This is a genomic window from Gordonia sp. KTR9, from assembly GCF_000143885.2.
Taxonomy (GTDB): domain Bacteria; phylum Actinomycetota; class Actinomycetes; order Mycobacteriales; family Mycobacteriaceae; genus Gordonia.
The window spans coordinates 4,646,784-4,704,454 of sequence record NC_018581.1 but is presented as its reverse complement, the minus strand read 5'-3'; the positions used below and the strand labels follow the sequence as shown (position 1 = coordinate 4,704,454).

Below are 57,671 nucleotides of genomic sequence, written 5' to 3'. Positions count from 1 at the left end.
GGCGAAGCCGACGAGGACGAGTGCCCACAGCATCACCAGCAGTATGTCGGCGATGATCGACCACGGTCGGGGAAGCGCGGTGGCCCGGACGATGCGCCGGTGCAGCCAGAAGGTGATGAGTCCGAAGACGACGGCGGAGAACAGCGCCACGAACGGGACCCCCTGTTGTTGACGATGCTGTCGATGTCGACAGCGTTGACGTGAGTGCCCGGACTCGGGCGGTTCGTCCCATTCTTCCATCGCGGCCCGTTGGTACCCTCGCCGCCATGAGCGACGTCGTCATCGATCCACTCGACCTGGCCGAGATGCTGCTGGCGACGCCGCCGGTGCTGCTGGACGTGCGCTGGCAGTTGGGCGACTTCGACGGCCGGCGTGCGTATCGCGAGGGTCACATCCCCGGCGCGGTCTACGTCGACCTCGACTCCGAACTGGCGGCCCCGCCGTCGGGCCCGGTCGGCGGACGACACCCGTTGCCCGCCGTCGCCGACCTCCAGGACGCGGCCCGGCGATGGGGGATCGACGACGGCGTGCCGGTGGTGGTGTACGACGACTCCGGAAATCTCGCGGCCGCCCGCGCCTGGTGGCTGCTGCGCTGGGCCGGGATCGCCGACGTGCGACTCCTCGACGGCGGTCTCGCGGCATGGCGTGCCGAGGGCCTGCGGACGACGACAGGCGACGGCGGGCGGCCGCGACCCGGCAGGGTGACGCTCGCCGCCGGGCACCTGCCGGTCGCGACGATCGACGACGTGGCGGCCGGGCCGGAACACCTGCTCGACGCCCGCGCCGCCGAACGTTATCGGGGCGAGTCCGAACCGGTCGACCCGCGCGCGGGTCACATCCCCGGGGCCATCAGTGTCCCGACGGCGGACAACGTCGACGCGTCCGGGCGCTTCCGTCCGGCCGATGAGCTGCGGCGGCGATTCGCGGGTGTCGGCCTCGACCCGGAGACCGCGTCCGGCGCGGTGGTCTACTGCGGTTCCGGGATCAACGCGGCGCACCAGATCGCGGCGCTCGCCATCACCGGTATCGACGCAGCGCTGTTCCCGGGCTCGTTCTCGCAGTGGGCGTCGGACCCGCAGCGACACGTTGTCGAGGGTGACCGGCCAGGGCACTCCGGAGACCGGTCCGTCGGCCGACTCCCGGACTGACGCTGTCCACCGTCGGGACCACGGAGCGGAATCGCTGTTCCGAACCGGTCTCCGGGGCGTCGTGTGACGAACGACGGAGGAATCGGTCGGGGAGAGCCAGTTTGTGAACGGTGCGGAGCGCGAGCAGGTACTGATGTGCCAGGGAGCCCGTGGTGTAGGGAAGGTCGTAGCGCTCGCACAGCGCCTGCACGCGGCGGGAGATCTGACGATAGCGATTGCTTGGCAGGTCGGGAAACAGGTGGTGCTCGATCTGATAGCACAGGTTGCCGCTCATGAACGCCAGGACCGGTCCGGCACGAAAGTTCGCGCTGCCCAGCATTTGTCGTAGATACCAGAGCGGCCGGGTCTCGGATGCGAAGTCGCTCATGGTGAACTTCTCGGCGCCGTCGGGAAAGTGGCCGCAGAAGATCACCACGTACGCCCACAGGTTGCGGAGCACGTTCGCGGTGAGATTCGCGGTCATGGTCGAACGGAACGCGGGTCCGGTCAACGCGGGGAAGACGACGAAGTCCTTGAGGAGTTGCCTGCCGATCTTGCGGGAGAACTCGCGGCGGCTTCGCGCCCGTGGGGCCGGCGGTCTCGCGGGTGCCGCTTCCGCCGCCGCGGCCTCTCTGGCCTTCTCCGCGTCGAGGTCGTGCCTGGCGATGCCCCACTCGAATGTCAGTGCCAGCACGATGTTGGCGAGCGGTTGCAGCGCGTTGATCGGTCGCCACGGGAGGTCGCGGGTCATGCGGATGACGCCGAATCCGATGTCGTCGTCCATTCCGACGATGTTGGTGTAGACGTGATGGGAGTAGTTGTGTGCCTGCTTCCACTGGGCGGACGGCCCGACCTGGTCCCATTCCCACTTGGCGCTGTGCAGTTCGGGATCGTTCATCCAATCCCACTGCCCGTGCATGATGTTGTGGCCCAGTTCCATGTTCTCGATGATCTTCGCGCATGCGAGCAGGCCCGTTCCGACGATCCATGCCGGCCGGCGTCTGGAGAAGACCAACACCGCCCGTCCGGCGACCTCCAGCGATCGCTGCAGCGCGACGGCGCGGTGGATGTAGCGCGCATCGCTCGCGCCCCGATCGGCCTCGACGTCGGACCGTATCGAGTCCAGTTCGCAAGCGAGCGAATCGATGTCGGCGTCAGAGAGGTGTGCGTACCCCGCGATGTCGGTGATGGCCATGTCTGCTCCAGTCTGCACCCGGCACACTCATCACCCTGGCTGCTCGCCCCAGGGTGCCTGAGCGGTGTGCAGGTGGCGGGTTCTCCCCATCACCAGTGCGTGGCGGTGGGGTACCCAGCCGACGGGCGGATGAACCCGGATCACGACGGATCGTCGGGAGTTCTCCGTCACAATGCGGTCTCGCCGGTCTCGGGGTACCCGGCGGTCGGGCCGAGATCTGTGACCGCCGGGTACCCGGCGGTGGTGGCCGGGGAGGTTCAGGCCGCGAACACCGACAGACGTGCGGGTTCCTCGACGACCGAGTAGTGCGTCGCGTCGCCCTGGAGAATCTGGCTGGACTGACCGTGGACGTCCACCGGTACATCGCCGGCCAGCGTGATGCGGTGCAGTTCGCGCCTCTGGTTGCCGAAGTCGGCGATGCCATAGTGCTGCGTGGCGCGGTTGTCCCAGATCGCCACGTCGCCGAGCTTCCAATTCCACCGGAAGGTGTTCTCAAGCTTGGTGATCCGTGCCTGCAGAAGCTGGTAGAGGTCGGCGAACTCCGCACTCTTGAGACCGCGGAACTCCTTGGCGAAGTGCCCGAGCAGCAGGCTGCGTTCGCCGGTCTCGGGATGGACGCGGACGACGGGGTGCAGCGTCTGGTACTCCGAGCTGGTGAACTCCTTGTAGTGATCGGCCTTGCGGCTGACGTCGACTCCGCCCGACGGCTCCGACTGGCTGACGTAGTCGTACAGGTTGGTGTGGGTGGCCCACAATTCCTCGGCCAGCGCGCGCAGCGGTTTCGGCAGCTGTTCGTAGGCCGCCACCGTCGACGCCCAGGTGGTCGCGCCGCCGTAGGCCGGCAGCGTCACGGCGCGGAGAATGGACGCCTTCGGGATGCGATCGACGAACGTCACGTCCGAGTGCCAGCTGTTCGCCGCACCTTCGATGGTCAGCAACTGCTCACCGCGTGAGGTCACCGTGGGATGAGGTGCGGTGGGATCGCCCAGGAGCTCGGCGAAGGCGTACTGGCTGTCGTCGTCGAGCTGATCCTGGCCTTCGAAGACGATCGTCTTGTTGATCGCGAGCGCCAGCCGGATCGCCTCCACCTGTTCCGGGGCGATGTCCCCGCCGAGCCGCACCTGTCCGACGCGGGCCCCGATGTGCTCGCCGAGCTTGTCGACGGTGATCCCCGCGTCGCGGTAGACCCGATGAGCCGCCTGCTCGCGCTCGGTCCGGTCCTCGATCTGCGCCAAGGTCATCTCGTGTCCTCTCTTCTCGATGTCGTTTCGTGGCAATCGGATTCATGAGATCACCACGATGGCGATGCGATCGAGGTAATCGCTCACGGTGATCGGAAGCGTCAGTCCGCCGAGGACTCGGCGGCCTGGTCGATCTCGCGCCGGACATCGGCGGGGACCCGCACCGTTCCGGGGCGGTAGGTCACCGCGCGAAGCGCTGGGCCGAACCGGAACACGCCCCGGCGCCTCCGGAGATCGGGATCCACCGGCCCGCGGGCGTCCACGCCCACCGAGATGCCCGTCCACGGCGCCATGCCGACCAGCTGCACCTGATCGTCGAGCTTCGCGATGACCGACGAATGTTCGCCGGCCGCCGCCTCGATCGTGAATCCCCAGCGCACCGAGGGCGTCGCGACGGCATGGACGACGAGCCGGGTGGTACCCGACGGCACCGGACCCGACACCCGGTGCCGGCGACCGTAGGCGTTGAACACGAAATGCGCCGAGCCCGACTCGACATACAGCAGGTACCCGCCCTGGGGGTCTCCATGCGCGACCACGACGCCCTCGGCGTCGGGAGTCCATCCGTCGAGTTCGGCCTCGATGTCGAAGTCGCGGTAGGCGATCAATCGACTCGAGCGGTACCGCTCCAGGGCCGGCGTGCCGGCGAGGATCCGCACCGGGTCGCTCAGGCGCTCCTCCGCGGGCCGGCGGCGGGACTGTGCCGCGGGCGAGTCGAACAGCGGGAACACCGTGTTGTGCCACGCCGCCTCGTCCCAGGCACGGGCCAGCTCGGTGACCTTGTCGGGATGCGTCGCAGCCAGATCGCGGGTCTCGGCGGGATCGTTCGTGACGTCGTACAGTTCCCAGACCGGATCGTCCACCGCCGCCGGATCCTGATGCAAGGACACCAGTTTCCAACCGTCGCGATAGAACCCGCGATGTCCGCCGAACTCGGCGTACTGCTCGATGTGGGGAGACTCCGCAGACGGATTCCGGAGGAAATCCACGACACTCACGCCGTCCCGCTCCTGGGCGGGCCGTCCGTGCCGGTGGGTGGGGGTGTCCACCCCGGCGAGTTCGAGGAGCGTCGGGACGACGTCGGTCACGTACGAGAACTGCCGTCGCACGCCATTGTCCCGGGGGTCTCGCGACAGGCCGGCGGGCCACGAGATGACGAACGGCACCCGGACGCCGCCGGCGAAGGTCTGGCCCTTGTAGAAGCGGAACGGCGTGTTCGACGCCTGGCCCCAGCCACGCGGATAGTGCACCCCCAGCTCGGGTGACCCGATGAGATCCTCGTCGTGCGGTACGTCGCGCTCCCAGTCCGGCGGCACCGGCCCGTGGACGAATTGACTGAAATACGAACGGGTCCCGGACGGGCCGCCTTCGGCGGTCCCGCCGTTGTCCGAGGTGAAGACGACGATGGTGTTGTCGAGCTCGCCGAGTTCGTCCAGCGTGTCCAGGACCCGGCCGACGCTCTGGTCGACGCTGTCGACCATGGCGGCGTAGACCTCCTGGTAGCGCTGGAAACGCCGCTTCTCCTCGACCGTGAGGTCCGCCCACGGCGGGGCGTCGTATCCCGGTTCGGTGTTGCGCTCGGCCATGCGGGTACCGGCGTCGAACAACCCCTCCGCTTTCTGGCGCTCGAAGCGTTGTTGTCGCACGACATCCCAGCCGTCGGCATACCGGCCGCGGTATCTGGCGAGATCGGACTCCTTCACCTGGTGCGGACCGTGCATCGCGATGTGAGCGAAGTACAGGAAGAACGGCTTGGTGGGGTCCTGTGCGCGCAGACTCTTGATCTGCCCGATGGCGCGATCGGTGAGGTCGTCGGTGACGTAGTAGTCCTCGGGATACGTCTCGACGTCGACGACCGAGTTGTCGGCGATGAGCTGATTGGGGTAGAAGAACGAGTTGAGGCCCTCGAGCGAACCGTAGTAGCTGTCGAAACCGCGCTGCAGCGGCCATGATCCCCGGTCGCGTCCCGGACCCATGTTCGCGTCGCGGACCAGATGCCATTTCCCGACGGCGTAGGTCGCATAACCGGATTCACGGAGGATCTCCGGCAGCGCCAGCACGTCGTCGGCCAATTCGAGACGGAGGCCGGGAAAACCCGGGTCCGAGTTCGCGACGCTCCCGTAGCCCGCGCGATGCGGGTTGAGGCCGGTGAGCAGAGCGGCTCGTGCCGGTGAACACACCGGGGTGGTGTGATAGTTGCTCAACCGGATTCCGTTGCGCGCCAGCCGATCGAGATTGGGTGTGTCGATCTCGGCGCCGAACGGCGCGATGTCCGAGTAACCCATGTCGTCGATGAGGACGACCACGATGTTGGGCGCTCCGGGCGGCGCGGACTTCTCCTCGGGCCACCAGGGTTCCGACTGCGAGGTGGTCCGCCCGACCACACCGCCGAAACCCTGGTAATTGCGGGCATTCTCGGGAATCGTGGGCGGGTTGCGGTCAGCCACGTGGCGGTCCTCCTGTCGTCGCGTCCGGGTTGTCGGGACACCGGGCACGACGCACGGTGCCGTACGGCCCCACGGGTGTCAAGGGTTCCATCCCGGTGAAATCGAAGGACGCATCTCCGAGTGGCCGACGGCCAGAATGGGCGTCGAACATTCGCTCGTGGATGTCGACGCCCCACATCCCGGTCCGCGCTGCGGCGCACTTGCGCAGCCATCACAGAAACGCCGAAACCATATGCTCCGACGTCGAAGCGTCCGTGTGTGCTGCACACTGGTCGTGGTCATCGCGACCCTGTTCGCGGTGGCCGGTTGCCAGTCCGCCGTGTCCCGGCAACAGAACTCCACGGTCCGATCGCTGCAGCCGGGTGAACCCGTACCGCGCGGCGGCGAGCTGCGGGTCGGCGTGCTCAACGACCTGAGTCCGAAAGCCTTTCTGCAGATCGGAACCGGTGCGCTCAACGGTCATGTCGTGGCGAACACCTACGACACACTGATCCGCTACGCACGGGACTCGCTCACCGTCGAGCCCTCGCTGGCGACCGGCTGGCAGCTGTCCCCGGACGGACGGTCGCTGGCCCTGGATCTGCGCCGGGACGTGACGTTCCACGACGGCCGGCCGTTCGTGGCCACGGACGTGGAGCATTCGATCAGGGCATACGTCGGTGGGCCGTGGACCCCGCAGTTCAAACGAACGGCCGCGGCCATCACCGGCTTCGACACCACCGACCCGCACCGCATCGTGCTCGAATTCGCCCATCCGCTGAGCAACATCTTCGACCTGCTCGACTCGGCTCCCGTCATCGACGGGAACACGTTGGCAGACCTCAAGGCGGGCAAGCGGTTCAACGGCACCGGCCCGTTCCGGTTCGAGTCATGGCAACCGAATTCCGCGGTCCGCCTGGTGCGTAACGAACGGTATTGGGGCGGCGCGCCTCCTCTGGACGCCGTCCGGTTCGTGGTGGTCAAGGACCAGCAATCGTTGTCCACCCGCCTGCGGACGGGGCAGCTCGACGTGGCGGAGGGACTCAGCCACCACGACCAGCAACTGGTCACCTCGCGGTACGGCTTCGAGGAGATCACCCTGACCGGTGCCGAGTCTCAGCAGTATGTCGGCATCAATGTCACCAATCCGGTGCTGTCCGACGTCCGGGTCCGCCACGCCATCGCGTACGCGATCGACCGGGAACGGATCATCTCCGATGTCTATCGGGGGAGTGGATACCCGGTGAACCTGCCGTGGCCGGAATGGTCGCCGGCCTTCCGGCCCGACGACAACGCGACCTACACCCGCGATCTCCCTCGGGCACGGGCCCTGCTCGCCGAAGTCGGTCCCGTTCCTCCGCTGTCGCTGGACTTCTCGACGCAGGGCGTCGACCGGATCATCGCCGAGATCGTCCAGTCCAACCTCAAGGACATCGGGATCACCGTGGAGCTGGTACCCAACGACCGGACCCAGCAGGCATCGAAGCTCATCGGCGGCGAGTTCGCCGGATTGTGGTTGCTGCAACACGGTTTCGCTCAGTTCACTCCGTCGACACTCGCGGTGTCGGCGTATCCGTTCAATGCGGCCAAGAACTCGTCGAACTATGTGAACGCGGCGTACGCGGCCGCGGCCGAGGCGGCGTGGACCGTTCCGGACGGCTCATCGCCGGAAGCCCTCGCCGCCTACCGGCAACTCGACGACATCTGGCTGCGTGACCTGTTCCTCGTCGAGGTGGGTGTCGTGCTGATGAAGGTGGCGACCGCGGCCTCCGTGGGCAACATCGACTGGGACCGGCGCAACCAACTCCATCTCGCCAACGCATTTCTCACCTCGGCAGGGAAGCAGTAGACATGTTCGGATACCTGGCCCGTCGGCTGCCGACCGCCATCATCGTGCTCGCGGTCGCGTCGTTGCTCATCTTCTCCATCGTCCGACTCATCCCGGGTGGCCCCGAGGCGGCTCTCGCCGGGCCCGACGCGTCGCCGGAGGCACTCGAGGCCATCCGGCACGACCTCGGTCTGGACCGCGGCTTCATCGCGCAGTACGCCACCTGGATCGGCAGTCTCCTGACCCTCGACTTCGGCCAGAGCTATCAGGTCGGCGGCAGCATCGGCGACCTCATCGCCTACGGCCTGACGAACACACTGATCCTCACCGGTGCCGCGCTCGTCGTCGCGCTGGTGTTGGCCTTCGGGCTGAGCCTGGCGGCGACGCTGTGGGACAACAGGATCGTCAACGCCGTGCTCACGAGCGTGAACGCGGCCGCGATCGCATTGCCGACGTTCGTCGTCGGGACCGTGCTGATCCTGGTGTTCGGGGTCCGCCTCCGATGGCTGCCGGCCGGCGGAACACCACCCGACGGATTCACCGACAGTCTGCAGATCAGCGCGCAGTATCTGCTGCTGCCCGCACTCACGCTCGGCCTCCCGGCGGGCGCCATGCTGGCACGGTTCCTCACCGAGTCGATCCGCACCGAGTTGCGGCAGCCCTACGTGCTGACCGCCCGCGCGCTGGGGGTGTCGCATTCCGACATCGTCGTGAGACACGCTCTGCGCAACGCTCTTCCACCCACTCTCACCGCTCTCGGACTGACGGTCGGTGCGCTGCTCGGAGGCGCTGTGCTGGTCGAGTCGATTTTCGGGTGGCCCGGCCTCGGTCTCCTCACCGAGGAGGGGATCTTCTCGCGCGACTACCCCCTCGTCCAGGTGCTCGTCCTGCTCTCGGTGGCCGTTTTCGTGATCATCCAGTTGCTGGCCGACATCGCGCATGCCTGGCTCGACCCCCGTATCCGTCTGGCAGGTGAATAGACATGTCCCACAGCCTCACCGGGTTCTCCGGTGCGTCGACGACCGGCGCCACGCCGGACCCCGACCTCGCGCCCGGGCTGCTGCCCGAGAGTCCGGATGACCGCGAGGCCCACGGTTCCCGATCCCCGTTGTGGCGCAGCCTGTTCCGTGGCACCGGACTGGTCGGCAGTGTGCTTGTCGGTCTCGTCGTGCTGCTGGCGGTGTTCGGCCCCTTCGTCACCTCTTTCGGACCCGATCAGCAGATCGACGGCGCGTATCTGTTGTCGCCGAACGCAGAACACTGGCTGGGTACCGACGAGGTCAACCGCGACCTGCTGACGCGCGTGATCCACGGGATCCGGATCGACCTGCTGATCATCTTCACCGCCGTCCCGGTGGGTGCCGCGATCGGCATCCTCGCCGGGCTGATCACCGTCTCGAGTCCCGTCAGCGATGTCGTCGCCCAGCGGGTGTTCGACGTGATCCTGGCGTTCCCCGCCCTGATCCTCGGCATCACGCTCACCGCGATCCTCGGCCCCGGTGCGTTGACGGTGGGGATCGTCATCGCCGTCGCGGAGATCCCGATCTTCGGTCGGCTCACCCGCACCTCGGTGTTGCGAATCCGGGAGATGCCCTACGTCGAGGCGGCGCGGGTCAGCGGCGCGTCGACTCCCCGGGTGCTTCTGCGACATGTCCTGCCCAACTCGGTCGAGTCGCTCGCGGTCCAGTTCGCGCTGTCGCTGTCGCTGGCGGTGTTCATCGAAGGCGCACTGAGCTACCTCGGGGTCGGCGTGGTCGCGCCGACACCCTCGCTGGGATCGATCCTGGCGACCGGCAACGGATACCTGGAGACCAATCCGTGGTTCTCGCTGGGCCCCCTGCTGGTCGTGTCCGTCCTCGTCCTGGGGTTCTACCTGATCGCCCAATCCATTTCGCACGACCGGAGGGTAGGACGATGACCGTCACCAGCTCGAACACGACGTCCCGGGACGGCGGGTCCCCGGAGACCGGATCCGCGGCCCTCGTCGTCGACGATCTGCACGTCGACTTCTCGTATCCCCGGCCCGCCGTCGCGGGCATCGACCTGAGGGTCGATCGGGGCGAGATCGTGGCGCTGGTGGGAGAGTCCGGGTCCGGCAAGAGCATCACCGCCCGTGCCGCCATCGGGCTGCTCCCCGACACCGCCCGCGCCACGGGATCGGTGCGGGTCGACGGCGTGGAGGTCCTCAACCGGCCCGACCGCGTGCTCGACGGCATCCGCGGCGCCCGGGTGGCGATGGTCTTCCAGGAACCGCAGACGGCGCTCAATCCGTCGCAGACCATCGGATGGCAACTGCGCCAGGCCCTGCGCGCGCATGGGCATGTCCCCCGGCAGCGGGCGCGGGCCCGCGCCGTAGAACTCCTTGCGCTCGTCGACATCCCCGATCCCCAGACGCGGGTCGACCACTATCCGCACCAGTTGTCCGGCGGACAGAAGCAGCGAGTGGTGATCGCACTCGCGCTCGCGAACGATCCCGTCCTCCTGCTCGCCGACGAACCCACCACCGCCCTCGACGTCTCGGTCCAGCGCGAGATCCTCGACCTGCTCGTCCGGCTACGCGATCGCACCGGGGCCGGAATCCTGCTGATCACCCACAACCTCGGCGTCGTGGCGGACATCGCGGACCGTGTCGTCGTCGTCCAGCTCGGCGAGGTCGTGGAGACCGGGGATGTGTACTCGATCTTCGCGAATCCGCGGGAGCCGTACACCCGGCAGCTGCTGGCCGCGGTCCCGCGATTGCCCGACGCCGAGGTCGGCGGCGAGGTCGGCGGCGACGGAAACGGGGCCGACGACGAGTCGGGAACCGGCGAGACGGTCGTCGCGGTCGAGGAGATCACCGTGCGTCACAGCGGCCGGTTCGGGGCCCGGCCGCACACCGCACTGGCGGACGTGTCGCTGACCGTGCGGCGTGGCGAAGTGCTCGGCGTGGTCGGTGAATCCGGTTCGGGTAAGACCACACTCGGGCGTGCCATCGGGGGACTGGTACCCGTGCAGGCGGGCCGCATCCTCGTCGAAGGCGACGACATCGCGACGGTGTCGAAGTCCCGGCTGCGAGCGCTCCGGCGCCGGGTCGCCTTCGTCCCGCAGGACCCGACGGCGTCGCTGGATCCCCGGTTCAGCGTCGCCGAATCCATCCGGGAGCCATTGGACATCCAGGGCATCGGATCGCGCGCCGACCGGGCGGCGCGCGTGGCCGAACTCCTCTCGGCGGTCCAGCTGCCCACGTCGTTCGCGCAGCGCCTGCCGCACGAGCTGTCCGGTGGACAGCGGCAACGGGTCGCGCTCGCACGGGCACTGTCGGCGGACCCTCATCTGCTGATCGCGGACGAGCCGACGAGTGCCCTGGACGTCTCCGTGCAGGCTCGGGTACTCGACCTCTTCCTGCATCTGCAAAGCGAATTCGGGTTCGCGGCGATCTTCATCAGCCACGACCTGGCCGTCGTCGAGCAGGTCGCGGATCGTGTCGTCGTCCTGCGCAACGGCGGGGTCGTCGAGAGCGGGACAGCGCGGGATGTGCTCACCAGGCCCGAGGACCGGTACACGAGGGACCTCGTCGATGCCGTGCCGTTCCCCGACCCGATCGTGCAGCGGGCGCGGCGGGAACGGATTCGATGATTTTGTCTCAAGCGTCCACAACGGAACGGGTGGAGATGGTGTGATCGGGTGACCGACGATCCCGGGAGCCGTCATGAGCATCGCCCTGACCGAAGACCACGTCGAACTCGCATCGGTGGTGCGCGAATTCACCGTCGACCGCAAGGTGCGGGCGCAGGCGCGAGACCGTCTCGACGCAGCCGAGGAGGCCAGACCCACTTTCTGGCCGGAGATCGCCGATCTGGGCTGGCTGGGGCTGCACGTCGCCGAGGAATACGGCGGCTCCGGTTTCGGTGTGGCCGAATTGGTGGTCGTGACAGAGGAATTCGGCCGCGCGGTGGCGCCGGGCCCGTTCCTGCCGACCGTGATCGCCTCGGCGATCCTGAACCATGCCGATGACGACACGCGAGCCCGCTGGCTGAGGTCACTCGTCGACGGCACGATCACGGCGGGTGTCGCACTCGCGCCGGGACTGATCGAGTCCGGTGGTGTGATCTCCGGTGACGTCGACGCGGTGCTCGGCGCCCCACTGGCGGATCTGCTGGTGCTCATCGCCGACGACGACGTGCTGGTGGTGGAGTCGTCGGACTCCGGTGTCGAGGTGGGCGCGCACGCCGACCTCGACCCGACCCGACTGTCGGCGAGGGTGTCGCTGTCGGACGCCGCCGTCGTCCGTCTGCCGAGACTCGCCGCCACCGCGCTGGCCCTCGCCCGGACGCTGGTCGCGGCCGAAGCCGTGGGAGGGGCGCGTGATGCGCTGGACACCGCGGTGGCCTACGCGAAGGTCCGCGAACAGTTCGGCCGGACAATCGGCTCGTTCCAGGCGGTCAAACATCACTGCGCGAACATGCTGGTCGGCGCCGAGGCCGCGACCGCGGTGGTGTGGGACGCCGCGCGGGCAGCCGACGAGGGGGCTGACGCCTTCGGGCTGGTGGCGGCCTCGGCCGCAGCGCTGGCGATGCCCACGTACACGAGGAACGCGGAGCTGAACATCCAGGTGCACGGCGGCATCGGATTCACCTGGGAGCACGACGCGCACCTGCACCTGCGCCGCGCCACCGTGGTCGAGGCGCTGTTCGGCGGGCAGCGACCCGCCCGGGACGTGTACGAGTACTCCGCCTCCGGGATCGTCCGTGCCAACAGCCTCGACCTTCCGCCGGAAGCCGAGGAACTGCGGACCCGTGTACGCGCCGACATCGCCGAGATCGCGGCGCTCGACGATCCCGCCGCGCAACGGGAGAGGTTGATCGACACCGGGTATGTGATGCCGCACTGGCCCACCCCGTGGGGACGTGCCGCGGACTCCGTCGAACAACTCGTCATCGAGGAGGAGATGGCCGCGGCGGGCGTGCAGCGGCCCGACTACAGCATCACCGGGTGGGTCATCCTCACCCTCATCCAGCAGGGCACCCAGGACCAGATCGACCGGTTCGTGCGGCCGGCGCTGCTCGGGGACGAGGTGTGGTGTCAGTTGTTCTCCGAGCCGGGCGCGGGATCGGACGCGGCGGCGGTCAGCACGCGGGCCACGCGCGTCGACGGGGGCTGGCGCATCAGCGGTCAGAAGGTCTGGACCAGCGGCGCACACCTGTGCCGACGGGGTCTGGCGACGGTTCGGACCGACCCGGAGGCCCCCAAACACAAGGGCATCACCGCCGTTGTGATCGACATGTCGGCACCCGGGGTCGAGGTGCGTCCGCTGCGTCAGATCACCGGCGGATCCGAGTTCAACGAAGTGTTCTTCACCGACGTCTTCGTCCCCGACGCCGACGTCGTGGGCACGCCGAACGACGGCTGGGCCGTCGCCCGCGCGACCCTCGGCAACGAGCGGGTCAGCATCGGCGGCGGTGCACCGGGCAGCGACGGGGCGGTGCGGCAGATGGTGGCGCTCGTCGCGGGCTACGGGGACCGGGTCGACGGGGCGGCGACGAAGGTCGGTGAGTTCTTCGCCGTCGAGGATGCGCTGCGATTGTTGAACCTGCGTCGTGCGGCCCGATCGGTCGTCGGCGCGGCCCCCGGACCCGAGGGCAATGTCACGAAACTGCTTCTCGCCGAACACCTCGGTGATCGCGCCCATCTCGCCGCGGAACTGCTCGGACCCGACGTCGCGTTCTCGGCCGGCCCCGGCAAGCTGGCCGGTCTGCTGATACTCGGCGCACGCGGGATGTCGATCGCGGGTGGGACCTCGGAGATCACCCGCAACCAGATCGCCGAACGCATCCTCGGGCTGCCACGGGACCCGCTGATCCGGTGAGGGTCGCACTGATCCCCGGCGTTCACCGTCGCCCGGGCGGGCGGTCACCGGCCGGGCGCAACGCCCACGACGGCACCCAGTGGGTGACCTTCTCCTGCCGGTCCTTGGAGGTGATCGTGTAGGTGACCTTGCCGTACCAGGCACCCCATTCGTCCCGCCCCCACTCGGTGAGAACCCCGAGGTGCACGGACCGGATCTGCAGCCCGTCGGGGTGATACTCGCCGCTGAAATGCGGTGCGTTGGGATACAGCGCACCCAGATCGATCAGCACCGCCTTGTGGCCGACGCGGACAAAGGCCGGTCGGTGTGGCTGGCCGTTGTCACCGCCGATCCACTTCATGCCCACACGTCCAGTTTCGCACGTGTGTTCGAGCGGTGTCACCCGTGGTCGGCGGGCGTCCGTGTCTGAGTGGCGGGTAGGGCCATCGAGGTCAGGCTGCGGACGCGGCGGAGGGCGTCCTCGTTGCCGGTGATCGACACTGCGGTCGGTGCGGTGTGCTGTCCGGCCAGGAGGGCGAAGACGGCTTCCGAGTCACCGCTGATCACTGCGTCGACCTCGGGATCGTCCGTGGCCGGCGATGTGTGCACGCCCGAGTCGCCCGCGACGAGGAGCAGGGAGTCGCCGTCGGTGTCGATCCGGAGTCGCACTGCCGGGAAAGCGGCGTCGTCGGGCAGTTCCCGCGGCTCGGGATACAGGGCCATGATCGCGAAGACGAGCCACCGGCCGCGGGTGTGGTCATCGCCGGAACCGTCCATCATCAGGGGTGCCCCCCAGCGTGCCATCTCGACCAGTGGGCCGCGTAGTCCGTGGCCCCAGGCGGTCAGCGAGTACACCTTCGCCGAGACCGGTGCGGATTCGGCGCGACTGGTGATCACGCCGTCGTCCTCGAGCGTGCGCAGCCGCTGAGCCAGGAGATTCGACGCGATTCCCGGCAGGGCGCGTTGCAGGTCCGAGTATCTGCTGGGGCTGATGAGGAGCTCGCGGACGATCAGCAGGCTCCATCGGTCGCCGATCACGTCCAGTGCGCGGGACAACGCGCAGAACTGGCGGTAGGACTTCACGCCCACATCCTACACTTGACTTTATCCACTTAGTACTTGAAATAATAAAGCAGTGACTCTTCCCTTCCTGTCCCGCCGGCAGATGCCGCCGGCGCTGGTGCTGCTGGTGCTGTGTACTGCGACCCTCGCCATCAGTCTGGCCACCACCGCGATCAACGTCGCCCTGCCGTCGCTCGCGGTGGAACTGGGTGCCGACAACCGGCAACTCCAGTGGATCGTCGACGCCTACAACCTGCTCTTCGCGACGTTCGTGCTCGCTTTCGGCAGCCTCAGTGACCGCTTCGGGCGCAAAGGGGCGTTGATCGGAGGGCTGGCCATCTTCGGCGGCGGCGCGGTGGGAGCGTCCTTCGCCGACAGCTCCGGTCAGCTGATCTTCTGGCAGGCGGTGATGGGCCTGGGTGCCGCATTCGTCTACCCCACTACGCTGTCGATCCTGTCGAACGTCTTCACCGAACGAGCCGAGAAGGCCAAGGCGATCGGTATCTGGGGCGCGACAACCGGTTTGGGGGTCGCCTGCGGGCCGATCCTCGGCGGATGGCTGCTCGAGTCGTTCTGGTGGGGGAGTGTGTTCCTCGCGCTCGCCGGGGCTGCGCTGATCTCCATCGTCGCCTCGGTCGCGGTGGTCACCACGTCTCGGGATCCGGCCACGCCGCGTATCGACTACGGCGGGCTCGTGCTCTCGGTCCTGGCAGTCGGCACGCTGGTGTTCACCATCATCGAAGCCCCCGAACACGGGTGGACCAGCCCGGCGTCACTGGCCGGCTTCGCCGTCACCGCGGCAGCGTTCATCGCTCTCGTGTTCTGGGAGCGCTCCCGGGCCGAGCCGATGATCGACGTCCGGCTGTTCACGAACATGAGGTTCACCGCTGCGAGCGCATCGGTCACCTTCGCCTACTTCGCACTGTTCGGCTTCATCTTCCTCATCACCCAGTACTTTCAGCTGGTCCGGGACTTCCCACCTCTCGAGACCGGCCTGAAGTTCATCCCGGTCGCCGCGTCGATCGCCGTCGGTTCCGTGCTGGGCACGGCTCTGGCCGTCCGATACGGCAACAAGGTGGTGGTCAGCACCGGGCTGGTTCTGTTCACGGTGGCATTTCTGTGGATCTCGACGCTCAGCGCGTCGACCGGCTACCTCGAGATCGCCCTGCAGATGGTTCCGCTCGGACTCGGTCTGGGCCTCACGTCGGCCCCGGCGACGGAAGCCATCATGGGTGCGGTCCCGCGCGACAAGGCAGGCATCGGTTCGGCGATGAACGACGCGACGCGCGAAGTCGGCGGCACACTCGGCGTCGCCGTCATCGGCAGCGTGTACGCCTCCCTGTACGCATCGTCATTCGCCGAGTCCGACGTGGCCCGCGAGTTGCCGGCTCCGGTCGTCTCCGTCGCCGAGGAATCGGTGGGCTCGGCCACGGTCGCGGCCGACCGGCTCGCCGGCGCCGGTGCGCCCGACCTCGGCCGATCCCTCTCCGCGGCCGCCGATTCCGCATTCCTGGATGGACTCACCGCCGGTTCCTATGTGGCCGCGGGCGTCACGTTGCTGGGCGCCGTCGTGGCAGCGCTGTTCCTGCCCTCGAGGCCGAAAGACGAAGTGCCTCAACAACACCCTGGAGCCGAGGCGCTCACGCCCCCAGGAGGGCGACGATGACATCGAAGAAGGCAACGTCGTGTTCGGTGAGGACCCCGCTGAGCGAAGAGCCCGGCTGGCACGCTGGTTGTGCAGGAGAGTTCGCCACAGCGTCCACGATTCTATGAACGGCAATGGGTAAGATCCTTCCGTGAATTGAGCAGCTGCCGAGAATGGCGGCCGGCGGGTTCCTGCCTCGCGGCACGCCCGTGTCGGGGCTGGCGCTGCGTGAACGGAGGGCTTGTGGCACGAGGTATCGAGCACTCGGTCGTCCGAGTCCCCAAGGCGGGCGAGCTGGTGGCTGCGCAGCTGCGGCGCCAGGTCGTCACCGGCGAACTGAAGGCCGGCGACCCGTTGCCCAGCGAGACGACGCTGATGGAGCGCTTCGGAGTCTCCCGTCCGACGTTGCGCGAGGCGTTCCGGATCCTGGAGTCCGAATCGATCATCGTCGTGCTCCGTGGTGCGCGTGGGGGTGCCCGCGTGCTCGCCCCGAACGAGTCGGTGGCGGCTCGGCACTTGGTCTGCTGTTGCAGTACAGGGGAGTTCCGCTTGCCGACGTCTACAGGACGCGGACCGAGATCGAGGTGGCGGCGCTGCGCGCTTGGGGTGGCCGCGCCGATGATCTCGACGTGCTGTCGGGGTTGGTCGTAGAGGCGGCCGACACCATCGACAACGCCCCGCAATTCGCCAAGGTCGACTCCCGCATCCACCAGGCCATCACGGATCTGTCCGGTACGCAGACCCTGTCCGTGGTCGCCGGCATGATCCTGAACGTCATGGACGAGCACAAATCCCTGCACCTGTCGGTGCATGGCGACGATCACGAGCGCGATACGGACGAACTGGCTCTACGCGCATACCGGCGCCTGCTGAAACTGCTGACGGCGGGCGACGTCGATGGTGCGGTCGCGCACTGGCGCCGCTTCCTTCGGAAGATCGAGCCGCTTGTCATCGCCGATCCCGACACCACGCTCGTCGAGGTCCTTCCCTGACATCGGGTGCCTCGCCCACGTCCCGCCCGGCAGCACCAACTCAGTGTCCGTCGTCTTGAGGTCGTCAGACAACACCCCTTCGCGGTCCGCTGTCCTGCGGCGTCGGCGGGCGCGTGTGACCATGGGGAGACGCCGGGGAGAACTGTAGGGGGCGACCATGGATCGATTCAGCGGATGCTTACTCGCCGGTGCGGCCGGCGACGCGCTGGGCGGAGCGGTCGAGTTCTCGACGCGGGACTCGATCCGGGACCGATTCGGGCCTACGGGGATCACCTCGTACGCGGAGGCGTACGGCGGCGTCGGCACCATCACCGACGACACGCAGATGACGCTGTTCACCGCCGAGGGCCTGCTGCGCGCCTGGGCGCACGACTGCGCGGGCGGGATCTCCTGTTACGCGGCAACCACGGCGCGCGCCTACCTCCGCTGGTTCATCACCCAGGGCGGACACCCGCGGCACGGTGTGCTGGCGACGACCGAACGGTCGAGCTGGCTGGCGGGACACCGGCAGCTGCACAGCCGGCGTGCACCCGGAACCACCTGCCTCGAGGCACTCCGGGTGACCACTCGTCCCGGCGAGCCCGCCGACAACGACAGCAAGGGTTGCGGCGGCGTCATGCGAGTGGCGCCCGTGGGGTTGTTCGCGGCCCGAGCCGAGTGGTCGGCCGGGGGTACCTTCGATCTCGCGGCCGCGCTCGCGTCGCTCACGCACGGACACCCCTCCGGGTCGTTGCCCGCCGGTGTTCTCGCGGTCGTGATCCGCGATCTGATCGCCGGGGCGAGCCTGCCGGAGGCGGTGGCGGTGGCCAAGGACATTCTCCGGATGCGTGCCGGTCACGAGGAGACCCTTGTCGCGCTCGAAACCGCTGAGGGACTGGCCGGTTCGGGCCTGTCCCACGAGTCGGCGATCGAGCGGCTCGGTGGGGGTTGGGTCGGCGAGGAGGCGCTCGCGATCGCCGTCTATTCCGCGCTCGTGGCCGACGACCTCGAAGACGCGGTGATCATCGCGGTCAACCATGATGGCGACTCGGACTCCACGGGCGCCATCGCCGGCAATCTGCTGGGTGCCCGCGACGGTGTGGCAGCGATCCCGCAGCGCTGGCTGGAACCCCTCGAACTCCGCGACGTCATCGTCGAGATGGCAGGCGATCTCTACGACTTCGTGGACTGGGACATCGCCGAGACCGATGCGGACGTCGGGTCGCCCCGTTGGGTCGAGAAATACCGGGGATCGCGTCCGGGTTCGACCTCGGACCTCCGCCCGGTGGGTTGACCTCCCCGGCGCACCCACCTGATGTGACTGGTGGGGTTTCTGTTCACCGCAGTCCACCGCGGTTCACCGCTGGGGCGTGAGTGACATCAATTGCAGCGCAGCCATATTCGTTGAAGCTAGGTTGTGGAGAAATCTCGTCGTCGAACGTTTTGGCGAGTACCTTGGTGTCATGGCTTCGATCACCGAACTCCGCGACACCCTCATCGTCTTGCAACCACCACCCGACGATCCGAGTGGTCGCGCGGTGTTCGACCGACTCGACGAACTCCGGGTGTTGCGCAATGTGCTGGATCACCAGATCGCTCTCCACATCGCGCTTTTGGATGCTTCGGGTGCGGCGGCGCGGGCGGGGTCGACAACGCGGTCGTGGCTGATCGAGATGGGAATGCCGCCGACTGTCGCCCACCGTGGTGTGCGGATCGCCGATAGTATGGCGTCGTTGCCGAAACTCGCCGACTGCGCCGCCGACGGGTATCTGTCTGCGGAGTGTGTCGATGCGGTGGTCCGAGGTATCGGCTTCATCGACAAACGGTCAGTGGCTGGTCTTTCCGACGACGAACGGGAAGTGTTCGAGACCGAGTTGCTGACGCAGGCGTTCTCCGGTGCCACTCCCGCCGAGATCGACACCCACGCCCGGAGTATCGCCGTGCGTGTCGCCAATGAGGATCCGAACGCGGTGGCGGCGGCTGATGATGCGTCACTCAACATGGTGCATGCTCGGGTGACCGAGGAAGGCCGGGTGGGGATCAGCGCCGATGTGACGGCGGTGATCGGGGAGAAGTTCCTGTCGATGATCGACGAACGATCCGGTCCGCGTCCCGAACCCAACGGCGCTGAGGATCGCCGCGGCGTGGGGCAGCGTCGCGCCGACGGGCTGGAGCTGCTGCTGGATCAGGCGGCGATCGGCGCGGCGATGACGTCGGTGGGTGCGCCACGGACGCAGGTGCTGGTGACCATCTCGGCCGACGGTGCCGATCCGGCACGGTTGCCGTGGGTGGGGGCGGTGACGGCATCGACGGCACGAAGGTTGTCGTGTGATGGCGGGGTCGCCGAGATCGTGCTCGACGGCGAGGGCGTGCCGTTGCGGATGGGCACGACGAAGCGGCTGTTCCCGCACCATCTGCGTCAGGCGATCGTCGTGCGGGACGTCTGCTGCGTGAAATGCGGTGCCCCCGCGGCGCATACGCAGGTCCATCATCTGGTGCACTGGGCTGACGGTGGTCCCACCGATCTGGACAACGGGTGCCTGCTGTGCCAGCGGTGTCACACCCAGGTCCATCACCACGGCTGGCGCGTGGTGATGGGTCCCGACCGGCATCCGTGGCTGATCCCGCCGGCTGACATCGACCCGCGACGCCTACCCCGGCCGGCGTATAACCGGCGCACCATGCGACTCGACGACGCCCTCGTGTAACGACCCTGACCCCACAGACCCTCCGGCGCCGACCCGACGCCACACGTCCTTTGACAACTCAACAGTGTGAAACCGACTCCGTCATCGGGGACTAGGTGGCGAAAGAGGCTGTACGGCTCGCTGTTCTGATCCGGGACATCGCTGAGAGGTGATGTCTCGGGACATCGCTGACACCTGAGCAGGGCTTGGTCCGCATGGTTCATGGTCGAAGAGGTGACGGCGATGGACCTTCGTGCGGCTCCGGCGTAGGCGGGTGGAATTGAGAATGTGGTCGAGTTCTGTCGAGGCAGAACACCAGCCCGCAGACGTTCTACAAGTGGCGGCGCCGCTTCGTCGCTGAGGGGCTGGCCGGGCTCGAACCGAGGTCGCGACGACCGCACACCCAGCCGGGACGTGCGGGAGGCGACGTCGAGGCGCTGGTGGTCGCCACGCGGAGGCGTTGCAGTCCGCGGGCCTCGATCACAGGCCGCCGACACCCCGTGACGCCACCACCACACTGATGTGGCAGCTAATGCTCGCGGCACCACCAGATGTATTGTGCCGCCAGTATCGTCGGCGGACAACGGATTCATGTACACCGGTGAGCATCATGGCCGGCGTCGAATCCCCGGGATCCATGGCCGGCGTTGACGTGGTCTCCAGCGCAGCTCAGGGGGAGTTGCGGCGTGAAACGGACACTTGCGCCTACGTTGGGACGCATGACACCCACGCGTATCTCCGGTCCGATCACCTGGCTCGCCGTGTTCCTCGCCGTGGCTCAGGTGCTCGCGCCCGTCGTCCCGTTCTCCGGATTCGGCGCCTCGCCCAACGAATCGACGACCGATCTCCTGATCACCCCGGCGGGTTACACGTTCTCGATCTGGAGCCTCATCTACCTGCTGTCGATCGTGTTCGCCGTCGCGGTGGTCTGGAAGGGGTCCACCGGGACCGATGATCCGCGGCGCCTGCTCATCGACCTCGAAGTCGCGTTCGCCGGAGCGGCGGTGTGGATCCTGGTGTCGGCCGCCGAGTGGACGTGGGTGACCCCGCTCGTGCTGACGGTCATGACGGTGGCCCTGCTCGACGCGGCCCGGATCGCCGCGAGACCGGCCGACGGCGCGGCGCCGCGATGGCTCACGGCAGTGACCCGCATCCTCGTCGGTGTCTATGCGGCGTGGGCGACCGCAGCGGTCTTCCAGAACTGGGCCGCCGCGATCGGGGCCGACCTGGCCGACCCGCGATCGCTGGGATGGCAGCTGGCCGTTCTGCTCGCGTGCGCCGTGGTCGGGCTGGCCGTCACGGCCGTCGTCGGGTCGGTGCTCGTCGCCTACCCGCTCACCCTGATCTGGGCGTTCGTCGGGATCATCGTGAACGCACAGGGCGAGACGACGGCCGTCGTCGGAGTGGCGGTCGGGACGACCGTGGCGTTGATCGTGACGACGGCAGCGATCACGGTGCTGCGGCGCCGGGCCGGTACGCCGGCGTCGGCTGAGGCACGATAGGCGGGACCGATACTGCGAAAGGCGGACCATGACCACCACCGTTGTCGCCGGGAACCCCAAACCCGGTTCGCGCACCCTCGATGCCGCCCGGCAGCTGGCGAAGGCGCTGACCGGAACCGAACCCGACCACGTCATCGACGTGATCGACTTCGGAGCGGGTCTGCTCGGGTGGGGCGACGCCGCGGTCCGGGGCGCCGTGGAGACCGTCGCCTCCTCGGATCTCGTCGTGGTCGCCAGCCCGACCTTCAAGGCGACCTACACCGGAGTCCTGAAGCTCTTTCTCGACCAGTTCGCCACGGGCGAGGGTCTACGAGATGTGACCGCCGTCCCGCTGATGCTCGGGGCGGGCCCCGCGCATGCCATGGCGCCCGACCTGCTGCTCAAACCGGTCCTGGTGGAACTCGGCGCCGTGTGCCCGGCACCGGGCCTCTACCTGATCGACTCGACCTACAGCACCGATTCGCGGATCGCCGACTACACCGAGCGGTGGTCGTCGACGCTCGTGCGACCCTCACCGTGACGCGCTGCGACGACCGGGTGTATCCCCGAGTGCGCGGCCGAGGCGATCATCCGCTCGGTGAGTTCGGAATCGGCCTGCGCGCGTATGGGATCGGCCACGTCGCGATGCCACACCGGCCGGCCTCCCACGATGACCTCGCGCAGGTTTCGCAGCCCGCATCCGAGAACGTACGTGGCGACGGGGTCCCAGATCGGTCCGAGGTGGGGCGACCGTGGGTCGACGACGAGGAGGTCCGCGAACTTGCCCACCTCCAGCGAACCGACCTTGTCGGCCACCCCGATCGCCGATGCTGACCCGAGCGTGTGCAGCATCAGTACATCGAGCGGGGTCAGAATCGCGGCGTCGCTGTGCTTTCCGCGCTGGAGGAACAATCCGGTCCGCATGTTCTCGAACGGGTCCGACACGTCGGTGCACGACTGATCGTCGACACCCATGCCGACGGTGATCGAATCCCGAAGCAGGCGTGGCACATCGGCGATCCCCGAACCGAGCCGGCCGTTGGACATCGGTTGCCACACCACTGCCGACCCGGTCTCGCGCACCCTCGTGACCATGTTCTCGGTCGGATGGACGAAGTGCCCGAAGGCGAAGCCGGGCCCCAAGACGCCCGCGGCGTCGTACCAGTCGAACTTCGACTGCTGGATCTCGATCTGTTCGGCCGTCTCGACGAAATGTGCCTGATTGGTGATCCCGTACCGGTCCATCAGGGCCCGTTCGCGCTCGGCGGTCGCCTGCGACGACGACCACTGCACCGACCCGTACACCGAGCCGCCCAGATCGAGTGCCGGGTCGACGGTGCTCAGGTGGGTCATGACCGCGTCGAAGCCCGCGAAGGCCGCGTCCTCGCCGAGCTGTTCGTCGTCGAGCCGCACGCTGGTGACGAAGCGGATGCCGGTGGCCGCCAGACCGTCCACCTGCGCGGTGACGAATTCGGGCGGGTGCACGCGCGCCGCCTTGAGGACGGACTCCTCGTAGTCGAACAGCGCGAGGACACGCGACTGGGTGAAGTTGTACACGGACGTGATGCCGGAGGACAGGTGGTCGAGCCCGCCCGCCAGCGTCATCCAGTACAGGTCCTCCGCCTCGGCGCCGAGCAGCATCGTGCTGTTGAGCGTGACCCATTCGTAGAGCGGACTGTTCGGGGCGACGCCTCGCATCCCGCCGGTGTAGATGTGGCTGTGGGCCGAGACGAAACCGGGTGCGAGGAAGGCGCCCTCGAGGTCATGGCGGGGGAGAGGTGCGTCGGCGGGTGGGGAACCCTCGCCGATCCCGGAGATCCGGCCGTCGGTCCCGACCGACAGCCATCCCCAGAACCACGGTTTCTCGCCGCTGACCGGCAGGATCAGCGCGTTGTGGTAAGTGCCGGTCATCCCGGTAGTACCTCCGATGTCCATTGATTGTCGTTGTGGGTGAACCGTACTCGTTGCGACGGACCGTCCGGGTCGCCCCGCCAGAAGGTGATCTCCCGCAGGTCGACGGCGTATCCGGTCCAGGTCGGCGGCGCCGAGAGTCGCGGGTGCGCCGCGTCGAAGTCGGCCCAGCGCCGCCGCCGCTCCTCGGGAGACAGCGCCGCGAGGTCGCCGTCGTTCATCCACGCCAGCAGCTGCAGGTAGCGAGAACGGCGTGAGAACGCCTGGTGCAGTTCGTCCTCCGGGGCGCGTCGGACGTCGCCGTGCGCGACGACCTGACGGCCCACCGCAGGCCAGGCGATCGCGACCGAGGCACGGGGGTTCTCGGTGAGTTCGGCGACCTTCGCCGATCTGGTGTCGGTGTGGAAGTACACCGCCGTGTCGTCGGCTTCGGTGATGAGAACGTGTCGAACCCGGGGATAGCCGTCGCGGCCGCACGTCGCCAGTGCCATCAACGGACGGGGTTCTTCCGGTGCGGGCAGCCAATCTCGCAGTAGTGTCATCGGTTGGACCGTGAGCTGATCGGCGTTCGCGCAATCGGTTCCGAAGCCGGTCCCGCTGGTGATCAACGTCCGACCCGGCCCGGGTCGAACGTGGCGATCTCCGGAAGTGCGGCGACGAGGGCGTCGACCCGCTCGTCGAAGAGCTTCGCGCCGGTCGACGCGTCGGCGCCGGTGGGATCGCCGATGACGCCCGACTCGGCGAAATCGGTGGAGAGCCAGCCGAATCGGACCGTCCCGGCGAACCCGACGTGTGTCGCGTCGGCGACCGCGTCCGCGACCGTCGCGACCGCCTTGTCCATGTACACCAGATCCGGTCGGAGGTGCAGCATCATCGAGGTCTCGGCCCACCCGGCGTGGATGCCGAGTCCGCGCTCGGTGGGACCGGGATGGCCCGGGCCGGAGGAGAAGAACGTCTGCAGGTCGAACCGTCGTCGGAGCTCGCGCGCCGCAACCTCGATCAGGGCGGAGTTGCCGCCGTGCGCGTTCAGGAAGAGCACACGTCGCGCGGGGGTCTGCGCCAGCGAGGCACCGATGTCGACGATCGTCTCGAACAGGGTCGTCGCCCGCAGCCAGATCGTGCCCGGCAGACGAGAGTGCTCGTCGGACTTGGTGTATCCCAGTGCGGGCAACAACCAGACGTCGTACCCCGCGGCGGCACCGCGTTCGACGACCGCCTCGGCGACGGCTTCGGCGACGATGAGGTCGGTGGCGAGCGGGAGGTGCGGTCCGTGCGGTTCGATTGCGCCCGTGGGCAGGACGAGAATGGAATCGCGCGACAGGGCGTCACCGACCTGTTCGGTGGTCAGCTCGGCGTAACGCCGACTGCCGGCCCGGCTGACGCTCCTCGTGTCCACGGCGTTCACATCCACCTTCCCGGGTTGAGCAGCCCCTTCGGATCGGTCCGCTGGGCCAGCGCGCGGACCCGCTCGGCGTCGAGGTCGACGTACCACTGATGCGGGGAGTGGACCCCGACCCCGAGTTCTTCGAGTGCGGCGACCCCGTCGATGACCTGCTGCGGACTGCGGTAGATGCCGTTGAGCATCCCGAACATCATCTCGTGGCCGACCTCGAGATGCAGCATGCCGCCCTCGTAGACCTGCTCGACCTCGTCGAGACGGCTGACGAGTGCGTCGCCGCGTACCTCCATGTGAAACCACTTGTCCGGCTGCGACTTCTGCAGCCACCATGTCGGGTGGTTGTAGGACAGCGTGGACAGTTTGACCGTCTCGGCGATGCCCTCACGGACCGCTTCGACGCGGCCGCCGGCGGCCGCGATGAGATCGGTGGTCTCCACCAGGGCCCGGGCGTCGATGATCCCGCGCACGCTGGCGCGTCCCCGGACGAGGGCGGGGTCGTCGGGCAGGGCCGCGGTGATGATCGGACCGTCCGCGGACAGCAGCCGCGGCTTCGGTTCGATGGCCGCCAGCCGGAAGGCCGCGTCGAATGCCTCCCGGCCGGACTCGAAACTCGCATAGACACAGCGCCATTGCTGTAGCGGCTCCACCCGGACCGTGGCCGCGACGATGATGCCGGCGACCCCGTAGGTGTGCACGAAGGGCGTCGCGTCGTCGCCGTCGAGGTGGACCACCTCGGCATCGCCGGTGGCGTGGACGACATCGAGCGCCTCGACGAATCCCTGGTGGTTGCGGCCGTGCACGATCGTGCCGGTACCGGCCGAGCCTCCCGCGAGGAAACCGCCGAGGGTCGACTGGACCGTGGACGGGTACATCCACAGCTGGCTGTCATGAGCCCAGGCCGTCTGTTCCAGGTTGATCATCCGCGCGCCCGCCTGCGCGGTGACCGAACGTCCGGTGACGTCCCGTATCTCGGTCAGCGACGTCATGTCCAGGACGAGTCCGCCGAAGCGCGGGATCACCTGGCCGTAGTTACCGGTCCCCTTGCCGCGCGTGGTGATCGGCACCCCGCGGGCGACGGCCGCACGCACGATCTCGGGCACCGCGTCCGCTGTGCGCGGATAGCACACGAGGTCCGGTTCGCCGAGGTCCTGCGCGGAGAGGATCGGGCTCATCCCGGAACCGTCGCGGGCCGCCCGTGCGAGTGCGCGGGGCAGCGAGCTGATGCCGCGCGGGCCGACGATCGCGAGTAGATCGTCGGCCAGCGCGTCGACGTCGTCGGGTCCGAAGTCGGGGCGTCCCTCATCCGTGCCGACGGCCACCACGGGCGCGGTCACTGGGGCAGGCCTACCGAGGTGTCGATGAAGCGGTTGGTCGCGATCGCCTCGGGGGTCAGGCCGTCGGCGGCCGGGGTGCCCTGTTCGGTGAAGATCGGTCCGGTCACCTCCATCACGCGGGCGACGCGGGCGGTGTCGAAGTTGCCGATGGTCGCGTCGGGGCCGTTGCTCACCAGGTTGAGCTCGGCCATCGTCTTACGGGCGTAGTCGGCGTTGCGCTGGGAGTACACCCAGCCCGTGTCGTACTGTTCGACGGCGTCGAGGATGACCTCGTCCGCCGCCTGGGGCGACGCCAGGTAGTCGACGGACCCGCGCTGCAACACGGGGACGAGCTGTTCGAGGCAGGCGGCGTTCTCCTCCAGTGCTGCCGAGCGCACCGCGACGGACGACTTGTAGGTGGGGAAGCCGACGTCGTGGATCAGCTGGTACTTCACCGGCTTCTGCCACCCCTCGACCTCCTCCTGATAGACCTGGGGCTCAGAGCTGGCGAATCCCTGCTGGGCGGTCTTGCCGCCGTCGGAGACGAAGTTGGCCGGCGATCCGTCGTAACTGCCGTCGACCTGACCGGGGGAGAGGACACCCGACCCGGTCAGGTAGTCCATGTACGTCGACCCCTCGAAGTAGAGCACGCGCGCGTTCGTGGGCTTGAGGTCGGCGATCTTCTGTACCTGCGGATAGGTGGCGGGGTCCCACATGATCATCTGCGGGCTGATGTCGAGCGGCGCCATGACCGCGGTCGTCGGGTTGTCCTTCGAGTTCTGGATCGCCTGGTCGGTGTCCACGTACCCGAGGAGGATCTCCGGGTCGGAGTACATCTGCGAGGTCACCGACTGGAAACCGATGGCGGGTCCGCCGGAACGGAACTCGATGTCGACGCCGGTGTATTCGCCGCGGTCGAACAGCGGACCGACGACGCGCTTGTTGCCGGCGTTGATCGTCGGGTCCGGGCCGAGGAGGTGGTAGAGGTGCCCGTGTTCGGCCTCCGGATTCCAGTCGGTCTGGACCACGATCTTGTCCGGGCAGTTGGCGCTCAAGTCGACCGGGCCGATAGCCCCGGTGTACCCGGAGGACTCGGTGCTCTCACCGGAACCGCATGCGGCGGTGAACGCGAGGGCGGCGGCCACGGCCGCGACACCGGTGGTCTTGGACAGGCGGCGCCAGACATGTGTGTTCATGGGTTCCTCTTTCGTGCAGGGAGATTCGGGCAGGACTGAAGGGACGAGAAGATCGGGAAAGGCGGGTACGACGACCGGGTCGATCGGTGGGGGTCGGGTCAGCGCTGATACCAGCGTCCGACGATGCGGTTGCCGAGCCACCCGAACAACCAGAAGACGGCCACGCCGAGAAGTGAGGCGAGCACGATCGAGGCGAACAGTTCCTCGGCCTGCAGTCGCGAACGATAGTTGTCGATCAGGATGCCGATGCCGGGATTGCCCTGCTTGAAGAAGAAGTCGCCGACGATCGCACCGACCACCGACAAGCCCGCCGAGATCCGCAGGCCGGCGAAGATCGCCGGCATGGCGGCGGGGAACTCCAGCTTGCGCAGGACCGTGACGCGGCTCGGATGGTGCAGAGCGAACAGGTCACGCATCTGCCGGTCCACGGACCGCAGGCCGAACAGGGTGTTGGACACGATCGGGAACAACGAGATCAGCACGCAGACGAAGACGCGTGCGCTGAAGCCGAATCCGAACCAGAACCCGACCAGCGGAACGAGTGCGAGAATCGGGACACACTGCAGGACAACGGCGTAAGGGAACAGTGCGTTCTCCATCAGTCGCGACTGCGACATGATCACCGCCCAGGTGATGCCGATCACAGCGGCGATGGCCAAACCCGTCAGCGCCACGGTTGCCGTGCGGCTCAGGGCCTCCCACATCTCCTGCGCGGCGTCGCCGAGCAGGCCGTCGGTGACGACCTGATGCGGTGGCGGCATGAGGAATCGTCGTCCGGGGTCGAGCACCGCGTAGCTCACGAGATACCAGGCGCCGATGACCAGTGCCAGGACGACGAGCGGTGCGGCGATCCCGACCGCCCTCGAGCGAGCGCGGCCCCGACGGCTCGTGCGCGTGGCCACGGCGAGTTCGGTGGTTGACCCGGGGTCGGGCGCACCGGCCTTGCCGGGCTTCGGGGTTCTCACGCTCGGTGTGGTGTCGGTGCCGGTATCGGGGGCGGTCATGAATGTGCCTCTCGGAGTGCGCGTGAGATCCTGCCCGCGATCGCGCCGAACTCCGGCTCGAAACGCAGGTCGGGTGCCCGGGGATAGTCGAACGGGACCTCGATCTCGTCGACGATGGTCCCCGGTCGCCCAGACATCACCAGGACCCGGGTGGACAGGAACGCGGCCTCGGCGACCGAGTGCGTGATGAACAGGCCGGCAAAGCGTTTGACGGCGAACAACTCCGTCAGATCGGTTCCGAGCCGTTCACGGGTGAGTTCGTCGAGGGCGGCGAAGGGCTCGTCGAACAGGAACAGGTCGGGGTCCAGGGTCAGTGACCGGGCCAGCGACACCCGCATCCGCATGCCGCCGGACAGCATGTGCGGCAGGTGTTTGTCGAAACCGGTCAACCCGACAGTTTCGAGTGCAGCGCGAACTCGCTCGCGCCGTTCGGCTTTCGGCGCGCCGTCCAGTTCGCCGAGCAACGCTACGTTGTCGGCCACCGACCTCCACGGGAGCAGGGTCGCATCCTGGAACACGTACCCGATACGCGCGGCACCGCTCTGCAGGTAGCCGTCGGTGATCGTTTCCAGTCCCGATGACAAGCGCAGCAGGGTCGACTTGCCGCACCCGGATGGCCCGACGACGCTGACGAATTCGCCCTCGCGCACGGTGAGGTTCACGTCCCGGAGGGCATGGGTGCCGTCCGGGTAGGTGAGCTCCACGTGTTCGAAGCCGACGAGTGGGTGACCGAGTGCCGGCCTGGGGGTCGTTGCTGGTGAACTCATCATCTCTCCAAACCGACGGGGAAGCTGCCCGGCGCAGACATCCCGGCTGGGTGTACTCCCGCTGGGGACAGTTCTGCTGGGGACGAAACGGGCGGCACCGGGAAACTGGTCCAGCCGGTGGTCTCGGTGCGCGCGACCGGGGCGCCGTTCACGATGACGACCCGGTCGGCCGGAGCGGTCGCGATGACCTCGGTGAGGTCGGTCCCGCGGATCGCGACGAGGTCGCCGCGTGCGCCGACAACCGGTCCCGCGGGCTCGAGTCCCAGCACGGCACGCGCCTCGGAGGTGACCATTTCCATTGCCGTGTGGGGATTCTGATGGGCCGCGGTGATCAGCAGGGCAGCTGTCTCCAGGTGGTCGGCCCGCCCGACGGGATTGAACGGGTCACGGATGTTGTCCGCGCCCCCGACGACACGGACGCCGTGGTCGCGCAGGACGTCGATCGGGGTGATTCCCCGGCGGCCGGCCGAAGGACCGTGGCGGCCTTGGAGATACAGGTTCGTCACCGGCAGTGCGACGACCGAGACGCGGGCGCGCGCGAGAGCCCGGGCGACCCGTTGCAGGTCGTCGGTGGCCAGGGTGTCGAGGCGGCAACAGTGGCCGGCCGTGCGGACACGGTCTTCCGGCCAGTCCGCCACCCGATCCGCGAAGGCCTCGATGGTCAGGTGGTCGCCGTCGAGGAACTCGTCGACGTGCAGGTCGGCGCCGATGCCGCGCGCCTCGGCCAGATCGAGCAGCCTCGTGAGTTCGAGGAGCGGATCGTCGGCGATGTGTGGGGCGCCGCCGACCAGATCGACGCCTGCGTCGAGCGCGGCCTCGATGTGGGCGGTGGGTGCCAGTGGGCTCGCCAGTACCGCGACCTGGATGTCCATCAGCCCGCGCAGGTGATCCCGGATCTCGGTGAGGACACGCACGGCGCGCAGTGGGTCCTCGTGCGGGAGCACGTCGGCGTGGGTGCGCACCGCGGTGATCCCGTTCCGCAGCATGGACGAGGTCGCCTGCAGCGCACGGGTCCGGAAGGAGTGCTCGTCCAGGGCGACACTGCCGGCCCGCCAGGAAGTGATCGCGTCGGCGAGATCGCCGCTCGGGGGCGACAATTCCGACCAGGACAGGGCCTTGTCGAGGTGGGCGTGGGGTTCAGCCGCTGGTGGCAGGAGTAGGTGACCACGCAGATCGAGCCAGCCGGGACCGCGCGGTGTGTCGGGAGAGAACGGCGTGACGGCCCGGACCCGACGGATGCCGTCGGCATCGGCCGACAATTCGACGTCGACCACCGAGCCGTCGGGCAATGACCCGGTGATGCCCGGGACGGGCGCGGTCTGCGGAGCCTGCATACGGAAACTTCCTCGAGGACTTCGGTGGCGTGCAACGGTGCACGTGAGGTCGGTGGTCCCGCTGTGGCTGGGGTCGGCGGGGGTGGGGCGGTTCGTGATACTTGTTGATCACGTCAACACGACCGAATATAGGAACGCGCTGTTGCCGCGACGTTAACCAGCGCTGCGGGCGTGTAACCATCGATCCGACTTTCGCCGGAGGAAGGGTGTGGGCACATGGCACTCGACGAGCCGGATCTCGCGCAGGCGTCACTGGGTGCGGAGATTCGCAGACGACGCAAGCAACACGGTCTCACGCTGGCGAATCTGGCTGCGCAGGCCGGTATCTCGCACCCGTTCCTCTCGCAGCTCGAACGCGGTTACGCGCGTCCCAGCATGACGACCCTGGAACGGATCGCGCGGGCCCTGGACACGACCCAGGTGAGTCTCATGCTGGCCGCCGACCCCGCGCATGTGGCGGGTGTCCCGTCGTCTGCGCCCGTGGGTGCGCAGCTGGTGCGTGCGGGAGAAGGTGCGATCCTGCCGCAGGCCGGCGACAACGCCGGATATGCGCGCCTGCTCGTCCGGGGGGACGCCGCGTTCTTCCCCCAGGAGCAGTCGTTGAACAGACGGGATTACGGCGAGTACTTCCAGCACGACCAGGACGAATGGCTGCACGTCGTCGACGGCGAGATCGAGGTCGATCTCGGTGACGGCAGTGTCCTCGAATTGCGAAGAGGCGACAGCCTTTACTACGCTGGCGGAATTCCCCACCGATGGCGGCTCATAGGTCGCGAGGCCGCTCGCCTGGTCGTCGTCCAGGCGTCGGCGCAGGTGTCCTGACCCGGGTCGGTGGGGGTGGTTCCCGTGGCTGGGAATCCCGGCGGAGATCATCGTATCGAGGAGATCTCCGATGTCTTTGTCAGCAACCGACTTCCAGGACACTGTGCGTGTACGCGTGGTGTCCCGGCGCCGACTCACCAGTCGGGTGGACGAATTCGTCCTCGCGCCGGTGGGGGGCGCGGCGCTCCCGCCGTGGACCGCCGGATCGCACGTCGATCTGCACACGCCCGCCGGGCCGGTGCGGCAGTACTCCCTGTGCTCGTCGCCCGACGACACGAGCACCTACCGAATCGCCGTCGAACGTCGCCTCGACAGCCGCGGCGGGTCGATCTCCGCGCACGACGACATCGAGGTGGGCGCCGAGGTGACGATCGGTCTGCCGCGCAACCACTTCGCGCTGACGCGCGCACTCGGCTACGTGTTCGTGGCCGGTGGTATCGGCATCACTCCGGTCCTCGCCCTCATGGAGCAGGCGCATCGATCCGGCCGGCCGTCGCGGCTCGTCTACGTCGGGCGGTCGCGGGCGGAGATGGCATTCGTCGACGAGATCGAGTCCGGGTACCCAGGGCTGGTCACCGTTCACGAGTCCGGTCGCTCGGGCCGCCTGGATCTCGGTGATGTGCTTGGCGGGTTGCCGCGCGGTACCGCCGTGTACACATGTGGTCCGCCGTCGATGCTGGATGCGGTGGCGCGCGTGTGCGAACCGCAACCGGCGGTGGATTCGTTCGCCGAGACGTTCACCGCGACGACGACGGAATCCGCGGCGAACACCGACTTCGAACTCTCGCTGGCCTTCTCCGGCTTGACCGTGACGGTGCCGCACGACCGCACCATCCTCGACGTCCTGGACGGACGCGGGGTCGTGGCACCCTCGTCGTGTCGCGAGGGAATCTGCGGAACGTGTGAGACGGGGGTGGTCAGCGGCGAGGTGGACCACCGGGACTCGATCCTGTCCCCGGAGGAGCGGTCCGAGAACGAATCCATGATGATCTGCGTGTCTCGTTGCACGAGTGGTCGTCTGGTGCTCGAACTGTGACCACCACCGTGCTCACCGGGGCGGCCGCGGTGATGCGCGACGCCTCGATGGTCACCCGCGACCCGGTCGTCGTCGAGGACGGACGGATCGGGGACGCGGCCGGCGAGCAGGCCCGAGCGGATGAGGTCGTCGACGTCTCGGGGTGCGTCGTCACACCCGGTCTCGTGAATGCCCATCACCATCTGTTGCAGACCGCCTTCCGGTCGCGCCCGGAGAGCCGGTCCGTCCCGATGCCGCAGTGGCTCGGCCTGATGGCGCAACGCTATTCGTCGGTCGGTGTCGATCCCGAGCTCACCGCCGCGGCAGCGGCAGTCGGACTCGCCGAGTCACTGTTGTGCGGGGTGACAACGGTGGCGGATCACCATCTGACCTGGCCGCGCGATCAGGACCCGGTCGCAGTGGCCGGCGGGACGATCGGCGCCGCGGCGCGAGTCGGCGCGCGGTTGGTGTTCGTCCGGGGCACCGCCCGTGACGACCCGGATCTCGCTGCCGCGTCGGTCGAGGACATCCACGGCACGTACCTGGGCGCGGCGACCACGGGCACCGGCGCCGACGGCATGCTCCAGCTGGCCGTCGGCCCGTCCGGCGTACATGCCGACGGGCCGGAGACCTTCGCGGCACTCGCCGAGGTCGCGTCGAGCCTGGGTCTACGTCGCCGGACGCAGGCCAACGAGCAGGTCGACGTGCAGATCGCCGCGGAACGATATGGGCGCCGTCCCCTCGCACTGCTCGACGAGTGGGGTTGGCTCGACGACGACGTCACCGTGGCACACCTGTGCGAGATCACCGACGACGAAGTGGCCCTCCTCGCGAGATCGGGAGCATCGGCGACCCATGCTCCGGGATGCGACGTACCGATGGGATGGGGTGTCGCGCGCGTTGCCACACTCATGTCCGCGGGGGTGCGGGTGGGCCTCGGCACCAGCGGCGGCGGTAGCAACGACGCCGGACACCTGATCGCCGATGCCCGTCTGGCCGTGCAGGTCTCGGGCTTGATCGGCGAACCCGTCACGGCCCGTGCGGTTCTCGCGATGGCGTCCGAGGGCTCGGCCATGGGCCTCGGCCGCAGCGAGCTGGGGCACCTGCGACCCGGCGCCGCCGCCGACCTCTGTGTGTGGGACTGCTCGGACGTCTTCGACGCCGGGGTCCCCGACCCACTCGACGGCCTCCTCTGGGCGGCCCCGGGACGGCGACCCCGCGACGTCATGGTCGGCGGGCGGTGGGTGGTGCGCGACGGCCGACTTCTCACCGCGGAATCCCGAACGCTCGCAATCGAACTCGGCGCCCTGCTCAGCCAGCGGCAGTGACCTGCTCCCTGAGGTGCGAGCGAAGCGGCCCCCTGCTCCCTGAGGTGCGAGCGAAGCGAGCCTCGAAGGGTCTTCGCGAGGCGGGTTGCGAGCCCCTTCGTGGCTCGTCGCTTGCGCTCCTCGCACCTCAGGGAGCGGAGGGGCGTCGCTTGCGCTCCTCGCACCTCAGGGAGCGGAGGGGCGTCGCTTGCCGTCAGGGAGTGGCCGTCGCGCACGGCGGCGCCGGCGCGTCCTCGGAGAGCGGCTTGTTCAGTGGCATCAGGTACAGGACGTCGAGGATGACCGGCGTGGTCCCGAGGTTGGTCCCCTCGTGGGTGTTTGCCTTGCCCCCGGGCTCCTGGATGATCTCCCCGGTCCGGTAGACGACGGGTTTGCAGTCGGAACCGGGATGGGTGAGCGTGCCCTGGCGAACCAGGCCGATGAGGGTGCCGTCGTGGTAGTGCCAACCCGTGGTGCCGCCGGGAGCGATGGTGATCTCGCGTACCTCGACGTGTACGCCGTCGGGCACGAAGGGCAGCAGGTCCGCCGGGATGTCCGCCTTGGCCAGGCTGATCGCCGAGATTCCGGAGGAGGGCGTGGCATTCGCCGTCGCCGACGACATCGCGAGGGGTGTCAGGAGAGCGGCCGCGGCGGCGAGCGTCGCGACGGCGGTGCGCAGGAGAGGTGTCATCGTCCGACCGTACGTGGGCAGGGCGGAGGGCATAACCGATTCGTCCGATTCCGCTGTGGGACAGCTCTGGACGATTGACCAGAACTGTCCGGAGTACGCCGGTGATGTGCATACGATGACGGAGTCGGCTGGATGACCCGGCCCGAACCCAGGGAGCCATGGATGTCTCGCTTGTCCAACGCCGTGATCGCGGGTGGTGCCGCCGTTCTGTGCCTCCTGCTCGGCGTTGCGGGGCTGCTCGTGCCGTCGGCCGGCGCCGCGGGCGCGGACACCCTGGCCGGGGTCGGCTACGCCAAGGCGACCGCGGGTGCGCCGTACCGGGAGACCTGGGTGTCGCCGCGGAACCTGGTGGTGTCGGTGTGGTCGCGTTCGATGCAGACCCAGGTCCCGTCGCTGGTGCAGACGCCTGCGAACCGCAACCAGGCCGCGCCGGTGATGTATCTGCTCAGTGGGTCGTCGGGCGGCGAGGACGACGACGACTGGACGCACGCCACCGACGCCAATGCGTTCTATGCCAACAAGAACGTCTGGACCGTCACCCCGATCGGCGGTGCTGCGAGCTACTACGCCGACTGGCGCCGCGTCGACCCGGCAGCGAACTTCCGTTTCGGTGTGAAGACGTCCCGGCCCCTGCGGTGGGAGACCTTTCTGACCTCGGAGTTGCCCGCCGCCTTCGAGAACGCGCACGGGGGACGATCCGGGCCGACGCGCTCGCGCGGCGTCGCGGGTATCTCGATGGCGGGTACGGCGGTGCTCCGGATCGCCGAGAACCACCCGGGGTTCTATCGAGCGGTCGGTTCCTACTCGGGATGCGCCGACACCGCGTCACCCACCGGACAGCTGCTGCTGCGCAACGTGGCGTTCGTCCCCGGACTCGCCGACGCCAGCAACATGTACGGTCCGCCCGGCGACCCGCAGTGGGCGGCGCAGGACCCGGTCATCAACGCCTACAAGCTCGCTCGTCGCACCCCCGCCCTGTGGATCAGCGCGGCGACGGGCTTGCCCGGCGCACATGACAACCTGTCGGACCGGCGCGTTGCCGGCAACGTGGGGGAACTCGCCGAACAGGTCGCCGCCGGTGGTTTCGCCGAGGCCACCGCGCGTTCGTGCACGGTGACGATGGCGAATCGCCTCGCCGCACTCCGCATCCCGGCCGTCGTCCGGCTCCCGGCGACCGGCACGCATTCCTGGGGGTACTGGGAGGACCAGATGCATGAGTCGTGGCCGATGTTCGCCCGCGCGCTCGGAGCGTGACTCGGCCGACCGGACGACGTCCGGGGGACGATCCGCGATGACCGTGACGCGCCGCGGCCTGTGGCTCTCGCAACTGCTGCACCCTGAGGTCTCGCACGTCGTCGCATTCGGCCTGACCTTGCGCGGCCGGCTCGACGCCGATCGACTGCACCACGCTGCCGGCGCAGTGCTCGACCACGTCGGCTGGTGCGACGTGCGTCTGCACCCGGAACGCTCACCGGGCGAGGGTCATCCGCAGCCGCTGTGTCCCGCCGGTTCCGGGCTGGACCCGGTGGAGAACGTGGACCTGTCCGCGTGTGCCGACCCGGCGGCCGCGAGCGAGTCGCGTGCGCAGCATTTCCTCGACGACCCCGCAGGTGCCGACCTCGGACTGCCGCTGTTCCGCAGCGAACTGCACGTTCTCGGTCCCGACTCCCACCGCTGGATCGTGCGCGTTCATCACGTGCTCACCGACGGCGCCGGAGCCCTGCGGGTGATGGCGCACATCGCCGGTGTCTACGCGGGAACCGCGCGGCCCGACGAACTGTTGCTCGCCGACGATCTCGAACTCGAAGCCGATGAGAAGGCATACCGCGACTCGCGACGACGAGTGACCGACGAGGCACACTGGGCGCGAGAACTCGACTGCCTCGAACCGTCCCTGCTGGCCGGCCCCGTCGCGCATCTCACGTCGTCGATCGCGCGGGTCACCGAGACCCTGAGCAGTCCGCGTGTCGCATCGGCGGCGGAGTTCGTCGCGGCCTTCGCAGGTCTGTGCGCCCGGCTCCTCGACACCCCGGACGTGGGGCTGAGTCTTCCGGTGGCCGTCCGAACGTCGGCGGCACGATCACGGGCGGTGCAGCCCGTCTCGAACGTCGTGCCTTTGCGCCTCGACGGAATCGGGGGCCGTGACGCCGCGCAGGCGGTCGCCGATGTGTCGTCGGCCCTGATCGACGCACTCCGCCGTCAGCGTTACCCCCGCGAGGACATGCTGCGAAACCGGCAGGGGCTCAATGGTTTCGGTGCAGTGGTCAACCTCCTGCCGGGTTTCGAGTCGCCCGCTGTCGACGGCCTGCACTGGGGGCTCGAGCTGATGCGGACCGGACCGATCTCCGACGTCGCGGTGACCCTGCACCCCGCGGACCAGGAAGGGCGTCAGGCGGTGACCTGGGAAGCCCCGGCGGCAGTCGTCGACGCCGACGCGCTGGCCACCCTTGCTCGGCGCTTCGACCGCCACCTCACCGCGACCCTGCACGAACTGGACGGCGGCGCCCGGGTTCCCGACGACTCGGTGTTCGTCGACGGGGAATGGGAGCGGTTCCGGTACCGGAGCGGACCGCCGGCGCCGCCGTTCGTGCCGACCGTGAGCCACCTCGAGGACTATCGGTCGTCGAATCCGGAGGCAGTCGCGATCATCGACCGTGAGGTGTCGGTGTCCCGGCGCGAGTTCGCCCTCCGGGTGGATCGGGGGACTCGGCTGCTCATGTCGGCCGGGGTCGGTGCGGGCGACCGCGTGGCGGTGTCGATCGATAGGTCGGTGGCCTCGATCGTTGCGTTCTGGTCGGTGCTGTGCGCGGGCGGCGTGTGGGTGCCCGTCGGCGACCCGTTCGCACCGGAGGCGAGGACGCGGGATCTCGTCGAACGCTCCGGCGCCGAGGTCGGGTTGTGCACGCCGGGCACCGCACGCCCGGGCTCGGTCCGGTGGCTCGACCTCGAGCACGACGACCCCGGCTCACCGATGGCAGGCCGGCCGCGCGGCCTGGAATGCGGGCCCGACGACGCCGCCTACCTGCTGTTCACCTCAGGATCCACGGGCACACCGAAAGGCGTGGTGATGCCGCACCGCGGCATTCCCGCCCTGGTCGCGGAGATCCGACAGACCTATGCGCTCGCACCCGGGTCGCGCATCCTGCACGCGTCGTCCCCGACCTTCGACACCGGCGTCGTGGAGATGCTGTGCGGGGTCGTCTGCGGGGCGACCGTCGTCGTCGCGCCGAGCTCGACCCCCGGTGGTGATGGTCTCGCACACCTGATCCGACGGCATCGCGTCACCCATCTCATCGTCACCCCGTCTGTCCTCGATACGCTGCCCGTCGACCTCGCCGACGACCTCGTGCAGGTGATCATCGGCGGTGAAACCCCCTCGCGGCGCCTGGTCGACACGTGGTCGGGTCGTGTCCGACTGCGGAATGCTTACGGACCCACCGAAACCCGATGCAGCATCAACATCTCCGGACCGTTGGCCCCGGGCGGGGCGATCACCGTGGGTCCGCCGATGGTCGGGGTGAGCGAGGCGGTCCTGGACCGGCTGGGGCGGTCGCAGCCTCCGGGCGCGCTGGGCACACTCCACTGCGCGGGACCGCAGCTGGCCGACGGCTATCTCGACGACCCGGTGTCCACCGCGAAAGCTTTTGTCGCGTGCACGTTCTCGACCGGGGAGACGATGTACCGGACGGGAGACCTGGCGCAGTGGTCCGGCGCGGGTGAGGTCCGCCTGCTGGGACGGCGTGACAATCAGGTCACCCTGCGCGGGCTGCGCATCGAACTCGCCGAGATCGACGCCGCGCTCGGGCGGTGCGCCGGCGTACGGAGCTCCGCGACGATTCTGCGGGAATTGCCCTCGGGCCGAAGCGCATTGGTGTCGTTCGTCGTGCCGCGTGATTCCGGAACGGACCCCGACACACCCGGTCTACGCCGCGCGGTCGCCCGTGTGCTGCCGTCGTACATGGTCCCGGCCCTCGTCGTGCGCATCGACGCGCTGCCCCCCACCGGCAACGGCAAGCTCGACGTGCGAAAGCTGGCGGAGTACCCGCTCCCCGGCCGCCGGTCCGCGCGGGGACCGGTGGGGTCGCACGAGACCCTGCTGGTGCGGGTCGTGGGGGAGGCCCTGGGCACCGATACGGTGGATCTGTTCGCCGGCTTCCTCGAGCAGGGCGGCGACTCCCTGGCGGTCATGCGGGTCGTCGGCTTGCTCACGGCGGCAGGGCATTCCGAGATCAGCCCCGACGACGTGCTCACCGCGCCCGACCTGGAGACGCTGGCGCAGCGGATGGTCGAGCCGGTGGGCCCGGATGTCGACACACGTCGACCGGTCGCGCTCGACGAGGACCGTCCTCTCACGTCCGCGGAACGGACGGTCGAACGCGCGCCGGGACATCCGCACGGGCAGCTGATCCGCCTCGGCTGGGTTCCACCCGAGGCCGGGCGGCGCACTGCCGTCGAACTACGAGAGTTGTTCCGGGCGTTGGCCGATCGGCACCCCGCCCTGCGATCGATCTATCCGGACACCCCCGCCGGGCCGGTACAGCGGGCGATGGCGGGCGGCGCCGACTCGGCCGTCGATGCCGCCGTGCAGATCGTTCCACTCGCCGAAGCGGGCCCGGACCCAGGGCGGGACGATCTGCGTGCGCTCACCGAACACATGTCGGCGTCGCTGGATGTGCGGGTGGCTCCGCCGTTCTGCGTGCGGATTCTGGCGGATGCCGACGGCGGTGCGGCGGCAGCGGTCGCGGTGTTCCACCACATCGCCGTGGACGGGAACTCGCTCGGAGTGCTCGCCACCGAGGCCGACCTCATCGCGCGCGGCATGGATTTGCCCGCTGCGCAGTCGATCTCGTCGCCGACACGGACCGAGGACGACGCGGCCGACGGGCGGTTGTGGAAGGAGTTGCTGGGTGCGCCGGCCGACCGGACCTTCACCCTGGACGGACTGGACCCCGTCTCGTGCGAACAGTCCGCGGCCCTACGCCGTCGGGCTCTCGTCGACGTCGATACCTATGCGCAGTTCCGCGCCGGTGCGTCCGAGCGCGGTATGACCCCGTTCGAGGCGTTCGGGAGCGCGGTGTCCGTGGCGCTGGCACGGCTCACCGGGCAACACCGGGTGATGGCTGCCACCGCGGTGTCGAAACGGCCGGCGGGTGCCGACGGCATCGTGGGCGATTTCGTCATATCCGCGATGACGCCGCTCGACGCCCGAGAGGATGTGCGCGACTCGGTGGAACGCACCCGCCGGTGTATCGCCGCGGCGACCGCGCCGATGGAAGACGTGCTGGACGTACTGGGAAAGCCGGTCGTCGACGGGCGGCTCTTTGCGGTTCCGGTCCTGCTCGGCTGGACCCCGACGATCACCCCGCCCCGTTCGGGCGGTGACCTGTACGTGTTCCCGCCGCCGACCTCGCGGTGGATGCTGCAGATCGAGGGCTCGCCGACCGCGCGAGGGGAGCTGCAGGTCATGGTGACCGGCGCGGCCGCCGCACTCGATGGCTCGCGGGTCGAGCAGGTGCTCGCCGAGGTCGTCGCCTGCGTTCGACAGGCGTGACGCCAGCCGCGCCCAGAGTGCGGGATCGGTACCGGAAATCGGCACCCATGCCGCGCTGTGGGCAATGACCGCCGGGTCGACGGAGTGCTGAACGCAGAACACCCCGCGGACAACGCGCCCGCGGGGTGTTCTGGGTTGCGACGGTGAGAGATCAGGCCAGATCGAACCGATCGTTGTTCGAGACCTTCACCCAGGCCTTGACGAAGTCGTCGACGAACCGCTCCGCCGAGTCGTCCTGGGCGTAGACCTCGGACAGGGCACGGAGCTGCGAGTGCGATCCGAACACGAGATCGGCCGCGGTCGCGGTCCACTTCTTCTCGCCGGTGGCGCGATCGGTTCCCTCATAGACGTTTTCGTCGGAGCCGGTCTTCCACTCGATGTTCATGTCGACGATGGTGCGGAAGAAGTCCGTCGACAGAACCCCGGGTCGGTCGGTGAACACACCGTGCTTGGCGCCACCGTAGTTGGCATCGAGCACCCGGAGGCCGCCGATCAGGACGGTCAGCTCCGGCGCGGTGAGATCCAGCATGTACGCGCGGTCGAGCAACAGCGACTCCAGCGGTGTCTTCTCGCCACCCTTGCTGTAGTTGCGGAAGCCGTCGGCCCGGGGCTCGAGGACCTCGAACGAGTCGACGTCGGTGCTCTCCTGCGACGCGTCGGTGCGGCCGGGGGTGAAGGGCACGGTGACCGGGAATCCGGCTGCCTCGGCGGCCTTTTCGACCGCGGCCGCGCCGCCGAGGACGATGATGTCGGCGAGCGACACCTTCTTGCCTCCCGACGCCGAGTCGTTGAAGTCCTTCTGGACCTGCTCGAGGACCGGCAACACCTTGGCCAGTTCGCCGGGTTCGTTGATCTCCCAGTTCTTCTGCGGCTCCAGGCGGATGCGTGCGCCGTTGGCGCCGCCGCGCTTGTCGGTGCTGCGGAAGCTGGCGGCCGACGCCCACGCGGTCTTGAGGAGCTGCGTCGGCGAGAGCACCTCGAGCAGCTTTCCCTTCAGGGAGGCGATGTCGTCGGCGTCGATCAGCGGGTGGTCCACCTCCGGAACCGGGTCCTGCCAGATCTGCGGCTCGGGAACCCACGGGCCGAGGTATCGGCTGACGGGACCCATGTCGCGGTGGAGGAGCTTGTACCAGGCCTTGGCGAACGCCTCGGCGAGTTCCTCGGGATGGTCGAGCCAGCGACGGGTGATGTCGGCGTAGATCGGCGACTCACGCAGTGCGACGTCGGTGACCAGCATCGTCGGGGCACGGCCCGGACCGTCGAACGGATCGGGGATGGTGCCCGCTCCCGCACCATCCTTGGCGACGTACTGCCACGCACCCGCGGGACTCTTGGTGAGCTCCCATTCGTAACCGTAGAGGTTCTGGAGGAACCCGTTGCCCCACTGGGTGGGGGTGGAGGTCCAGACGACCTCGAGGCCGCTGGTGATGGTGTCCTCGGCCTTGCCCTTGCCGAAGGACGACTTCCAGCCCAGGCCCTGCTGCTCGATCGGCGCGCCCTCGGGCTCGGGGCCGACCAGATCGCCGTTGCCCGCGCCGTGGGTCTTGCCGAAGCTGTGACCGCCGATGATGAGCGCCGCGGTCTCCTCGTCGTTCATGGCCATCCGGCTGAAGGTCTCGCGGATGTCCTCGGCGGCGGCCAGCGGATCCGGCTTGCCCTCGGGTCCCTCGGGATTCACGTAGATGAGGCCCATGGTCGTCGCGCCGAGCGGCTTGGCCAGTTCGCGCTCACCGGAGTAGCGCTTGTCGGTGCCCAGCCACGCATCCTCCGGACCCCAGAACACCTCCTCGGGCTCCCAGATGTCCTCGCGGCCGAAGCCGAAGCCGAAGGTCTTGAAGCCCATGGACTCCAGGGCGACATTGCCCGCGTACACCAGCAGGTCGGCCCAGGACAGTTTGGTGCCGTACTTCTGCTTGATGGGCCAGAGCAGACGACGCGCCTTGTCCAGGTTGGCGTTGTCCGGCCAGCTGTTCAGCGGGGCGAATCGCTGTGCACCCTGACCACCGCCGCCGCGGCCGTCGTAGATGCGGTAGGTGCCGGCAGCGTGCCAGCTCATGCGGATGAAGAGGCCGCCGTAGTGACCGTAGTCGGCGGGCCACCAGTCCTGCGACGTGGTCATCAGCGAGATGAGGTCTGCCTTCAGTGCCTCGACATCGAGCTTGGCGAATTCCGTTGCGTAATCGAAGTCTTCGCCGAGCGGGTTGGAGAGCGAGGAATGCGCGTGCAGGATCGAGAGGTCGATCTGCTCGGGCCACCAGTCCTTGTTGGTCAGCGGCGCATGCGCTTTGGGCTCCGGCGACGAGATGACCGGGTTCTCGCTCTCGCTGTTGCTTCGCGTCTTGTCGTCGGGATTGGGTGGACGGCTGTCGGAGGTCACGACATTCCTTTCGAGGGGGAACAACTGACGGGCTGTGATCACACGGGTGTGATCAGGTCGGGACTGTACTGAGGCACTCGGGGCATCGTCCCCAGAAGATGACCTCGGCCTCGTCGAGGACGAACCCGTGGTCATCGGATGGGGTCAGGCATGGGGCTTCCCCGATTGCGCAATCCACGTCGGCAATTGCGCCACAGGCGCGGCAGACGACGTGATGGTGATTGTCTCCGGTGCGAAACTCGTAGCGCGACAACGAACCCGACGGCTGGATCCGGCGGATGAGACCGCGCTCGGTCAGGGCGTGCAGCACATCGTAGACGGCCTGACGAGAGACCTTGGGGAGGGTTTCGCGTACCGCGTGGTAGATCGTGTCCGTGTCGGCGTGTGGGTGATCGTCGACGGCGTGCATCACCGTCACCCGCGGCTGGGTGACACGTAGATCTGCGGCCCGGAGTTGCTGGGCGTAGTCCGTTGTGGATGCCACGCCATTCACCATAGGGGCGTCGACGCCGTATCGCACGCTTTTTCTGGATCTGATCCAAATTTCTTTTTCGGTCCGGACGCGACGACGGCCGCCATCAGGTGGATGGCGGCCGTCGGGTCGGTCGGTCCGGCAGATCAGCTGTCGATGCCGACCAGGTCCTTCGCGAGTTCGGCGAATCGGATCTCGATCGCCGAGACCACACGCTGGCGGTTCTTGTGCGCCTCTTCGTAGGCGAGGGTGACGCGCAGGTCGGCAGGCTTGGTCAGCTCCTTGACCGCGGCCACGGCGTCGGTGACGTTCAGGCCGACATAGCCCTCGATCGGGAGATCTTCGGCCTCAACGGTTCCGGTGATCTCGCGCAACTGGTGGAGCGCGTCGGCGGCACCCTTGGCACCGTTGTCGCGAGCGCTTTCCTCGACGGCTTCGAGTGCCGCGTCACGACCGGCGGCGACTGTCTTGGACACGGCTGCGCCGGCGTTGCCGACCGCGTCACCCGCTCGCGACGCGGTCTCGGTCGCGTCGTCGACCGCACGTCCGAAGCGGCTGCGGATCGAGTCCACGGGATCGGGCAACTGGCGGGCGAACTCGGCGGTGCGGTCGATGGCCCACGATGCTCCGAGTGCCGGTGCGGTGAGGGCGCGTGCCGCCAGCCCGCTGGCCCACTGCGAGGGTCCGCGACGCAGCGCGGCAGGGCCGCCGAGCGCCTCCTCGGCGAGAACCGTGGTGAGCCAGTGAACTGTGGCCGTGTGCGCATCGATGAGCTGATCGGCCAGGTTGACGAGCGCCTGGTCTTCCTGACCGGTGGCCAGCGCCTTGAGGTAGGTGGCGCGTGCGACGAGTCGCTGCTCGAGGGCGAGGTCGTCGAGCAGGGCCTCGTCGAGCGGCTGGGTCTGTTCGGCCAGCGTCTTGGCGACGGCTCCGAAGCGGCCCAGCACGGGACGGACCACGTCGACGAGGCCGCCGCGGTCACGCAGCGCCGTCTCGATGGTGAGCGCGCGCTCGCGCGCATGTTCGGCGTTCTGGGCGAGTTCCTTGCGGATCGCGTCGGTGCGGGCCTGGGCCTGCCGGGTCTCGGCGATCTGGATCTCGGTGTGCGTCAGCGCGAGGATCGCGCGAAGTTGCTGGTGGACGGTCGTGGTGGAGACGGTCATCGGTTCTTGCTCCCCTCTGGTGCGGTTCGTGATCGGGCTACAACCCGAGTGTTGCCACGACGAGGGCATATGTAACACCCCACTCGAAATCGGTTGCGGCTCGCGAGGCAAAGGTCAAGTGCCGCAACGCTTGCTATGCAATGTGATGCGGGTCACGCTTTCTCGTGGGTTGACGAACCGTGTCCGATTACGGGGATTTGCACGTAATCGGCAGGCTGACCGACCGGATGCGCGCCCGGGTCGGCGCCATACGTCGAGGTTTGGTGGTGTCCGCAGCACGGGTACCACGGCGCGATGAGCCCGGAGCGGAGTGTTCGCAGCGCGGACCTCGACCTGGGTGGACAGGTCACCGTCGCGCGTATCGCCGACCATCTCGGGGTGCCGGTCGTCGGCGCCGCCGACGCCGGTTCGGCGGTGGTCCGCGACGTCGAGGACGATTCCCGGACGATTCGTCGCGGGGACGCCTACCTGGCGATTCCGGGCAGCCGGTGGCACGGACTCGACTTCGAGCGGGAGGTGGCGGCGGCCGGAGCCGTACTGGTGATCAGCGATCGCCCGTCGTCCCTCCTGCCCACGCTGGTCGTCGACGATCCGCGACGGGTCATGGGACCGCTGGCGTCGTGGTTCCATGGGGAGCCGTCGCGAGACCTGCGTGTCTTCGGCGTCACCGGCACGAACGGAAAGACCAGTACCACCCACTTCGTCGATGCCGCCCTCGCCGCGGCGGGCGAGGCCGGCGGGCTCATCTCCGGCGCGCGTATCCGGGGTCCCGGATGCGACACCGTCCCGGTGCGCACGACGCCGGAGGCGCCGATGCTGCAACGGACACTGGCGACGTTCCGGCGCCACGGCGTCACCTGCTGCGCCATGGAGGTCTCTTCGCACGCGATCGATCAGGGGCGGGTCGACGGCACCGTGTTCCGGGTGATGGCGTTCACCAACCTCTCCGACGACCACCTGGACTACCACGAATCGATGGAGAACTATTTCGCCACCAAGGCGGCGATGTTCACCGCGGAGCGGACGCAGATCGCCGTGATCGACATCGACGACGACTGGGGTGCGCGACTGGCCGGCGACACGACGACCGAGACCTGGACCTGTTCGACCACCCGCAAGGACGCCGATGTCGTCGCCACCGGGATTCGGACCGGTCGTCTCGGGACCGAGTTCACCGTGCACACGCCGCACGGGCGAACCCGAATCGGGCTCCAGGTGCTGGGTCCTCATCAGGTCGGCAATGCCCTGGTCGCGCTCACCTCCGTGGTGGCCGACGGCGTCGACCTCGCCGCGGCGGCAGAGGGGATCGCCTTGGTGACCGGGATCCCGGGCCGATGCGAACCCGTGCACGCCGGGCAGCCCTATCGGGCGATCGTGGACTACATGCACAACACCGCGGGGCAGCGCGCGATGCTCCCGTACCTGAGGTCGGTGACGGAGGGCGGGCGACTGATCGTGGTCATCGGCGCGACCGGCGGGCGTGACCCGGGAAAACGGGAACCCCTGGGAGGGGTCGCAGCACAGCACGCCGACGTCGTGATCGTCACCGACGAGAGTCCCGAGGACGAGGACCCGGCCGCGATCCGGGCCGCTGTCCTCCGGGGCGCGCGTCGCGCGGCATCCGCGGTGGTCATCGAGGAGGCGGACCGGCAGACGGCATTCTCGCTCGCCACCGCCATGGCCGGTGACCGCGACGTGGTCGTGGTCACCGGCCGGGGGAGCGACACCTTCCGGCGGTATGGACCGGACACGACGTTCTTCGACGACCACACCGAGCTGCGGCGTGCGATCCTCGAGACGCCGCGCGGGTGACGCGGCAGGCGTCAGTTCGTCCCGGACAGCACGGCGTCACGGGCGGCCGCGGCGGCGGCGAGTTCGCGCTGGTACAGGATTCCGTAGGTGAATCCGTTTTCTCCCTTGCGAGTTCCGGCTCCGGCCCCCAGCTCGCGTAGCGTGCGGGCCGCCACGGCGGCGTCTTGGTGTTCGCCCAGTACGGTCTGGATTCGCTTGTACCGCTTGGCCTGGCCCCGCCCGGTCGACCGGTCGACGACCGGCGCGGCCAGCTCACCGGCGTACCGGGCCCGTTTCGCCGCCTTGCGCGCCCGGTGGAAATCCTCCTCGTGGCCGGTCGCAAGCGCGTGCGCGAGGCGCTTGTCGGCCTTGCGCGCGGCCCGGGTGGCGATGCGCCGCAACTCTTTCTTCGTGATCTGGTCGTCGGCGAGCGGGATCGAGTCGTTCCAGGTCGCGAGTGTCGACAACAGCACGAGGTACCGGTCCGACCGCATCTCGTCGGTGACGCTCTGCCGATGGTGGTGCTGCTGCGCGGAGAGCTCTTCCTCGATCCGCGCCGCGACCGGTCCGAGAACCAGCTCGTCGGGGAGTGCGGCGACCGCGGAGGCGAATCGCGCACGCAGGACCTCACGGTCGCGCACCTCGCCGAGCACACCGGCGAACCATCGGAGTTCGTCGTCGAGACCCGCGAGACCGTCCGGTTCGAAGAGCGGAGCGGCTGTTCGGAGGGTGCTGCGCAGCCGTCGGATGGCCACTCGAACGCCATGTACCGGGTTCGCGCCCCGACGCAGGGCGACATCACCGGCGAAGATCGTCGAGATCTGCTCCCGGACGTAGTCCGCCACGGCGACGGCGGCCGGCGAGACCGACGCGGCACGGCGGGGCGCTTCGTGCCCGACCGCGCGTTCGAACGTCGACGATGCCGACGCCGGACGGGCGCCTGCCCCGACCAGCCGTTTGCGCACGCTCTTCGGGATGGTCGTCGAGCCGGACCCCGCTCGCACCCCGACCTCGCGCCACGACGTGGCGGTGGCGACCGGGCCGGTGGCGGTGGCCGAGACGGTGTCGTCGACCACGTCGTAGGCGACCTCGCCGTTCGCGTCGAGGTGCCGGTGGCGGGTTCGGTGCGTGTGGACGATCGCCGCGACGCGTAACGGCTTTCCGCCGCTCAGACCCCACAGGGCGTCGGCGATCGCCGACGGCACGGCGGTGGAGGGTGCGTCGATCTGCTCGGTGATGTCCTCGCCGGCGGACGGGGTCGTGACCCGCCAGCCGGCGTGCCGATCCTCATCCCCGTCGTCGGAGTCCCCGCCGTCGGAGTGGACGACGATGGTGCCGTGGGCGAGCAGGTCCCGGTCCTCGGTGTCGTAGTAGGTGTCGCTGAAATCGATCGACGAGATCTCGACGTCGCCGGAGTCGCCGAGGTCGGGGATCGCGCTGTCCAGACCGAAGTCCCAGCTGTTCTCGCGCGTCGTGTCGGTGCCCATTCCTCGCTCCTCACTCTCGCTGATGTCGATGAACCTGCAGAGGGTGTCCGATCCGGACATCCGGTAAACCTCCCCGGCCGGTGCGATCACCTCACGCGCGGTGGTAGACGCCGTCACCGGAGCGGGCGACCTGCCCGTGGCGCAGGAGCCGCTCGAGATGGAGTTCGGCGGTGCGCTTCTCCACCGCGTCGACGAAGGGCAGCTGCACATGCGGGCGGTAGACGAGCCGTTCGACGACGATCTCGTCGACGGTGCGCGGCCGCTGCAGCAGTTCCAGCAGTCGCTCGTCGCGCCGGTGGATGACGCCCTCGTAGTCCGCGAGGCGCGAGCGGAAGTCGTCGGCGCCGGTGACCACCCCCTTCTGATGGAAGGTGCCGTACCAGCGGGCGTCGATCTCCCGCACCCGCGCGATCGACGCCAGGTAATCGTCGACGCTGCTCCCCAGGTCGCCGTACATCGGTCCGAACGAGGTGAGGTCGATGTCGGCGAGGTAGAGGAAGCCGGTCGGCTCGACCAGCACACCGGAATGTCCCGCGGTGTGACCGGGCAGGTGGACGACCGTTGCCGTGACGTCGCCGAGTTCGAAGACGTGCCCGTCGTCGACTCCGGCGGCGTCGGGAAAGCCGGGCGTCAGGTCGAAGGTGTCGCCGATCTGGGCGTCGACGCCGGCTCGCTGTTCGTCGGTCAGGCCGTAGTTGTCGAGGAGGACCTGGAGGGATCGCACGCCGGCGACATCGGCGTGGTGGGCGAATTTGTCCGCGGCGAAGTGCCGGAGGCCGGCGATGTGGTCCTCGTGGGCGTGACTGATCATCACCGCGTCGGGGTGCACGGGATCGTGGTCGACCTCGAGGGAGGGATCGATCACCAGGGTCGCAGCGGAGCCGCGGACGACGACGGTGTTGCCGTAGGGAAACGCGCCGCCGTGTGACGACGCGAGCACGGTCACCTCGTCGTAGCGGTTCTCGATGAAACTCGGTGCGAGGGTCACTTCGTCTGGGTACCCCGGCGGGTGAACGCTGTCAACGCCGCCGGTCGTCGGCGGACTCCTGCGGCGAGCCGGTCGTCGCGCGCAGCCACAGCGGGACGATCAGCCAGGCAAGGGAGAACACGACGAGCGTGACGACTCCGGCGACCGCCGACGGGACCGGCCCGGCGGTCGCGCCGAAGACGACCGTGACCGCACCGGACAACGCCAGTCCCAGCAGTGTCAGACCGGCGAACGAGAGGTAGTGCGCATAGGTGACGATCAGCGCGAGCTGGTGTTGACGGAACAGCGCCCGGTGCAGGGCCACCGGCGCGGCGAGCAGGATCGCCGCACCGACGGCGCACGACACGGTGATCAGGTAGATGGTCCGCAGCGCCCCGCCGAGTTCCTCGAACCCGTCGTGAAACGGCAGGGTGAGCAGGAACCCGGTCAGGATCTGCACGCCCGTCTGCACGACGCGGAGCTCCTGCAGGAGCGAGTTCCAGTTGCGGTCCAGCCGTTGGGTTTCCGTTTCATCGCGTTGGGAGCGGTTCCACTCGGCGTCGTCGGGGCCGGAGCCGGTGTAGTCGGTGTCCGTGGGCCTGGTCACCTGCCCATCGTCGCACCGTTGGGTCTCGTCGGGCCTGCCGCCGAGTCTCGAAGCGGTCACTCTCGACGCCGACCCCCTGCTCGGGGTGGGTCGCTTCGCTCGTGCCTCAGGGAATGTAGATGAGTCGCTCCGCTCGGGGGACTGATCGAACCTGGCGTACCTCGCGTGATCGGAGGACCATCGGACCATGGCCACGTCGATGGACGAACTCACGATGTCCCAGCTCGGTTCGCTGCGCTGGGCGGACATGCGCCGGCGGGTGCGCGCGATGGTCGACGGGCAGGTTGTCGTCGACTCGGCGACGGCCCTCCAGGTGTGGGAGCCACATCGAGTGGTCGGGTGCTACGCCGTACCCGCTTCCGATGTTGTTGCGCGACTCGACAATCCACAGCAGACCGACGCTGCCGCCGAGCATGCGTCGATCCTGACGCCCGACGATCCGTTCGCGCTCCACACCACGACCGGCACGGTCTACGACCTCCAGGCCGGCGGACGGACACTGCGCGGCGCCGGGTTTCGGCCGCAGGACCCGGACCTCGCCGATCACGTCCTGCTGGACTGGTCGGCTTTCGACGAGTGGCGGGAGGAGGACCAGACGGCGATCGGTCATCCACACGATCCGTTCCAGCGCATCGACTGTCTCGACACCAGCCGGCATGTTGTGGTGACGGTGGGCGACACGGTCCTGGCGGAGAGTCGACGCCCGACGCTGTTGCTCGAAACCCATCTGCCGCCCCGTCATTACCTTCCGCGCGAGGATGTCCGGATGGACCTGCTCGTCCCGTCGGACACCGTCACGGTGTGCGCGTACAAGGGTGAGGCGAGCTACTTCTCGGCGATCGTCGGCGACGACATCGTGCCCGACGTGGCGTGGACCTACACCGATCCGCTGATCGACGCCGAGCCCGTGCGGGACCTCATCTGCTTCTATGACGAGCGGGTGGAACTGACCGTCGAGGACTGAAACCGTTCTGCTGTCCGGGGTTTCGCGAGTGCCGTCACAGCTCTCCGTGGTAGCGGTCCAGCCCCGAGCCGTTCGCCTTCTTGCTGCGTCCGGTCGGTGCCTCCTTGGCGCTGCGCACCCACTTCCCGGTGCGGTCGAGAGTGGGCATCCGCTCGGAGAAGAATTTGCTGTAGCGGGTCGTCCCGTCGACCTTCAGCACACCGTCCTGCACATCGATGTGTGCAACCGTTGCCCAGAACGAGTTCTTGCTGTTGCCGACATGGACGAGGATCTCGTCGCTGTCCGGCTCGGGTAGGCCGGTCTTGCCCGGTCGTCCGTATCGGATCGCCACCCGCGGCCTGCCGAATTTGTCGATCGCACCGGCCCCGTTGTCGACGGATTGGTACACATTGACGAGGAGATCGCCGTTCTCCTTCGGTAGCACCGTGACCTGCTCGACGGCGGGCTTGTTCCCTCGTCCTGGACCGCGGCTGTCCCCGTGATGCTCGATGAAGGGCCAACTGCGCAGGTCGCCTCGGTGGCCCTGCTCGCCGCTGATGACCACATACTTGTGCGCGACCTCGTCGCGGCAGAAGAAGTACACGTCGAGGTCTCCCTGGCCGTACTGCTTGACCCGACCGTCGGCTTCGTACACGGCGCCGCGCCCGTCCCACTCGAGGCCCACGGTGAGAACCCAATCCGAGGATCCTTTGCGAAGGTCGATGGACGCGGTCTTTTCCGTCGAGTCCTTCGTGATCGAGACCTTGACCTTGGACATGTTGATCGGTGACCGTGCTTCCGGCGCCGGTTGGGCGGCAGGTGTCGGAGGGGCCGGCGTCGCGATCTGTGCAGTCTGCTGGTTCGGCGCGTCGTCGACCACGATTCCGAAGTCGGTGGCGAAGGCGGCCAACCCCTCGCGGTAACCCTGTCCGATCGCGTCCAGCTTCCAATCTCCGTCCCGGCGATAGAACGCCACCAACTGGAGAACTGTCTCGGGGCCCGGGTCCGGTGGGGTGAACGCCCATGTGCCCGAACCCGAGATGGTCACCGTCAGCGGGCCGACCTGTTCGACAGTCTTCCGCTGTGCCTCGGTACTTGCCGCAACGACTATCCGGTCGACGTCCGGGGGCGCCGACGGCAAGTCGACCACACAAGAACTCGAGCCCTGCAACCGGACTCCGGAGGAGCTGGGATTGTTGAAGAAGATCAGGTCGTCGTCCGTGCGGACCTTGTGGCCCGCAGTCAACAGCACTGCGATGAGGTCGACGTCGTCGGGCGAACCGCTGTGCACCTCGACGAGGTGCGCGGTCGTGCTCAGGGCGGTCTTGGAGCCCTTGGTGAGCTCGTCCACAGGTACTCCTCGAAAGGTGGCGATGGGGCGGGCCAATGATATGCGGGGGCGCTGTCGGGGACCACGCAGCCAGCCGACGGACATCCGACCCGTCGGTTCACGAAATGACAGCTGCCACTCCGATTGTCAGGCAACCGAATGACATTCGTCTCGATCAGCGCAGCGAGTAACGGACCGGCAGGTGCTTGAGTCCACCCACGAAGACGGTCGCGGCCAGCTCGGGCTTTCCAGCCGGTTCGATGGTGTCGAGCCGCGGGATCAACTCGGCGAAGAAGCTCCTCATCTCCATTCGAGCCAGTGCGGCGCCGAGACAGAAGTGGACGCCGTAACCGAACGACAGGTGCTTGTTGGGGAAGCGGCCGACGTCGAAGGTGTGCGGATCGTCGAAGACCTCTTCGTCCCGGTTGCCCGATGTGTAGGCGAGATAGACGGATTCACCCTTGGCGATGGGGACACCCCGCACCGAGGTGTCCTCGGCGGCGGTGCGCATGAATTCCTTGACCGGCGTGGTCCACCGGATCATCTCCTCGACCGCAGTGCCGATGAGTTCGGGTTCGCGTCGGAGCCGTTCGAGTTCACCGGGATTCTCGATCAGCGCCCGTAGCCCACCGGAGATCGCGTCCTTGGTGGTGTCGTGCCCGGCGCTCGCCACGATCACGTAGTACGACGCGGTGTCCACGTCGGAGAGGGGCTCGCCGTCGACGAGGCCGTTGGCGATGGCCGACGCGAGGTCCTCGGTGGGGTGAGCGCGCCGGGAGGCGGTCAGCTTGCCGAAGTAGGCGAAGAAGTCCAGGAGTGTCGCCATCCGCTCCTCGAGGGTTGCCCCTCGCCGGTACTCGGCGTCGTCGGCACCGAACATCTCCTGTGTGAGCTGGTGCATCCGCGGGAAGTCCTCTTCGGGGAGACCCAGCAGCGAGAGGATGACGTACAGCGGGAAACCGACCGCGATCTCCTCGACGAAGTCGCACTCCGGGCCGATGTCGCGCATCCGGTCGACGTAGCGCTTGGCGAGTTCGTCGACGCGCGACTGCGGATCCCGCAGGGCCTTCGGCCGGAACCAGTCGGCGCCGATCGCGCGGACCTTGCGGTGATGCGGGTCGTCCATGTGGATCAAGGTGCGCAGTCCCGCACCGGATTCCAGCTGCGCTCGTGCGGCGTCGTCGGCGGCCGCGGTGGTCAGCACCGGTCGCGGTTCACTGAGCCACAGGTTGTTGTCGCGCTCGATGTCCATGATGTCGGCGTGCCTGGTGATGGCGTAGAACGGCCGGTACGGACCATGGTCGACGCGCGGCACCGGATCGTGCGCACGCAGGTACGCCATCGCGGCATGCAGTCGCGGCTCGTCGGTGTAGGCCTTGGCGTCGGCGAAGACGCCGGCGGCGTCGTCGGTCATGCTCGAGCCCGCGCTGCTTGTCGCCACCGATGCGTCCTTCCGTCGAGGGGTACTCCTCGCACCGAGTGTCCGATATCGGCGTGTTCGGGGTCGGCGGATTGGCGAACATGCTCGCTTCACGCCCGCCGGGCACCGGTATAGAGATGACTGCCGCCCGGAGGCCCGTTCGAGGGGGTGACGGCCCATCCGGGACGAGTCACGCGCCGAATGGCGGCCATGAGCACCGCGACCGAATCCGGCGAGGACGCCACCCCGACTTCCCGCTGCGACGGCGCGACGACTGCCGACTCCACGGGCGACTACCTGCCGATCGCCGACCACGGTGTCATCGGAGACCTCCGCACCGCGGCCGTCGTGGGAGTCGACGGGCGGATCGACTGGTTCTGCTGTCCGCGGTTCGACTCGCCGAGCGTGTTCGGCTCGTTGCTCGATGCGCACCGGGGCGGCGCATGGACGGTGGAACCGGTGGACGGTGACGTCACCACCCGGCAGTTCTACCTGCCCGACTCCAACGTGCTCGTCACCCGCTTCCTGAGCGAGGACGGAGTCGCCGAGGTGCAGGACCTGATGCCGATCGCCAGACCACACGATCCCGACCACCGAACGCGGATCATCCGTCGGATCTCCTGTGTGCGGGGTTCCGTCCGGTTCCGCGTGACGGTCGCGCCGCGGTTCGACTACGGCCGTGCGGAGCATACCCTCGTCGTCGAGGACGAATCCCGGGTTCGCTTCGAGACCGACGACCTGGTGCTGCATCTCGTCTCGACCGTCCGCGTCGACACGGTCGACGACCGGGATGCGCTGGCGGACTTCACCGTCGAGACCGGCGAATGCGTCACGTTCGTCCTCGCTCCCGACCCCATCGGGACGGAACTACTCGACCACGACAGTTCTCCCGCGGTCGTCGCCGCGACCGTCGCGTTCTGGCAGGACTGGGTCTCTCGGTCCTCCTACACCGGCCGATGGCGGGAGATGGTGCATCGGTCGGCGCTCACACTCAAACTGCTGACGCATGAGCCGTCCGGGGCGGTCGTGTCCGCGGTCACCGCCGCACTTCCCGAAGAGATCGGCGGCGAAAGGAATTGGGACTACCGCTATGTGTGGATCCGCGACGCGGCGTTCACGCTCTACGCGCTGTTGCGGCTGGGGTTCACCGACGAGGCGAGCGCATTCATGGACTGGCTGACCTGCCGATTCGACGACGGCGCTGACGTGTCGGGAGATCTGGGGCCGCTGCGATTGATGTACACGCTCGACGGCGACCCGCCACCGGCCGAGACCGAGCTCGATCATTGGGAGGGTTACCGGCAGACCTCGCCGGTGCTGATCGGGAACGCCGCCGCCGACCAGCTCCAGCTCGACATCTACGGCGAACTCATCGACTCGGTGTACCTGTACAACAAGTACGGACCGGGCATCTCCTATGGATCGTGGACACATCTGTGCACGGTGGCCGGCTGGCTCGTCGACAACTGGGACCGCCCGGACCAGAGCATCTGGGAGGTGCGCAGCAAGCCGCAGGACTACGTCTACTCGCGCGTGATGTCGTGGGTGGCGCTGGAGCGGATGATCCGGATGAGCCGTCAGCGCGGACTGCCCGGTGACGTCGCCGGTTGGATGAAGGCCCGCGACGACATCTTCGTACAGATCATGGAGCGGGGTTGGAACGACGAGGTGGGAGCGTTCGTCCAGACCCTCGATTCCGACCGCCTGGACGCGGCACTGTTGCTGATCCCCGCCGTGAAGTTGTTGTCGCCCACCGACGATCGGTTCGTCCGCACTCTCCAGCGGATCGAGGAAGAATTGGTGAGCGACTCCCTGGTGTTCCGGTACGACACCGACGGCGGGCACGACGGCATCGACGGAGCCGAGGGCACCTTCTCGCTGTGCTCGTTCTGGTACGTCGAGGCGCTCACCCGGACCGGCCGTCTGGGCGACGCGCGTCTCGCGCTCGAGAAGATGTTCACCCACGCCAACCACCTCGGCCTGTACGCCGAGCAGGTGGGTCTGACCGGTGAACAACTGGGCAACATGCCGCAGGCGTTCACCCACCTCGCGCTGATCAGCGCGGCCATCAACCTCGATCGGCAGCTGGGTGACTGATGCAGGTGCCCCCGATCTGACCCTCTTCCTCAGATCCAGCCGGACCCGCCGCACAGGTCGTCGGCGGCCGCGGGGCCGGTCGACCCTGCCGCATATGGTTGCGGTGCAGGCGGATTCGTCAGCACCGGTGCCGCGACCTCCCAGACATGTGCGAGGCCGTCGGGCCGGGTGAACAGCGACCGGTCACCGCGCAGCACATCGACGATCAGTCGTGCATAAGGTGACAATCCGTCGGCCACCTCGTCGAGCTTCTCGGTCATGTGCGCGACGGAGAGGTCGGTCCCCGAACCCGGTTCCTTGATCGTGACGGCGAGGTCGATGGCACCGTCGCCGGCCAGGTCGAAGGTCAGCACGGTGCCGTCGGTCGGAGTGTCGGTCAGCGGACCGTCGGCGGGCGCGCGGAAGACCAGGCTGAGGCGTTGCGCGCTGTGGTCGAGCATCTTGCCGGTACGGAGCAGGAACGGGACACCGTGCCAGCGGTCGGTGTCGACCCACAGGCGCACCGCCGCGAACGTCTCGGTGGTGGAGTCGTCGGGGATGCCCTCGGTGTCGCGGTAGCCCTCGTATTGACCGAAGACCACCTCGGCGGGGTCGAGCGGCCGGAAGGCGGCGATGACCGACTCCCGGGCGCCGAGCAGGTCCTCGGCGCCGAGCGAGACCGGAGGTTCCATCGCGACCTCGGCCGCCACCTGGAACAGGTGCGTGACGATCATGTCCAGGAATGCCCCGGTGGCGTCGTAGAACGCGGCGCGGTCGGCGATGTCGAGGGTTTCCGGGACGTCGATCTGGACCTCCTCCACGTGCTCGCGGTTCCACACCCCGGCGAACAGGCCGTTGGCGAAACGCAGCACGTGCAGGTTCTGGGTGCTCTCCTTCCCCAGGAAATGGTCGATCCGGTAGATCTGGTCTTCGTCGAGGGATTCGTGGACCGCCTCGTCGAGGGTCCGGAATCCGTCGGGTGACGTACCGAACGGCTTCTCGTAGACGACGCGCGAGTTCTTCGCGAGACCGTGCGCGGCGATCGCTTTCGTGTAGTCGACGAAGGTGGTCGGCGGGAGGGCGAGATAGTGGACCAGCTGGGCTGTGCCGCCGACGGCGTCCCGGGCGTCGTCGATCACCTCCAGCAGGCGGCCGGGATCCTCGGCGGTGAACCCGCCGCCGGCGAATCGGATGGTCTCGGCGAACGAGGCCCATTCGTCCGAGGACACCGACGCGTCCGAACCGAATTCCTCGATCGCGTCCTTCACGTGCTGCCGGAACTCGTCGTCAGTGCGGTCGCCCCGGCCGTTGCCGATGAGCTGCCATCCGTCCGGGAGCAGGCCTCGACGGTGGAGTTCGAACAGCGAGGGCAGGACCATCCGCTTGGCGAGGTCGCCGGTCGATCCGAAGAGAACGAAGATCACTGCCGCGTCCGTGGCGGCAGGGGCGTCGGACTGTGTCGCGGTCTCCCGGGCGGAGCTGTCTGCGGTCATGCATTCAATACTGCCGGTCGACGACGCGGCGGCACGGATAGTGTTCTAGATCACAAATCCAGTAGACCTGAGCGGAATGCACTCAACTCTAGTGGCGTTACAGACCTCGTAGGGCTCATACTTGAGCCTGTTGGACTAAAGAGAAAGGTGCACGCGAGTGGACAGCTTCACCCCCACCACCAAGACGCAGCAAGCATTGAGCTCTGCTGTGCAGGCGGCGGCCAGTGCTGGCAACCCCGACGTGCGACCGGCCCACATCCTCGTGGCACTGCTCGATCAGTCCGACGGCATCGCGTCGCCGCTGCTCAAGGCAGTGGGCGTGGACCCGTCGAGCGTTCGTGCGCAGGCCCAGGCTCTGGTCGATCGCATGCCGACGGTATCCGGCGCCAGCTCGACGCCTCAACTATCCCGCGAATCGATCGCGGCCGTCACCGCTGCCCAGCAACTGGCCGGCGAGCTCGACGACGAGTACGTCTCGACCGAGCACGTCGTCGTCGGTCTGGCGACCGGTGATTCCGATGTCGCCAAACTGCTGCACAACCTCGGTGCGACTCCGCAGGCTCTGCGCGAGGCGTTCGTCGCCGTGCGCGGCAGTGCGCGGGTCACCTCCGAGGACCCCGAATCGACATACCAGGCTCTCGAGAAGTATTCGACCGACCTGACCGCGGCGGCCCGCGAGGGCAAGCTCGACCCGGTCATCGGCCGCGACACCGAGATCCGGCGCGTCGTGCAGGTCCTCAGCCGTCGGACCAAGAACAACCCGGTCCTGATCGGTGAACCCGGTGTCGGCAAGACCGCCATCGTCGAAGGACTCGCCCAGCGTATCGTCGCCGGCGACGTGCCGGAGTCGTTGCGCGGCAAGACCGTCATCTCCCTCGACATGGGTTCGATGGTCGCCGGTGCCAAGTACCGCGGTGAGTTCGAGGAACGACTCAAGGCCGTACTCGACGAGATCAAGGGATCGGCCGGCCAGGTCATCACCTTCATCGACGAGCTGCACACGATCGTCGGCGCCGGTGCGACAGGCGATTCCGCGATGGACGCGGGCAACATGATCAAGCCGATGCTCGCCCGTGGTGAGCTGCGGCTGGTCGGTGCCACGACCCTCGAGGAGTACCGCAAGTACATCGAGAAGGATGCCGCACTCGAGCGTCGGTTCCAGCAGGTGTACGTCGGCGAGCCGTCGGTCGAAGATGCCATCGGCATCCTCCGCGGCCTCAAGGACCGGTACGAGGTGCACCATGGTGTGCGCATCACCGACTCCGCATTGGTCGCCGCCGCAACGCTTTCCGATCGCTACATCACGTCGCGGTTCCTGCCCGACAAGGCCATCGACCTCGTCGACGAGGCCGCGTCGCGGTTGCGGATGGAGATCGACTCGCGCCCCGTCGAGATCGACGAGGTCGAGCGGATCGTCCGTCGGCTCGAGGTCGAGGAGGTCGCCTTGCAGAAGGAGACCGACGCGGCGTCGAAGGACCGGCTCGAGAAGCTGCGCGCCGAACTGGCCGACCAGAAGGAGAAGCTCAACGAGCTCTCCGCCCGGTGGCAGTCGGAGAAGACCGCGATCGACGCGGTTCGCGACCTCAAGGAGGAGCTGGAACGGCTTCGCGGCGAGGCCGATCGGGCCGAGCGTGACGGTGACCTCGGGCGCGCAGCCGAACTGCGGTACGGCAAGATCCCCGGCCTGGAGAAGGAACTCGAGGCCGCGATCGAGAAGACCGGCACCGATCCCTCGCAGGACGTGATGC

46 protein-coding genes and 1 pseudogene (2 of these 47 cut by a window edge) are annotated in these 57,671 nt (G+C 68.2%); 23 read left to right on the top strand and 24 right to left on the bottom strand.

Features of this window, described 5'->3' with window-relative positions; all coding sequences use genetic code 11:
* A protein-coding gene (locus KTR9_RS21710; RefSeq protein WP_014928138.1) for a metallophosphoesterase crosses the window boundary here: on the bottom strand, nt 1–150 show its beginning. It extends 1,014 nt beyond the left edge of the window; 150 of the gene's 1,164 nt are visible here — the first part of the coding sequence; its start codon is at nt 148–150; its stop codon lies beyond the left edge, outside the window.
* Between the two features lie 116 nt (nt 151–266).
* On the opposite strand from KTR9_RS21710, the pseudogene KTR9_RS21705 reads away from it, so the two are divergent.
* Nucleotides 267–1,106: pseudogene (locus KTR9_RS21705) on the top strand (sulfurtransferase); the annotation flags it as partial.
* On the opposite strand, the gene KTR9_RS27085 reads toward KTR9_RS21705, so the two are convergent.
* The 3 genes from KTR9_RS27085 to KTR9_RS21690 all read right to left on the bottom strand — a co-directional run bounded on the left by KTR9_RS27085 (nt 1,018) and on the right by KTR9_RS21690 (nt 6,010).
* On the bottom strand, nt 1,018–2,322 hold the full coding sequence (locus KTR9_RS27085) for a fatty acid desaturase (RefSeq protein WP_193363206.1): 1,305 nt from the start codon (nt 2,320–2,322) through the stop codon (nt 1,018–1,020). The pseudogene KTR9_RS21705 and the gene KTR9_RS27085 overlap by 89 nt on opposite strands.
* A 257-nt stretch (nt 2,323–2,579) precedes the next feature.
* Nucleotides 2,580–3,563 (bottom strand): TauD/TfdA dioxygenase family protein, encoded by a 984-nt coding sequence (locus tag KTR9_RS21695; RefSeq protein WP_014928135.1) that lies wholly within the window; start codon nt 3,561–3,563, stop codon nt 2,580–2,582.
* A 101-nt stretch (nt 3,564–3,664) separates the two neighbouring features.
* Nucleotides 3,665–6,010, bottom strand: coding sequence for an arylsulfatase (locus tag KTR9_RS21690; RefSeq protein WP_044507260.1), 2,346 nt, complete (start codon nt 6,008–6,010; stop codon nt 3,665–3,667).
* A gap of 232 nt (nt 6,011–6,242) precedes the next feature.
* Between KTR9_RS21690 and KTR9_RS21685 the strand changes: the two genes are divergently transcribed.
* The 5 genes from KTR9_RS21685 (at nt 6,243) to KTR9_RS21665 (ending at nt 13,662) form a co-directional block, all read left to right on the top strand.
* A complete protein-coding gene (locus tag KTR9_RS21685; RefSeq protein WP_014928133.1) occupies nt 6,243–7,838 on the top strand; it encodes an ABC transporter substrate-binding protein in 1,596 nt (531 codons plus the stop codon).
* A 2-nt stretch (nt 7,839–7,840) separates the two neighbouring features.
* Nucleotides 7,841–8,797, top strand: coding sequence for an ABC transporter permease (locus KTR9_RS21680; protein WP_014928132.1), 957 nt, complete (start codon nt 7,841–7,843; stop codon nt 8,795–8,797).
* Between the two features lie 2 nt (nt 8,798–8,799).
* Nucleotides 8,800–9,735: an ABC transporter permease gene (locus KTR9_RS21675; RefSeq protein ID WP_010842751.1), complete on the top strand. Its 936-nt coding sequence runs from the start codon at nt 8,800–8,802 to the stop codon at nt 9,733–9,735.
* Nucleotides 9,732–11,432 (top strand): dipeptide ABC transporter ATP-binding protein, encoded by a 1,701-nt coding sequence (locus tag KTR9_RS21670; RefSeq protein WP_014928131.1) that lies wholly within the window; start codon nt 9,732–9,734, stop codon nt 11,430–11,432. The genes KTR9_RS21675 and KTR9_RS21670 overlap by 4 nt, the downstream gene beginning before the upstream one ends.
* A 73-nt stretch (nt 11,433–11,505) precedes the next feature.
* A complete protein-coding gene (locus KTR9_RS21665) occupies nt 11,506–13,662 on the top strand; it encodes an acyl-CoA dehydrogenase (protein ID WP_014928130.1) in 2,157 nt (718 codons plus the stop codon).
* Nucleotides 13,663–13,684: 22 nt separating this feature from the next.
* Here the strand turns inward: KTR9_RS21665 and KTR9_RS21660 are convergent, their stop codons facing one another.
* On the bottom strand, nt 13,685–14,002 hold the full coding sequence (locus KTR9_RS21660) for a hypothetical protein (RefSeq protein WP_010842754.1): 318 nt from the start codon (nt 14,000–14,002) through the stop codon (nt 13,685–13,687).
* A 38-nt stretch (nt 14,003–14,040) separates the two neighbouring features.
* Nucleotides 14,041–14,724, bottom strand: a complete 684-nt coding sequence (locus KTR9_RS21655; protein ID WP_014928129.1) for a winged helix-turn-helix transcriptional regulator — start codon at nt 14,722–14,724, stop codon at nt 14,041–14,043.
* An 82-nt stretch (nt 14,725–14,806) separates the two neighbouring features.
* Here KTR9_RS21655 and KTR9_RS21650 point away from each other — a divergent pair, with 82 nt between their 5' ends.
* The 8 genes from KTR9_RS21650 to KTR9_RS21625 all read left to right on the top strand — a co-directional run bounded on the left by KTR9_RS21650 (nt 14,807) and on the right by KTR9_RS21625 (nt 22,028).
* Nucleotides 14,807–16,369, top strand: a complete 1,563-nt coding sequence (locus KTR9_RS21650; protein ID WP_014928128.1) for an MFS transporter — start codon at nt 14,807–14,809, stop codon at nt 16,367–16,369.
* A 69-nt stretch (nt 16,370–16,438) separates the two neighbouring features.
* On the top strand, nt 16,439–16,999 hold the full coding sequence (locus KTR9_RS28235) for a FadR/GntR family transcriptional regulator (RefSeq protein ID WP_338010625.1): 561 nt from the start codon (nt 16,439–16,441) through the stop codon (nt 16,997–16,999).
* Entirely contained in the window at nt 16,933–17,340 is a 408-nt protein-coding gene (locus tag KTR9_RS28230; protein WP_338010624.1) for an FCD domain-containing protein, read from the top strand. Before KTR9_RS28235 ends, KTR9_RS28230 begins: the two co-directional genes overlap by 67 nt.
* 157 nt (nt 17,341–17,497) lie before the next feature.
* Entirely contained in the window at nt 17,498–18,613 is a 1,116-nt protein-coding gene (locus KTR9_RS21640; RefSeq protein ID WP_014928126.1) for an ADP-ribosylglycohydrolase family protein, read from the top strand.
* Nucleotides 18,614–18,782: 169 nt separating this feature from the next.
* Nucleotides 18,783–20,027 (top strand): HNH endonuclease, encoded by a 1,245-nt coding sequence (locus tag KTR9_RS21635; RefSeq protein ID WP_014928125.1) that lies wholly within the window; start codon nt 18,783–18,785, stop codon nt 20,025–20,027.
* Between the two features lie 278 nt (nt 20,028–20,305).
* Entirely contained in the window at nt 20,306–20,527 is a 222-nt protein-coding gene (locus KTR9_RS28305; protein WP_083888997.1) for a helix-turn-helix domain-containing protein, read from the top strand.
* A 198-nt stretch (nt 20,528–20,725) separates the two neighbouring features.
* Nucleotides 20,726–21,508, top strand: coding sequence for a hypothetical protein (locus KTR9_RS21630; RefSeq protein WP_044507258.1), 783 nt, complete (start codon nt 20,726–20,728; stop codon nt 21,506–21,508).
* 28 nt (nt 21,509–21,536) lie between these two features.
* Complete coding sequence (locus KTR9_RS21625) at nt 21,537–22,028, top strand: NADPH-dependent FMN reductase (protein WP_014928123.1); 492 nt, start codon at nt 21,537–21,539, stop codon at nt 22,026–22,028.
* Here the strand turns inward: KTR9_RS21625 and KTR9_RS21620 are convergent.
* The 8 genes from KTR9_RS21620 to KTR9_RS21585 form a co-directional block, all read right to left on the bottom strand.
* Nucleotides 21,983–23,398, bottom strand: coding sequence for an amidohydrolase family protein (locus tag KTR9_RS21620; RefSeq protein ID WP_014928122.1), 1,416 nt, complete (start codon nt 23,396–23,398; stop codon nt 21,983–21,985). The two genes, KTR9_RS21625 and KTR9_RS21620, sit on opposite strands and share 46 nt — an antisense overlap.
* On the bottom strand, nt 23,395–24,006 hold the full coding sequence (locus tag KTR9_RS21615; RefSeq protein WP_044507256.1) for a pyridoxamine 5'-phosphate oxidase family protein: 612 nt from the start codon (nt 24,004–24,006) through the stop codon (nt 23,395–23,397). Before KTR9_RS21615 ends, KTR9_RS21620 begins: the two co-directional genes overlap by 4 nt.
* A complete protein-coding gene (locus KTR9_RS21610) occupies nt 24,003–24,803 on the bottom strand; it encodes a creatininase family protein (protein WP_014928120.1) in 801 nt (266 codons plus the stop codon). Before KTR9_RS21610 ends, KTR9_RS21615 begins: the two co-directional genes overlap by 4 nt.
* Complete coding sequence (locus KTR9_RS21605) at nt 24,800–26,131, bottom strand: FAD-binding oxidoreductase (protein WP_010842765.1); 1,332 nt, start codon at nt 26,129–26,131, stop codon at nt 24,800–24,802. The genes KTR9_RS21610 and KTR9_RS21605 overlap by 4 nt, the downstream gene beginning before the upstream one ends.
* A complete protein-coding gene (locus KTR9_RS21600) occupies nt 26,128–27,306 on the bottom strand; it encodes a hypothetical protein (RefSeq protein ID WP_014928119.1) in 1,179 nt (392 codons plus the stop codon). Before KTR9_RS21600 ends, KTR9_RS21605 begins: the two co-directional genes overlap by 4 nt.
* Before the next feature lie 98 nt (nt 27,307–27,404).
* Entirely contained in the window at nt 27,405–28,310 is a 906-nt protein-coding gene (locus KTR9_RS21595) for an ABC transporter permease (RefSeq protein WP_014928118.1), read from the bottom strand.
* The gene (locus tag KTR9_RS21590) at nt 28,307–29,077 is read right to left on the bottom strand and encodes an ABC transporter ATP-binding protein (RefSeq protein ID WP_014928117.1); all 771 of its coding nucleotides are present in this window, start codon (nt 29,075–29,077) and stop codon (nt 28,307–28,309) included. Before KTR9_RS21590 ends, KTR9_RS21595 begins: the two co-directional genes overlap by 4 nt.
* Complete coding sequence (locus tag KTR9_RS21585) at nt 29,077–30,411, bottom strand: amidohydrolase family protein (protein WP_014928116.1); 1,335 nt, start codon at nt 30,409–30,411, stop codon at nt 29,077–29,079. The genes KTR9_RS21590 and KTR9_RS21585 overlap by 1 nt, the downstream gene beginning before the upstream one ends.
* A 216-nt stretch (nt 30,412–30,627) precedes the next feature.
* Here KTR9_RS21585 and KTR9_RS21580 point away from each other — a divergent pair, with 216 nt between their 5' ends.
* From KTR9_RS21580 to KTR9_RS21570, 3 genes are all read left to right on the top strand, one after another.
* A complete protein-coding gene (locus KTR9_RS21580) occupies nt 30,628–31,233 on the top strand; it encodes a helix-turn-helix domain-containing protein (RefSeq protein WP_010842770.1) in 606 nt (201 codons plus the stop codon).
* Nucleotides 31,234–31,303: 70 nt separating this feature from the next.
* A complete protein-coding gene (locus KTR9_RS21575) occupies nt 31,304–32,269 on the top strand; it encodes a PDR/VanB family oxidoreductase (RefSeq protein ID WP_014928115.1) in 966 nt (321 codons plus the stop codon).
* A complete protein-coding gene (locus KTR9_RS21570) occupies nt 32,266–33,576 on the top strand; it encodes an amidohydrolase family protein (RefSeq protein WP_044507253.1) in 1,311 nt (436 codons plus the stop codon). The genes KTR9_RS21575 and KTR9_RS21570 overlap by 4 nt, the downstream gene beginning before the upstream one ends.
* 193 nt (nt 33,577–33,769) lie before the next feature.
* On the opposite strand, the gene KTR9_RS21565 is transcribed toward KTR9_RS21570, so the two are convergent.
* Nucleotides 33,770–34,246 carry a cupin domain-containing protein gene (locus KTR9_RS21565; protein ID WP_044508183.1) on the bottom strand — a complete coding sequence of 159 codons (477 nt, stop codon included), beginning with the start codon at nt 34,244–34,246 and terminating at the stop codon, nt 33,770–33,772.
* 162 nt (nt 34,247–34,408) lie between these two features.
* On the opposite strand from KTR9_RS21565, the gene KTR9_RS21560 reads away from it, so the two are divergent.
* Entirely contained in the window at nt 34,409–35,500 is a 1,092-nt protein-coding gene (locus KTR9_RS21560) for an alpha/beta hydrolase (RefSeq protein WP_014928112.1), read from the top strand.
* A gap of 37 nt (nt 35,501–35,537) precedes the next feature.
* Nucleotides 35,538–39,797, top strand: a complete 4,260-nt coding sequence (locus KTR9_RS21555; RefSeq protein ID WP_014928111.1) for a non-ribosomal peptide synthetase — start codon at nt 35,538–35,540, stop codon at nt 39,795–39,797.
* A gap of 151 nt (nt 39,798–39,948) precedes the next feature.
* Here the strand turns inward: KTR9_RS21555 and katG are convergent, their stop codons facing one another.
* From katG to KTR9_RS21540, 3 genes are all read right to left on the bottom strand, one after another.
* The gene (gene katG / locus KTR9_RS21550) at nt 39,949–42,174 is read right to left on the bottom strand and encodes a catalase/peroxidase HPI (RefSeq protein ID WP_014928110.1); all 2,226 of its coding nucleotides are present in this window, start codon (nt 42,172–42,174) and stop codon (nt 39,949–39,951) included.
* Nucleotides 42,175–42,226: 52 nt separating this feature from the next.
* Entirely contained in the window at nt 42,227–42,670 is a 444-nt protein-coding gene (locus KTR9_RS21545; protein ID WP_014928109.1) for a Fur family transcriptional regulator, read from the bottom strand.
* A gap of 122 nt (nt 42,671–42,792) precedes the next feature.
* Complete coding sequence (locus KTR9_RS21540; protein ID WP_014928108.1) at nt 42,793–43,809, bottom strand: hypothetical protein; 1,017 nt, start codon at nt 43,807–43,809, stop codon at nt 42,793–42,795.
* A 294-nt stretch (nt 43,810–44,103) separates the two neighbouring features.
* Between KTR9_RS21540 and KTR9_RS21535 the strand changes: the two genes are divergently transcribed.
* The gene (locus KTR9_RS21535; RefSeq protein ID WP_044507250.1) at nt 44,104–45,621 is read left to right on the top strand and encodes a Mur ligase family protein; all 1,518 of its coding nucleotides are present in this window, start codon (nt 44,104–44,106) and stop codon (nt 45,619–45,621) included.
* Nucleotides 45,622–45,632: 11 nt separating this feature from the next.
* On the opposite strand, the gene KTR9_RS21530 is transcribed toward KTR9_RS21535, so the two are convergent.
* The 3 genes from KTR9_RS21530 to KTR9_RS21520 form a co-directional block, all read right to left on the bottom strand.
* Nucleotides 45,633–47,087 (bottom strand): CYTH and CHAD domain-containing protein, encoded by a 1,455-nt coding sequence (locus KTR9_RS21530; RefSeq protein ID WP_044508180.1) that lies wholly within the window; start codon nt 47,085–47,087, stop codon nt 45,633–45,635.
* 91 nt (nt 47,088–47,178) lie between these two features.
* Nucleotides 47,179–48,075: an MBL fold metallo-hydrolase gene (locus KTR9_RS21525; protein WP_014928105.1), complete on the bottom strand. Its 897-nt coding sequence runs from the start codon at nt 48,073–48,075 to the stop codon at nt 47,179–47,181.
* 31 nt (nt 48,076–48,106) lie between these two features.
* The gene (locus KTR9_RS21520; protein WP_014928104.1) at nt 48,107–48,661 is read right to left on the bottom strand and encodes a DUF6328 family protein; all 555 of its coding nucleotides are present in this window, start codon (nt 48,659–48,661) and stop codon (nt 48,107–48,109) included.
* Between the two features lie 187 nt (nt 48,662–48,848).
* Between KTR9_RS21520 and KTR9_RS21515 the strand changes: the two genes are divergently transcribed.
* On the top strand, nt 48,849–49,625 hold the full coding sequence (locus tag KTR9_RS21515) for a DUF427 domain-containing protein (RefSeq protein WP_014928103.1): 777 nt from the start codon (nt 48,849–48,851) through the stop codon (nt 49,623–49,625).
* Nucleotides 49,626–49,659: 34 nt separating this feature from the next.
* Here the strand turns inward: KTR9_RS21515 and KTR9_RS21510 are convergent, their stop codons facing one another.
* Both KTR9_RS21510 and KTR9_RS21505 read right to left on the bottom strand, forming a co-directional pair.
* Nucleotides 49,660–50,955, bottom strand: coding sequence for a TerD family protein (locus tag KTR9_RS21510; RefSeq protein ID WP_014928102.1), 1,296 nt, complete (start codon nt 50,953–50,955; stop codon nt 49,660–49,662).
* A gap of 154 nt (nt 50,956–51,109) precedes the next feature.
* A complete protein-coding gene (locus KTR9_RS21505; RefSeq protein WP_044507248.1) occupies nt 51,110–52,348 on the bottom strand; it encodes a cytochrome P450 in 1,239 nt (412 codons plus the stop codon).
* 207 nt (nt 52,349–52,555) lie between these two features.
* Between KTR9_RS21505 and KTR9_RS21500 the strand changes: the two genes are divergently transcribed.
* Nucleotides 52,556–54,451 carry a glycoside hydrolase family 15 protein gene (locus KTR9_RS21500; protein ID WP_014928100.1) on the top strand — a complete coding sequence of 632 codons (1,896 nt, stop codon included), beginning with the start codon at nt 52,556–52,558 and terminating at the stop codon, nt 54,449–54,451.
* 29 nt (nt 54,452–54,480) lie between these two features.
* Here the strand turns inward: KTR9_RS21500 and KTR9_RS21495 are convergent, their stop codons facing one another.
* Nucleotides 54,481–55,923 (bottom strand): glucose-6-phosphate dehydrogenase, encoded by a 1,443-nt coding sequence (locus tag KTR9_RS21495; protein ID WP_238553968.1) that lies wholly within the window; start codon nt 55,921–55,923, stop codon nt 54,481–54,483.
* A 157-nt stretch (nt 55,924–56,080) separates the two neighbouring features.
* Between KTR9_RS21495 and clpB the strand changes: the two genes are divergently transcribed.
* A protein-coding gene (gene clpB, locus KTR9_RS21490) for an ATP-dependent chaperone ClpB (RefSeq protein WP_010844726.1) crosses the window boundary here: on the top strand, nt 56,081–57,671 show its 5' portion. 962 nt of this gene lie beyond the right edge of the window; only the first 1,591 of its 2,553 coding nucleotides appear in the window; its start codon is at nt 56,081–56,083; the stop codon falls past the right edge of the window.

Bases quoted from the DNA above. Each gene is read 5' to 3' on its own strand.
- KTR9_RS27085 (WP_193363206.1), bottom strand. From the start codon at position 2,322: ATGGCCATCACCGACATCGCGGGGTACGCACACCTCTCTGACGCCGAC.
- KTR9_RS21695 (WP_014928135.1), bottom strand. From the start codon at position 3,563: ATGACCTTGGCGCAGATCGAGGACCGGACCGAGCGCGAGCAGGCGGCT.
- KTR9_RS21685 (WP_014928133.1), top strand. From the start codon at position 6,243: ATGCTCCGACGTCGAAGCGTCCGTGTGTGCTGCACACTGGTCGTGGTC.
- KTR9_RS21680 (WP_014928132.1), top strand. From the start codon at position 7,841: ATGTTCGGATACCTGGCCCGTCGGCTGCCGACCGCCATCATCGTGCTC.
- KTR9_RS21675 (WP_010842751.1), top strand. From the start codon at position 8,800: ATGTCCCACAGCCTCACCGGGTTCTCCGGTGCGTCGACGACCGGCGCC.
- KTR9_RS21670 (WP_014928131.1), top strand. From the start codon at position 9,732: ATGACCGTCACCAGCTCGAACACGACGTCCCGGGACGGCGGGTCCCCG.
- KTR9_RS21665 (WP_014928130.1), top strand. From the start codon at position 11,506: ATGAGCATCGCCCTGACCGAAGACCACGTCGAACTCGCATCGGTGGTG.
- KTR9_RS21660 (WP_010842754.1), bottom strand. From the start codon at position 14,002: ATGAAGTGGATCGGCGGTGACAACGGCCAGCCACACCGACCGGCCTTT.
- KTR9_RS21650 (WP_014928128.1), top strand. From the start codon at position 14,807: ATGCCGCCGGCGCTGGTGCTGCTGGTGCTGTGTACTGCGACCCTCGCC.
- KTR9_RS21640 (WP_014928126.1), top strand. From the start codon at position 17,498: ATGGATCGATTCAGCGGATGCTTACTCGCCGGTGCGGCCGGCGACGCG.
- KTR9_RS21635 (WP_014928125.1), top strand. From the start codon at position 18,783: ATGGCTTCGATCACCGAACTCCGCGACACCCTCATCGTCTTGCAACCA.
- KTR9_RS21630 (WP_044507258.1), top strand. From the start codon at position 20,726: ATGACACCCACGCGTATCTCCGGTCCGATCACCTGGCTCGCCGTGTTC.
- KTR9_RS21625 (WP_014928123.1), top strand. From the start codon at position 21,537: ATGACCACCACCGTTGTCGCCGGGAACCCCAAACCCGGTTCGCGCACC.
- KTR9_RS21620 (WP_014928122.1), bottom strand. From the start codon at position 23,398: ATGACCGGCACTTACCACAACGCGCTGATCCTGCCGGTCAGCGGCGAG.
- KTR9_RS21600 (WP_014928119.1), bottom strand. From the start codon at position 27,306: ATGAACACACATGTCTGGCGCCGCCTGTCCAAGACCACCGGTGTCGCG.
- KTR9_RS21595 (WP_014928118.1), bottom strand. From the start codon at position 28,310: ATGACCGCCCCCGATACCGGCACCGACACCACACCGAGCGTGAGAACC.
- KTR9_RS21590 (WP_014928117.1), bottom strand. From the start codon at position 29,077: ATGAGTTCACCAGCAACGACCCCCAGGCCGGCACTCGGTCACCCACTC.
- KTR9_RS21585 (WP_014928116.1), bottom strand. From the start codon at position 30,411: ATGCAGGCTCCGCAGACCGCGCCCGTCCCGGGCATCACCGGGTCATTG.
- KTR9_RS21580 (WP_010842770.1), top strand. From the start codon at position 30,628: ATGGCACTCGACGAGCCGGATCTCGCGCAGGCGTCACTGGGTGCGGAG.
- KTR9_RS21575 (WP_014928115.1), top strand. From the start codon at position 31,304: ATGTCTTTGTCAGCAACCGACTTCCAGGACACTGTGCGTGTACGCGTG.
- KTR9_RS21565 (WP_044508183.1), bottom strand. From the start codon at position 34,246: ATGACACCTCTCCTGCGCACCGCCGTCGCGACGCTCGCCGCCGCGGCC.
- KTR9_RS21560 (WP_014928112.1), top strand. From the start codon at position 34,409: ATGTCTCGCTTGTCCAACGCCGTGATCGCGGGTGGTGCCGCCGTTCTG.
- KTR9_RS21555 (WP_014928111.1), top strand. From the start codon at position 35,538: ATGACCGTGACGCGCCGCGGCCTGTGGCTCTCGCAACTGCTGCACCCT.
- KTR9_RS21545 (WP_014928109.1), bottom strand. From the start codon at position 42,670: ATGGTGAATGGCGTGGCATCCACAACGGACTACGCCCAGCAACTCCGG.
- KTR9_RS21540 (WP_014928108.1), bottom strand. From the start codon at position 43,809: ATGACCGTCTCCACCACGACCGTCCACCAGCAACTTCGCGCGATCCTC.
- KTR9_RS21535 (WP_044507250.1), top strand. From the start codon at position 44,104: ATGAGCCCGGAGCGGAGTGTTCGCAGCGCGGACCTCGACCTGGGTGGA.
- KTR9_RS21530 (WP_044508180.1), bottom strand. From the start codon at position 47,087: ATGGGCACCGACACGACGCGCGAGAACAGCTGGGACTTCGGTCTGGAC.
- KTR9_RS21515 (WP_014928103.1), top strand. From the start codon at position 48,849: ATGGCCACGTCGATGGACGAACTCACGATGTCCCAGCTCGGTTCGCTG.
- KTR9_RS21505 (WP_044507248.1), bottom strand. From the start codon at position 52,348: ATGACCGACGACGCCGCCGGCGTCTTCGCCGACGCCAAGGCCTACACC.
- KTR9_RS21500 (WP_014928100.1), top strand. From the start codon at position 52,556: ATGGCGGCCATGAGCACCGCGACCGAATCCGGCGAGGACGCCACCCCG.
- KTR9_RS21495 (WP_238553968.1), bottom strand. From the start codon at position 55,923: ATGACCGCAGACAGCTCCGCCCGGGAGACCGCGACACAGTCCGACGCC.